The 57,671-nt window shown below is 41.4% G+C and carries 47 protein-coding genes (1 of these 47 running past the window's edge); 29 read left to right on the top strand and 18 right to left on the bottom strand.

Going from position 1 to position 57,671, the window contains the following annotated elements:
* Position 1 precedes the first annotated feature (1 nt).
* Both QTN47_RS07460 and QTN47_RS07455 read left to right on the top strand, forming a co-directional pair.
* Positions 2 to 1,108 carry a hybrid sensor histidine kinase/response regulator gene (locus tag QTN47_RS07460; protein WP_369328722.1) on the top strand — a complete coding sequence of 369 codons (1,107 nt, stop codon included), beginning with the start codon at positions 2 to 4 and terminating at the stop codon, positions 1,106 to 1,108.
* 166 nt (positions 1,109 to 1,274) lie between these two features.
* A complete protein-coding gene (locus QTN47_RS07455) occupies positions 1,275 to 1,886 on the top strand; it encodes a DinB family protein (RefSeq protein WP_369328721.1) in 612 nt (203 codons plus the stop codon).
* A gap of 514 nt (positions 1,887 to 2,400) precedes the next feature.
* Here the strand turns inward: QTN47_RS07455 and QTN47_RS07450 are convergent.
* From QTN47_RS07450 to QTN47_RS07440, 3 genes are all read right to left on the bottom strand, one after another.
* Positions 2,401 to 3,654 (bottom strand): alkaline phosphatase family protein, encoded by a 1,254-nt coding sequence (locus QTN47_RS07450; protein WP_369328720.1) that lies wholly within the window; start codon positions 3,652 to 3,654, stop codon positions 2,401 to 2,403.
* 189 nt (positions 3,655 to 3,843) lie between these two features.
* Positions 3,844 to 4,920, bottom strand: coding sequence for an oxidoreductase (locus QTN47_RS07445; protein WP_369328719.1), 1,077 nt, complete (start codon positions 4,918 to 4,920; stop codon positions 3,844 to 3,846).
* Between the two features lie 124 nt (positions 4,921 to 5,044).
* Entirely contained in the window at positions 5,045 to 7,963 is a 2,919-nt protein-coding gene (locus QTN47_RS07440; protein WP_369328718.1) for a DEAD/DEAH box helicase, read from the bottom strand.
* A gap of 164 nt (positions 7,964 to 8,127) precedes the next feature.
* On the opposite strand from QTN47_RS07440, the gene QTN47_RS07435 reads away from it, so the two are divergent.
* Both QTN47_RS07435 and QTN47_RS07430 read left to right on the top strand, forming a co-directional pair.
* Positions 8,128 to 9,225 carry a vWA domain-containing protein gene (locus QTN47_RS07435; protein ID WP_369328717.1) on the top strand — a complete coding sequence of 366 codons (1,098 nt, stop codon included), beginning with the start codon at positions 8,128 to 8,130 and terminating at the stop codon, positions 9,223 to 9,225.
* Between the two features lie 90 nt (positions 9,226 to 9,315).
* Complete coding sequence (locus tag QTN47_RS07430) at positions 9,316 to 10,878, top strand: sigma 54-interacting transcriptional regulator (RefSeq protein WP_369328716.1); 1,563 nt, start codon at positions 9,316 to 9,318, stop codon at positions 10,876 to 10,878.
* Between the two features lie 192 nt (positions 10,879 to 11,070).
* Here the strand turns inward: QTN47_RS07430 and QTN47_RS07425 are convergent, their stop codons facing one another.
* From QTN47_RS07425 to QTN47_RS07390, 8 genes are all read right to left on the bottom strand, one after another.
* Complete coding sequence (locus QTN47_RS07425) at positions 11,071 to 11,592, bottom strand: hypothetical protein (protein WP_369328715.1); 522 nt, start codon at positions 11,590 to 11,592, stop codon at positions 11,071 to 11,073.
* Positions 11,593 to 11,938: 346 nt separating this feature from the next.
* Positions 11,939 to 12,961, bottom strand: a complete 1,023-nt coding sequence (murB, locus tag QTN47_RS07420; protein ID WP_369328714.1) for a UDP-N-acetylmuramate dehydrogenase — start codon at positions 12,959 to 12,961, stop codon at positions 11,939 to 11,941.
* 448 nt (positions 12,962 to 13,409) lie between these two features.
* Positions 13,410 to 13,718, bottom strand: a complete 309-nt coding sequence (locus QTN47_RS07415; RefSeq protein WP_369328713.1) for a type II toxin-antitoxin system RelE/ParE family toxin — start codon at positions 13,716 to 13,718, stop codon at positions 13,410 to 13,412.
* Complete coding sequence (locus QTN47_RS07410; protein WP_369328712.1) at positions 13,708 to 13,962, bottom strand: hypothetical protein; 255 nt, start codon at positions 13,960 to 13,962, stop codon at positions 13,708 to 13,710. Before QTN47_RS07410 ends, QTN47_RS07415 begins: the two co-directional genes overlap by 11 nt.
* A gap of 631 nt (positions 13,963 to 14,593) precedes the next feature.
* Positions 14,594 to 17,179: a replication restart helicase PriA gene (gene priA, locus QTN47_RS07405; protein ID WP_369328711.1), complete on the bottom strand. Its 2,586-nt coding sequence runs from the start codon at positions 17,177 to 17,179 to the stop codon at positions 14,594 to 14,596.
* A complete protein-coding gene (locus QTN47_RS07400; RefSeq protein WP_369328710.1) occupies positions 17,142 to 17,915 on the bottom strand; it encodes a lysophospholipid acyltransferase family protein in 774 nt (257 codons plus the stop codon). Before QTN47_RS07400 ends, priA begins: the two co-directional genes overlap by 38 nt.
* A 112-nt stretch (positions 17,916 to 18,027) precedes the next feature.
* Complete coding sequence (locus QTN47_RS07395) at positions 18,028 to 18,555, bottom strand: hypothetical protein (RefSeq protein ID WP_369328709.1); 528 nt, start codon at positions 18,553 to 18,555, stop codon at positions 18,028 to 18,030.
* Between the two features lie 304 nt (positions 18,556 to 18,859).
* The gene (locus QTN47_RS07390) at positions 18,860 to 19,765 is read right to left on the bottom strand and encodes an alpha/beta fold hydrolase (RefSeq protein ID WP_369328708.1); all 906 of its coding nucleotides are present in this window, start codon (positions 19,763 to 19,765) and stop codon (positions 18,860 to 18,862) included.
* A gap of 388 nt (positions 19,766 to 20,153) precedes the next feature.
* On the opposite strand from QTN47_RS07390, the gene QTN47_RS07385 reads away from it, so the two are divergent.
* The 4 genes from QTN47_RS07385 to QTN47_RS07370 all read left to right on the top strand — a co-directional run bounded on the left by QTN47_RS07385 (position 20,154) and on the right by QTN47_RS07370 (position 24,394).
* Positions 20,154 to 21,032: a carboxylesterase family protein gene (locus QTN47_RS07385; protein WP_369328707.1), complete on the top strand. Its 879-nt coding sequence runs from the start codon at positions 20,154 to 20,156 to the stop codon at positions 21,030 to 21,032.
* Positions 21,033 to 21,266: 234 nt separating this feature from the next.
* The gene (locus tag QTN47_RS07380; RefSeq protein WP_369328706.1) at positions 21,267 to 21,794 is read left to right on the top strand and encodes a hypothetical protein; all 528 of its coding nucleotides are present in this window, start codon (positions 21,267 to 21,269) and stop codon (positions 21,792 to 21,794) included.
* Between the two features lie 134 nt (positions 21,795 to 21,928).
* Positions 21,929 to 22,297, top strand: a complete 369-nt coding sequence (locus QTN47_RS07375; protein ID WP_369328705.1) for a glyoxalase superfamily protein — start codon at positions 21,929 to 21,931, stop codon at positions 22,295 to 22,297.
* A 189-nt stretch (positions 22,298 to 22,486) separates the two neighbouring features.
* On the top strand, positions 22,487 to 24,394 hold the full coding sequence (locus tag QTN47_RS07370) for a PAS domain S-box protein (protein WP_369328704.1): 1,908 nt from the start codon (positions 22,487 to 22,489) through the stop codon (positions 24,392 to 24,394).
* Between the two features lie 697 nt (positions 24,395 to 25,091).
* On the opposite strand, the gene QTN47_RS07365 is transcribed toward QTN47_RS07370, so the two are convergent.
* Positions 25,092 to 25,394, bottom strand: coding sequence for a YciI family protein (locus tag QTN47_RS07365; protein ID WP_369328703.1), 303 nt, complete (start codon positions 25,392 to 25,394; stop codon positions 25,092 to 25,094).
* A gap of 131 nt (positions 25,395 to 25,525) precedes the next feature.
* Here QTN47_RS07365 and QTN47_RS07360 point away from each other — a divergent pair, with 131 nt between their 5' ends.
* On the top strand, positions 25,526 to 25,882 hold the full coding sequence (locus QTN47_RS07360; protein ID WP_369328702.1) for a DUF488 domain-containing protein: 357 nt from the start codon (positions 25,526 to 25,528) through the stop codon (positions 25,880 to 25,882).
* Positions 25,883 to 26,201: 319 nt separating this feature from the next.
* Here the strand turns inward: QTN47_RS07360 and QTN47_RS07355 are convergent, their stop codons facing one another.
* Complete coding sequence (locus QTN47_RS07355; protein ID WP_369328701.1) at positions 26,202 to 28,352, bottom strand: type IA DNA topoisomerase; 2,151 nt, start codon at positions 28,350 to 28,352, stop codon at positions 26,202 to 26,204.
* Positions 28,353 to 28,572: 220 nt separating this feature from the next.
* Here QTN47_RS07355 and QTN47_RS07350 point away from each other — a divergent pair, with 220 nt between their 5' ends.
* The 3 genes from QTN47_RS07350 (at position 28,573) to QTN47_RS07340 (ending at position 32,028) form a co-directional block, all read left to right on the top strand.
* The gene (locus tag QTN47_RS07350; RefSeq protein WP_369328700.1) at positions 28,573 to 29,220 is read left to right on the top strand and encodes a class I SAM-dependent methyltransferase; all 648 of its coding nucleotides are present in this window, start codon (positions 28,573 to 28,575) and stop codon (positions 29,218 to 29,220) included.
* Between the two features lie 354 nt (positions 29,221 to 29,574).
* The gene (locus tag QTN47_RS07345) at positions 29,575 to 29,868 is read left to right on the top strand and encodes an oxidoreductase (protein WP_369328699.1); all 294 of its coding nucleotides are present in this window, start codon (positions 29,575 to 29,577) and stop codon (positions 29,866 to 29,868) included.
* Positions 29,869 to 30,087: 219 nt separating this feature from the next.
* Positions 30,088 to 32,028, top strand: a complete 1,941-nt coding sequence (locus QTN47_RS07340) for a gamma-glutamyltransferase family protein (protein WP_369328698.1) — start codon at positions 30,088 to 30,090, stop codon at positions 32,026 to 32,028.
* A 411-nt stretch (positions 32,029 to 32,439) separates the two neighbouring features.
* Here QTN47_RS07340 and QTN47_RS07335 read toward each other — a convergent pair whose 3' ends face one another.
* Positions 32,440 to 32,961 (bottom strand): GNAT family N-acetyltransferase, encoded by a 522-nt coding sequence (locus QTN47_RS07335; RefSeq protein ID WP_369328697.1) that lies wholly within the window; start codon positions 32,959 to 32,961, stop codon positions 32,440 to 32,442.
* A gap of 331 nt (positions 32,962 to 33,292) precedes the next feature.
* Here QTN47_RS07335 and QTN47_RS07330 point away from each other — a divergent pair, with 331 nt between their 5' ends.
* The 3 genes from QTN47_RS07330 to QTN47_RS07320 all read left to right on the top strand — a co-directional run bounded on the left by QTN47_RS07330 (position 33,293) and on the right by QTN47_RS07320 (position 36,678).
* On the top strand, positions 33,293 to 34,108 hold the full coding sequence (locus QTN47_RS07330) for a 3-keto-disaccharide hydrolase (RefSeq protein ID WP_369328696.1): 816 nt from the start codon (positions 33,293 to 33,295) through the stop codon (positions 34,106 to 34,108).
* Positions 34,109 to 34,117: 9 nt separating this feature from the next.
* The gene (locus QTN47_RS07325) at positions 34,118 to 35,914 is read left to right on the top strand and encodes a right-handed parallel beta-helix repeat-containing protein (RefSeq protein ID WP_369328695.1); all 1,797 of its coding nucleotides are present in this window, start codon (positions 34,118 to 34,120) and stop codon (positions 35,912 to 35,914) included.
* Between the two features lie 158 nt (positions 35,915 to 36,072).
* Positions 36,073 to 36,678: a DUF4833 domain-containing protein gene (locus tag QTN47_RS07320; protein ID WP_369328694.1), complete on the top strand. Its 606-nt coding sequence runs from the start codon at positions 36,073 to 36,075 to the stop codon at positions 36,676 to 36,678.
* A 16-nt stretch (positions 36,679 to 36,694) separates the two neighbouring features.
* Here QTN47_RS07320 and QTN47_RS07315 read toward each other — a convergent pair whose 3' ends face one another.
* The gene (locus tag QTN47_RS07315) at positions 36,695 to 37,969 is read right to left on the bottom strand and encodes a PQQ-dependent sugar dehydrogenase (protein ID WP_369328693.1); all 1,275 of its coding nucleotides are present in this window, start codon (positions 37,967 to 37,969) and stop codon (positions 36,695 to 36,697) included.
* A gap of 765 nt (positions 37,970 to 38,734) precedes the next feature.
* Between QTN47_RS07315 and QTN47_RS07310 the strand changes: the two genes are divergently transcribed.
* The 14 genes from QTN47_RS07310 to QTN47_RS07245 all read left to right on the top strand — a co-directional run bounded on the left by QTN47_RS07310 (position 38,735) and on the right by QTN47_RS07245 (position 55,349).
* Entirely contained in the window at positions 38,735 to 39,166 is a 432-nt protein-coding gene (locus QTN47_RS07310; RefSeq protein WP_369328692.1) for a CBS domain-containing protein, read from the top strand.
* 77 nt (positions 39,167 to 39,243) lie between these two features.
* Entirely contained in the window at positions 39,244 to 39,657 is a 414-nt protein-coding gene (locus QTN47_RS07305; protein ID WP_369328691.1) for an NADH-quinone oxidoreductase subunit A, read from the top strand.
* A gap of 85 nt (positions 39,658 to 39,742) precedes the next feature.
* Positions 39,743 to 40,381: an NADH-quinone oxidoreductase subunit NuoB gene (gene nuoB / locus QTN47_RS07300; protein WP_369328690.1), complete on the top strand. Its 639-nt coding sequence runs from the start codon at positions 39,743 to 39,745 to the stop codon at positions 40,379 to 40,381.
* Positions 40,382 to 40,733: 352 nt separating this feature from the next.
* A complete protein-coding gene (gene nuoC / locus QTN47_RS07295) occupies positions 40,734 to 42,482 on the top strand; it encodes an NADH-quinone oxidoreductase subunit C/D (RefSeq protein WP_369328689.1) in 1,749 nt (582 codons plus the stop codon).
* A gap of 184 nt (positions 42,483 to 42,666) precedes the next feature.
* Positions 42,667 to 43,224: an NADH-quinone oxidoreductase subunit NuoE gene (gene nuoE / locus QTN47_RS07290; RefSeq protein WP_369328688.1), complete on the top strand. Its 558-nt coding sequence runs from the start codon at positions 42,667 to 42,669 to the stop codon at positions 43,222 to 43,224.
* Between the two features lie 198 nt (positions 43,225 to 43,422).
* Complete coding sequence (gene nuoF, locus QTN47_RS07285; RefSeq protein ID WP_369328687.1) at positions 43,423 to 44,697, top strand: NADH-quinone oxidoreductase subunit NuoF; 1,275 nt, start codon at positions 43,423 to 43,425, stop codon at positions 44,695 to 44,697.
* A gap of 112 nt (positions 44,698 to 44,809) precedes the next feature.
* Positions 44,810 to 47,521 carry an NADH-quinone oxidoreductase subunit NuoG gene (gene nuoG, locus QTN47_RS07280; protein WP_369328686.1) on the top strand — a complete coding sequence of 904 codons (2,712 nt, stop codon included), beginning with the start codon at positions 44,810 to 44,812 and terminating at the stop codon, positions 47,519 to 47,521.
* Positions 47,522 to 47,626: 105 nt separating this feature from the next.
* A complete protein-coding gene (gene nuoH, locus QTN47_RS07275) occupies positions 47,627 to 48,574 on the top strand; it encodes an NADH-quinone oxidoreductase subunit NuoH (protein ID WP_369328685.1) in 948 nt (315 codons plus the stop codon).
* Positions 48,575 to 48,726: 152 nt separating this feature from the next.
* The gene (gene nuoI / locus QTN47_RS07270) at positions 48,727 to 49,242 is read left to right on the top strand and encodes an NADH-quinone oxidoreductase subunit NuoI (protein WP_369328684.1); all 516 of its coding nucleotides are present in this window, start codon (positions 48,727 to 48,729) and stop codon (positions 49,240 to 49,242) included.
* Between the two features lie 3 nt (positions 49,243 to 49,245).
* Positions 49,246 to 49,791 (top strand): NADH-quinone oxidoreductase subunit J, encoded by a 546-nt coding sequence (gene nuoJ / locus QTN47_RS07265; protein WP_369328683.1) that lies wholly within the window; start codon positions 49,246 to 49,248, stop codon positions 49,789 to 49,791.
* A gap of 144 nt (positions 49,792 to 49,935) precedes the next feature.
* Complete coding sequence (gene nuoK / locus QTN47_RS07260) at positions 49,936 to 50,265, top strand: NADH-quinone oxidoreductase subunit NuoK (RefSeq protein WP_369328682.1); 330 nt, start codon at positions 49,936 to 49,938, stop codon at positions 50,263 to 50,265.
* A 36-nt stretch (positions 50,266 to 50,301) separates the two neighbouring features.
* Positions 50,302 to 52,191: an NADH-quinone oxidoreductase subunit L gene (gene nuoL, locus QTN47_RS07255; RefSeq protein ID WP_369328681.1), complete on the top strand. Its 1,890-nt coding sequence runs from the start codon at positions 50,302 to 50,304 to the stop codon at positions 52,189 to 52,191.
* Positions 52,188 to 53,663, top strand: a complete 1,476-nt coding sequence (locus QTN47_RS07250) for a complex I subunit 4 family protein (RefSeq protein ID WP_369328680.1) — start codon at positions 52,188 to 52,190, stop codon at positions 53,661 to 53,663. The genes nuoL and QTN47_RS07250 overlap by 4 nt, the downstream gene beginning before the upstream one ends.
* 240 nt (positions 53,664 to 53,903) lie before the next feature.
* The gene (locus QTN47_RS07245) at positions 53,904 to 55,349 is read left to right on the top strand and encodes an NADH-quinone oxidoreductase subunit N (RefSeq protein ID WP_369328679.1); all 1,446 of its coding nucleotides are present in this window, start codon (positions 53,904 to 53,906) and stop codon (positions 55,347 to 55,349) included.
* Positions 55,350 to 55,755: 406 nt separating this feature from the next.
* On the opposite strand, the gene QTN47_RS07240 is transcribed toward QTN47_RS07245, so the two are convergent.
* The 3 genes in view from QTN47_RS07240 to QTN47_RS07230 are tightly spaced (at most 32 nt apart) and all read right to left on the bottom strand, a layout consistent with a single transcriptional unit that may run on beyond the window.
* Positions 55,756 to 56,451 (bottom strand): LytR/AlgR family response regulator transcription factor, encoded by a 696-nt coding sequence (locus QTN47_RS07240; RefSeq protein ID WP_369328678.1) that lies wholly within the window; start codon positions 56,449 to 56,451, stop codon positions 55,756 to 55,758.
* On the bottom strand, positions 56,448 to 57,599 hold the full coding sequence (locus tag QTN47_RS07235) for a sensor histidine kinase (protein ID WP_369328677.1): 1,152 nt from the start codon (positions 57,597 to 57,599) through the stop codon (positions 56,448 to 56,450). Before QTN47_RS07235 ends, QTN47_RS07240 begins: the two co-directional genes overlap by 4 nt.
* 32 nt (positions 57,600 to 57,631) lie before the next feature.
* Positions 57,632 to 57,671, bottom strand: the 3' portion of a protein-coding gene (locus QTN47_RS07230; RefSeq protein WP_369328676.1) for a hypothetical protein. It continues 668 nt past the right edge of the window; the window shows 40 of its 708 coding nt (coding positions 669-708); its start codon lies beyond the right edge, outside the window — the gene reads right to left on this strand; it ends in the stop codon at positions 57,632 to 57,634.

Here is a 57,671-nt window from a genome sequence, read left to right as displayed (position 1 = left end):
CATGAACAATTCCGAAAAAAAGATTAAAGTCCTGTATGTGGATGATGAAAGCAACAACCTGCTTGCTTTCCAGGCCAGTTTCAGAAGAATATTTGAAGTATATACGGCGAACTCCGCCGCTGACGGATTACGCATTTTAAATGATACGGATGTACATGTGGTGATATGCGACCAGCGGATGCCACAGTCTACCGGTGTTGAATTTTTTCAGATAGTTCGTAAAGCATTTCCGGGACCAATAAGGATGTTGCTTACAGGCTATACCGACGCAGAAGCAATTGTTGACGCGATTAACAAAGGTGAGATTTACAGGTACATTAAAAAGCCATGGGATGAACTGGAGTTAAAGAATGCGATACAGAATGCATATGAAATTTTTATCACACGCCGGCAATTGAAAGATAAGATCACCGAACTTGAAAAGACAAATGATGAGCTGAACAGGTTTGTTTACAGTACATCTCACGACCTTCGATCCCCGTTGGCTTCCATTATGGGCATTTTAAATCTCGCCCACATGGAAAACAGTGTGCAGGACCCTAACGGGTATCTTAATATGATTGAAACCTGTGTAAAGAGAATGGACGGGTTTATTCAGAAGATCATTGAGTACTATAAAAGTATACGTGTTGAAGATGAATATGAGGACATTGACTTTAAAGTTATGCTGAATGAAATAGTGGAGATCTGCAGCATGCAGAACCGCAACATTCAGTTTAATATTAATGTTGATCAGGAATCAAAGTTCAGGGGGGATGCTTTCAGGCTTTCAGTTATATTCAATAATCTTGTCTCGAATGCTGTTAAGTATCAAAAGGCAAGTGAAGATGTACAATGGGTAAGAATAGACGTAAAGGTTGATGAAAAGAAAGCCATCATTCTTATAGAGGATAACGGTATAGGCATTGTTGAACAGTACCTCAATAATATATTTAAAATGTTCTTCCGCAGTACCAACGATGTAACCGGGCTCGGCATTGGTTTGTATATCGTAAAAGAAGCGTTGGGAAGAATAGGCGGAGAAATTTCGGTGCATTCGGTTTATGGAGAAGGTACACAATTTAAGCTCGCTGTGCCCAATCATCCTTACGTTAAAATAGAAGAGTAGCAAACCCGTAGCCTGTAATAACCGTTTAACCTTCGTTAGTTTATTTCAACCTTAAACCGGGCGATAACCCAATTTTATTCTTCTGCCGTTTAATAATTACACTTGCAATTAGCAGGCTTTCTTCTTATTTTTCAACTGATTAATTAATTAACCTTCAACAATTTGTATGAGAAAGTTTGCATACGCCATTACCGCCTTGCTGATAATGTCTTTCACTGTTGTACCAAAAGTTTTAAACCGTCAGGAAGATCGAAAAATGCTTCTTGATTATATGGAGGAAACCAAGCAGTTTTTCCTTGACAATGTGAAAGACCTGAGTGACGCGCAACTTGACTTTAAAGCCGCTCCCGACAGGTGGAGCATCCGCCAATGTATGGAACATATCGCTCTGTCTGAACAGGCTATTCCGCAGTTTATAAAAAGCGGACTTCAACCTATGTCCGATTCAATGAATCACAACTTGATAAAGGTGACTGACGAACAGGTCATACAAATGATAACTGATCGTTCGCATAAAGCGCAAGCGCCTGATATGCTGAAGCCAACCGGTAAATTCCCGACTAAAATGGATGCTATCAATGCTTTCGTAAAACAGCGTGATGAGAACATTGACTTTGTAAAGAATTCGCAAACTAACCTGAGAGATATGTTTGTGAAAAATCCTGTATTAGGTGTTATTGATGAAGATCAGGCATACTTGTTTATGGCTGCACACACCAAACGCCACACATTGCAGATAGTGGAAGTGAAGAATACGACAGGTTTTCCGGCGAATTGATTTTATTAGTCAATAGTGAATGGTGAATAGTGAATAGTGAATGGTGAAAGATGTAACCTTTTAAATGATTGGGAACCGATCTAATGTTCCTGGTTAATCTTCAAAGTTGCTTTTTTGCTATTGACTATTTTTTTACCCGAGGGTTAATGTCCTACGGACAATAGCGATCTTGTATGTAAGGATTTCTATTGAACTTAAAGCCCTACGGGCTATGTTAAAGAATGTACTATCATCTCTTTTTAACTGTGATTGACCAAAACACTCGTCGACATCATGTGCCAATGACAGAATTTATAACAGCTATTTTTCCCGTAGGGAATTAAGCTCAATAGAAATGATCGGATCAGGACCCTCATAGCCCGTTAGGGCTTTAACCAAATAAAAGGGGGTAATGTCCTACGAATAATATGGGCTTTGGATGTTGGGGCCTCTGTTATACTTAAAGCCATACAGGCTATCTGGTAAATAGGGTAGAGCATAAAAAAAGATCGCCATTACGACGATCTTTTTTTATTTATTTGGCCAGTGTATTTTTCAGGACTTTAAAGTTGCCATCTATCTTATCCGTTATTTTAAGACCAAGAATATTCGCAATGAACGGATAAACATTTACATTCTCAAAAGAAGGGATGATTAGATGTTGCTTAAATGCAGGTCCCCACGCATAGAACGTAGCCTGCATTTGCGGCATATCATTGTCAAAACCATGATAGCCTGGCATTAATTTCTTCCTGTTCTTTATATTGAATATTTTAGGGAAAGCAGGTATCAGCACTATATCGCCAATCCTGTCATGCAGATCATCTTTTGAAGAATAGTGCCAGGCCTTGCGTGTTTCATCAGGCAGATACACAGCAAAATCTTTAGCCTGTTGCTTCAATGCCTCATAGGTTGGTTTTACATCATTTTTATCTTTTGCATACAAATGCAGTATTACGTCACCATTAGGTACAACGAATTTGGTGGTATCAATGGCCGGCGGAAGAGGAATACTGTTTACTGTGTCAATCTCCACCATGCCATGATCTGATAAAAAGATATAGTTGATGGGTAATTGCAGAGAATCCAGCGTGCGCACCATCTTGCCAATTGCGTTGTCAACAAACTGCACCGCATCTAACGCTTCTTTACTTTCGATGCCATGCAGATGCTCCTCATGATCTACTTCCGGAAGATAAAACGTAATTAAGTGCGGACGTTTTTCTTCAGGCAATGTAAGCCAGTTTTTTACAACATTTATACGCGTATCAATATCGATATCTGTATTATACAGGTAATAATAGGTAGGTCTCACGCCTTGCACGGCTGTTTCTGAGCCAACCCAGTAAAAGCTGGCGGAGATCATATGCTGTTTTTCTGCCAATACCCAAAGTGGCGTTCCTCCATAAAAGGAACTATCCGCAACCGCTTTGCGATTGCCGATGGAATAAGTGATATCTTTTTTCTTATCGTAAAAAGTATTATCAACCAGTCCGTGGTGTGAAGGATACAAACCTGTTGCTATCGTATAATGATTGGGAAAAGTAAGCGATGGAAATGATGGTTTCATAGATGCTGCGGCAATACCATTGCTCCTTAACCGCTTTAGATTTTCAGCATTGTATTTATCTGCAAGATCATACCTGAAGCCATCTGCTGAAATAAGAATGACATAAGGTTTTTTTTGTTGCTCTACACTGTTGCTTCTATCCGCTATAATCTTTTGTGTAGTATCAGATTGTGCAAACAGGATGGAAGGAAGAAGGAGTAGTATTAGTAGTACTTTCATACGTTATACGTTATAAGTTGTACGTCGTAAGTTTTACGTTGTACGTTCATTGAAGCGAGGAAGAAGTTATACGTTATAAGTTTTACGTTGTACGTTCATCAAAGCGAATGATATGTGCGTCACAACAATTTAGCTAAAACAAATCCTTCTCCATAAAAAACGTACAACGTATCACGTATAACTTACAACTCATGACGTGTAGCTTACATCCAGCAAGCCTTCACATGCTACCGTAGCTTTTTTGTGACTGCTTTCAAATGCCTGCTCAATTACTTTAATGGTATTGTAACCATGTTCGGGTTTTTCCAGTACAGGTTTGTGATGTGCGATAGACTGGTAGAGATTTTCGTAATAGAGACCATAATCACCTCTTTTTGATGGATATTTTTCCTTGATGATCTTGCCATCAATCTCTGTGTGCAATAAACCGAAGATGTCTTCAGATTCTTCGCCCCAGTTTTTTCCTGTTGGCAATTCACCGGCTCTTAGCAAAGCTTCCTGTGGATCCTCTCCGTACTTTATGAAAGAGCCGTTGTAACCATGTATCATATAGCGAGGGCCAGGTTCCCTTACAAGCATACCGCCTTTTAATGTAACACGTAAATAGCCGTAGTCCAGGCGCACGTCAAAGTAGTCGTCCACCTTGGCGTGTGGGCGCTGCATGCGGATATCAGCGGTAACCATTTGAGGTAGTCCGAAAAGATACAATGTCTGGTCAATTAAATGAGCTCCCAAATCATAGAAGATTCCACTTCCGGCCATTTTTTGTTCTCTCCAGGCGTTGGGGCGGGCTTCAGCTCTATACCTGTCGTAGTGTGCTTCATAGTCGTGCACTTCGCCAAGCAGTTTCTTGTCAAGTATTTCCTTTATTGTAAGAAAATCGGAAACATATCGCCTGTTCTGGTAAACACTTAAAACCTTACCTGCTTGTTTTGCCGCATTGGCCAGTTGCAATGCTTCTTCACTTGTGTTGGTAAAAGGTTTCTCCACTACCACGTGTTTGCCTGCCTGCAATGCCTGAAGGCTATAGGGGAAGTGTGTTTCATTGGGTGTGGTTATCACAACGAGGTCAACATCCTTCATAGCCACCAGTTCGCTAAAACTTCGTACAATGGTTGCATTAGGCAGCAATGTCTTTGAATCGGACCTGTGCCTTTCTAAAACTGCTGTTATTTCGTAATGTGAGGAATTGATCAGGAAAGGAACATGGAATGTTTTGGCCGAGATACCATAGCCAACAACACCAACTTTAATTTTCTTGCTCATGGGTTCAAAAATAAAGCGTAAAAAGTCAAAATTCAAAACTATTAGCAGTCAGCTATTAGCTTTCTGCTGTCAGCTTTGGCCCATCTCCATTTGGGATGATGTTAAGTTAAGGTTACCATATCAATTAACTGAAAAGGAAGTCGATGTCTTCTGCACTCAGTGACTTTACAAAACCGGCATCTTCGCTGATAAGATCGTCGGACAGGCTTTTCTTCTTCTGTTGAAGCGCCAGTATCTTTTCTTCTACTGAATCCTTACAGATCATTTTGTAAGCAAACACTTTTTGTTGCTGTCCTATGCGATGTGTCCTGTCTATCGCCTGTTGCTCCGCTGCCGGGTTCCACCATGGGTCGACAAGGTACACATAGTCGGCTGCCGTTAGTGTAAGACCTACGCCACCTGCTTTAAGACTGATCAAAAATATTTTTTCATGATCGGTGGTTTGAAAACGTTCAACAAGCTGCTGCCGTTCATCTGCTTTGGTGCTTCCGTCAAGATAGAGATAAGGAATATTCTTTTCCTGCATCTTTTCCGAAATCAATTTAAGCATACCTGTGAACTGGGAAAACACAAGTACCTTATGATCTCCCGTATTCTCTTCAATCTCAGAAAGCAGCTCCTGTATCTTAACTGATTCTTTTGAACCTGAATCGCTGTCTTTTATTAATTGCGGTGCGTTACACGCCTGGCGCAGCTTTGTAAGACCATCAAGAATGAAAACTGCATTGGCGCCAAGTCCGCCGCCTTCTTCAATTTTGCCGAGCAGGTTTTCACGGTAGTACTGCTTCAGATTATCATAGATCTTCCGTTGTTCTTCACCCATTTCGCACCAGAGGATAATTTCGGTTTTTGCAGGAAGATCTTTCGCCACCTGTTCTTTCGTTCTTCTTAATAAGAAAGGAAAGATGATCTTACGGAGCTGGCTTGACTTTTCTTTGTTGGCCTGTTTATCAATCGGGTTGGCAAATTCTGTCTTGAAAAATTCTTTACCACCAAGTAAACCAGGATTGATGAAATTCATTTGGGTGTACAGATCGAACGTATTGTTTTGAACTGGTGTACCACTGATAATAATGCGGTTCCTTGACTGCAATTGCAGAACAGCTTTTGCCATTAATGATGCCGGATTTTTAATGACGTGACTTTCGTCGCAAACAATATAGCCAAAAGAAAGTGACGACAGCTTCTCAATATCGCTTCGCATCGTTCCGTAGCTTGTAATGATCACTTTGTGTTTGGTAAAGTCATCTTCATTAAACGTTCTGTTGGCTCCATGGTAAATGTAATAGTCAAGACCCGGCGCAAATTTCTTCAGCTCATTTTCCCAGTTATAGATCAAAGAAGTGGGGCAAATAACAAGATGCGTTTCACTCGCATACTTGTTACACAAATATTGAAGAAAAGATATGGTTTGAAGTGTTTTACCCAAACCCATATCATCCGCAAGGCAGCCGCCCCATTGCATTTCGTCCAGCAGGCACATCCATTCAAAACCCGCTTTTTGGTAGTCTCGCAGCGATGCGTTTATTTCCTGCGGAACAGCGAAAATGTTGTGCTTGTTCTCTTGCAGATGGTGCCATTTTTTTCGATACTCTTCAACAAAATTTTTGGTTTTGCCTTTGCTGGTGATGTTTGCATCTTCTACAAGCGACAAGTGAAATTTGGAAAGCCTGATACTGTTTTTTTCAATTTTCCCAAATTTCAGCAGGTAACCGTATTGGGTTATCCACTCGTCGGGAATGGCACCAAGAGAACCGTCCTTAAGAAGGAGAAAAGTCTGTTTGTTAACGATCGCTTTTTGCAGGTCTGCCAGCGTAACGGACTGGTCACCGTAAGAGATTTCGATCTTAAGATCAAACCAGTCAATTCCGTTGCCACTTTGTTCAATGGAGAAAACCGGCGTATTGGTGTTATACCTGAAATGCTTCAGATCACTCATGCCCAATACCGCATAGTCTTTATCAGCCATTTTGCGATATGCTTTTACAAACCATTGGCTTTTTTCAGCTTCGCTAAAGGGTAGGTAGAAATAATCGTTCTGCTGTTTTTCAAACCTTGGATGCAGCGATTTTATAAATGCGGTAATTTCTTTTTCAGCATTCCGGTCCCGTCTTATTTCGTAAATAGCGTCACTGGTTGTTTGGGTAACAGTATCCGCCTTGTCGTTATCAATTTCAAATTCTCCGTACTGCCACTTTGGTGTTAACATTAGAAAACTGCCATTAAGCTCTCCCAGGTGAATGCGGGCTTTTGGCTGTTCTTCAATTATCCGTTTATCAAAAAGCACACTCTGGTTAACAGCATATTCTTCCGTTAAAGGCAATACCTGGTGTTTAATGAAATCGTCTTCTCCGCCTGGCTGGGCATCTCTGTAGCCATCGGGAAATTTATCCAGCATTTCGGCGTCTTTCGTCGATAGCGTAAAAAATTCATTTTTACTTTGCAGCAAAAAAGCCCTTCTTTTAAAATCTGTTACCGGGTAAACTTCTTCGTTGATTGTTATCAGCGGTACCAGGCGCAGCATATTGCTGTTAGTTTTTATCAGCTCAAAAGAAAGTTCAGGTTTAAAATTGCTAAACGATGCGGGCTTTATTGCCGAAGTGGTTAACAGTAATTCGTCTACTGACTGATGGAACCATTTAAGCAATAAATTGAATGGTTTTATATAAGCGAAAGCATTGCGTAAATAAGCATTTACACCTCTCACAACGCTCGGCTCCGCCGGATCAACAGTAAAGAAATCATCCATTAGCTGACTGGTTTTGAGCTGGATGTTTTCCCTGGTAAAACCCGAAAGTATTCTCCTTAACTCCGTTGGGAGATTTTTATAATGCCGCAATGAGTTACTGGTAAGCGGTAGGGATTTGATTTCCCTGTGACCATTCACCTCATTAACCAGGACGCAGGCTATTTTAAACGGCTGGTCCCTTGGTCCGGTAAAATCTATCAACAAGCCGGCCTCAGTATTGTCCTTTTTCTTTCCCTTCGACTCTACCGGTAATATAATAGTTTTTTTAATCTGATCTTTTTGTCCGTTACTCATAAACCCAGGCTATTTAAGGCGGCAATGTTAAGAATTTCTAATTTGAAATTTGAGATTTGAAATTTCAAATCGGCATTCAAATCTCAAATCAAACTGACGTTCAGCCTTTGTTAACTCAAAAAAAACACGCATTTTTTCTTGGAGTTTTTACGTAGCTTACAGTTATGATTGGAAACAGATTTGTGAAGTTTGATCCCAATGCCAATGGTAAAAGCCGCTTTGAACAATTGCTCGATCTCTTTATGCAATTGCTAACCTACACAAACGGCGATGTTAGCGAAGCTTTACAGTGGATGAATGAACTGGATAAAAAGTACCAGCTAACAGATGATGAATACGGCATGGGCGATTTTATAGATGACCTGAGAGAAAATGGTTATATAAGAGATGATAACCAAACCGGTCAAATAGTAATAACTCCTAAAAGCGAACAGGGCATTCGCAAAAAAAGTCTCGAAGAAATTTTTGGTAAGCTTAAGAAAACGAAGCAGGGCGATCACAACACGTTCAAACCTGGTCAGGGTGAAGAAATCAGTCCCGATCACCGTCCGTTCCAGTTTGGCGATATGCTGGAACAGATAGACTTCACCGAAAGCATACGTAATGCGCAGATCAACCATGGCGTGGAAAGCTTCAATATGCAGGAAGATGATTTGCAGATCCGCGAAACGGATTTTAAAGCGCAAACATCGACTGTGCTGATGATTGACATTTCACACTCGATGATCTTGTACGGTGAGGACAGGATAACGCCGGCGAAGAAAGTAGCCATGGCGCTGAGTGAACTGATCACAACAAAGTATCCTAAAGACACGCTCGATATTGTAGTATTTGGTAACGACGCCTGGCCTGTTGAAATTAAAGATCTGCCTTACTTACAGGTTGGCCCGTATCATACAAATACGGTCGCCGGGCTTGAATTAGCAATGGACATTTTGCGGCGCAGAAAAAATCCGAACAAGCAGATCTTTATGATAACGGATGGTAAACCTACCTGTCTGAAAATAGGAAAGCGCTACTATAAAAATAGCTTTGGCCTGGACAGAAAGATCACTGCCCGCTGCTTAAACCTGGCTGCACAATGTAAAAAGTTAAAAATACCCATCACTACATTTATGATTGCCAGTGATCCATACCTGCAGCGCTTTGTTACAGAGTTCACTGAAACTAACAATGGTAAAGCGTTTTTTGCAAGCCTGGATAAACTTGGCACATTTATATTTAAAGATTTTGAAAGTGGAAAACGCAAGACGGTTTATTAAAGCAAAGTTTTAAACCGTGGCATAAAAGAGAAGCCGGTGACAAATTGCCGGCACTGAATGCATTATACTCGAACTTATAAGATTTGAAACATGAATGAAACTAGTAAGGTATCCATTTGGGAGAAGATTAAAACATTAGGTGAACTAAAGAAAAGCGGGTATACACCTATATCGGTTAAAGATGAAATACGCAATAACCTTATTGAAAAAATCCGGAACAAGGAAAATACGTTTACAGGAATATTAGGTTATGAAGATTCTGTAATTCCTGATACGGAAAGAGCACTACTAAGCAGGCACAACATTCTTTTTCTTGGTTTGCGCGGGCAGGCAAAGACGCGTATGGCCAGGCAAATGGTGGATCTTCTGAACGAATATATTCCCATTGTTGCCGGAAGTGAGGTGAATGATGATCCGTTAAAGCCAATGAGCAAATATGCCAGGGATCTTATTGCGCAATATGGAGATGAAACTCCTATTTCATGGGTGCATCGCGGTGAACGCTATGGTGAAAAACTGGCGACGCCCGATGTGAGTGTTGCCGATCTTATCGGCGATATTGATCCTATTAAAGCAGCCAATCTTAAGTTGAGCTTTGCTGACGAAAAAGTGATTCACTACGGCATCATTCCACGAAGCAACAGGGGCATATTCGTGATCAACGAAATTCCTGATCTGCAGGCACGCATCCAGGTGTCTTTGTTTAATATTCTGGAGGAAGGTGATATCCAGATCCGCGGTTTTAAACTGCGGATGCCGTTGGATATTCTTTTTGTGTTCACTGCCAACCCTGAAGATTATACCAACAGGGGAAGCATTGTAACGCCGTTAAAAGACAGGATTCAAAGCCAGATCCTGACACACTATCCCAAGACAATAGAAACATCACTTGCCATCACCGAACAGGAAGCTGATGTACTGGAAGAGCAGATAGCAAAAGTTGACATCAGCGATCTTGTAAAACGATTGATTGAACAGGTTGCGTTTGAAGCCCGTTCCAATGAATATGTTGACAAAAAAAGTGGTGTTAGTGCAAGGCTTACCATTTCTGCTTTTGAAAATGCGATCAGCAGTGCAGAGAGACGTGCTATAATTCATAACGAAAAACGTACACAGGTTTGGATCAGTGATCTAAGTGGAATTATTCCTTCTATAACCGGTAAGATTGAACTGGTATATGAAGGTGAACAGGAAGGACCTTACCAGGTGGCAGTGAATCTGTTGGATAAAGCAGTAAGAACACAGTTCTCTACTTATTTTCCCAATCCGGAAGGGATGAAGAAGAGACGTAATACTGGCAAGGCTTCGCAGCAGGAAAGAGATGATGATCCGTACAAAGCAATCACGCGTTGGTTTGATGCTGGCAATCATCTTGATCTGTTCCTCGATATGAAGGACGCCGAAAAGGTCCAGGCCCTTTACAAAGTGGATGGACTGTATGGACTTATCAAAAAATATTTTCCGCACGCAAATGAAAAAGAAAGTGCCTTGCTAATGGAATTTGTATTGCACGGACTGGCTGCGCACTCACTCATCAGTAAAAAAGTTATTGAAGGCAAGATTGAATTTAAAGACCTCATCGGCAGCATGATGAACCTCGGCCAGATGAATTTTAATGAGGATGATGATTTGAGCGAAGACGATTTTAGGTAGCTGTGTTTAGCTATTGGCTATTAGCTATCAGCTTTTAGCTGTGATGCTTTTTGAAGAGGTCTGTTTTTTGGGGAACTTAAATTTCAAAAAATAGTTTGAAAAAAGGTGATGGAATTGCCCATCACTTTTTTTTTATGCTCTAACACTATCGTGCTGGTTAAAAGCTGATAGCTGATAGCTACTTGCTGACAGCTAGAAATTATATCCCACGCCGATATAAGGCAACACGCCTGCAATTCCATTACCAATAAAAGGGGAGAGACCAACGCGGAAATTGAATCCTCCGTTTATAGGTTGTCTGCGATAGCCAAAAGTCATGGTGCCTAACAGATAGCCTTTCTTTCCCGAATAATAGTTATCTATAACGCCGATATAAGTGCCCTTGTCATCGGAGGATAAAATGCCCAGATAACTTAGGCCGGCTCCCATTTCAAAATACTTTCCGTTTCTTCCGAGAAGGTAGTTAACACCAACCGGAACAGTTAGGTAAGAAGGGCTTGTACTAAAGCCATAACCAAGACCGGCATACATGCCTGGGCCATCCGTTTTCTTATTAAACCGACGATCATAATTCACAGAAATAGCTATCCCCGGTCCGCCGAGTTCGGCATACACTACTTGCGGTGGCCTGTCGGTAATTACTTTGCTTTTTCTTGCTTCTTTTTTGAGATAAACTGTATCCTGTGCGCGGAGAAGCAGACATGTGAAGCTCATGCATATTAGCAGTAGTAAAGTTTTGTGCATACAAAGGTTTCAAAGTAGATACGATCAGACGTTTGAACGTTGTATGGAGAAGTCATAAAGAAAACATAAAGGAGTTGTAAGTTGTAGGTTATACGTTTATGGAAGCGGAAGGATGTCCTGAGCTTAAAGCCCGAAGCTTAAAACTTTTACTGCCGTGTTAGAAAGTGCATCCGCAAATAAAGTGATTTGATATTGTATGTTTTTCAACTCGCTTAGATCTTCGCTATGATAGCTGATAGCTGATAGCTGATAGCTGATAGCTGATAGCTGATAGCTGATAGCTGATAGCTGATAGCTGATAGCTGATAGCTGATAGCTACAAGATATTCACTTCTCTTTCCAGTTCAATACCAAACTTATCACGCACGCTGGAGATAATTTTTTCTGAGAGAGAAAAGATCTCGCTTCCTTTTGCATGGCCATAATTCACTAATACCAATGCCTGCCTTGCATGGCAGCCTGCATCGCCTTCGCGATAGCCTTTCCAGCCGCATTGTTCAATCAGCCAGCCCGCTGCAATTTTGGTATGTTGTTGATCAACTGTGTAACCTGGTATGGAAGGGTATTGCTCTTTGAGTTGAATGTATGCATCGGTGCCAATCTGCGGGTTTTTAAAGAAGCTGCCTGCGTTGCCTATCTCTGCAGGATTGGGTAATTTGCTTGTGCGGATATTAATCACGGCCTGCGAAATAGCCTGGATAGACAGAGCCGATACCTGCATTTTGTCGAGTTCTTGCTCAATTGCACCGTAGGATGTATTAAAGACAGGTAGTTTGCGCAATTTGTAGGTAACGCTAAGTATGATGAAACGATTCTTGTACTTGCGCTTAAAAATGCTTTCCCTGTAACCAAATTCGCAATCATTGAGATTGAATGTAACGATTGTCTTTTCGAGCAGATCATAAGCTTCCAGGCTTTCAAACACATCTTTGATCTCTACACCATAAGCTCCGATGTTTTGCATGGGCGATGCACCCACGCATCCCGGAATAAGGCTTAAATTCTCAATGCCGGCGTAGTTATGTTCGATGCAATAAAGTACAAACGAGTGCCAGTTTTCTCCGGCTTGCGCTTTTACGTAAAAAAACATTTCATCTTCTCTTACAACCTCAATCCCTTTCAATTCATTCTTTAGAACAAGTCCGTCAAAATTCTTTGTAAAGAGAATATTGCTGCCGCCGCCCAGTGGTAATAGCGAATTGTCTGCTGATAATTTTTCTTTGTAAGAAAGCAGTTCTTCCAGATCGCTTACCGATTGGAATGCTGAAAAATATCTTGCTGTAGCTTCAATGCCGAACGTGTTGTATTGCTTAAGAGAAACGTTTTCAAGTATCTGCATGACGGCAAACCTACGTTTTTGGTGGCAAGTTGCAAAGTTTCAAACCACGGAGACACAGCGGAAAAACGATACACAACGTTTTTTTGCCACAACGGCGCTAAGGCGCAAAGAGGCACAAAGGGTTGAAACCACAGAGGCGCGGCGACAGGGCGAAACACGAGGTTTTTGCCACAAAGGCGCTAAGACGCAAAGAGGCACAAAGAATTGAAAAACCACAGAGGCACAGCGACAGAGACGAAACACGAGGTTTTTGCCACAAAGGCGCTAAGACGCAAAGAGGCACAAAGAATTGAAAAACTAAAGAGGCACAGCGACAGGACGAAACACGGCGTTTTGCCACAAAGGTGCTAAGGCGCAAAGAATTGAAACCATGGAAGTACGGTAAACTGACGATACACAACGTTTAATAACGGATGCAATTTGAAAATTCTTTAAGCACTATTAGTCGTTATTTCGATGAGCGCCTGAATTTTCTTTTGGGATTTTTTTTCATGTGAAAAACATAATATACCAGTATAATTTTTTCTTTTTTGAGAATCTCGTATATAATGATGTAAGGAAAGATGTGTATGGATATTTCCCGGTAGGACGCTTTCTTTTTCGGATATCTTTCAGGATCATTAAGTATCAGAGACAACCGGTAGTCAATTGCTTCGATAAATCGTTTTCCCAGACCAGCGGAGCGGTCTTCGTACCATGAATAGGACTCTTGGATTTCTTTTAAGGCTTCAGGGTGAAATTCTATTTTATAAGACATTTCGTTTTCGGGGTTGAGAATTTAGAATTTTCGTTTTTGCATCTTTCCAGGACACTGTTTTTACTCTTCCTTTTTTGACTTCATCGGAACGTTTATTAAGCTCATTTAGAAAATCCGGATCGTTCCAATGGTCAGGAATATCTGCAATTTCGCTTTCCAGCATCGTATAGATAGCCTTTATCTTTTTATCCTCTGCAAATCTTATGTAAGAATGCAATTTCTCTCTTATCGCGGCTGTTGTCATATTAGGAGTTTGTACAAAAATACCTTTTTTGAGCCACAAAGCCACAACGGCGCAAAGGGGCACAAAGAATTTGAAACCACGGAGACACAGCGGAAAAACGATACACAACGTCCTTTTGCCACGAAGGCGCTAAGGCGCAAAGAGGCACAAAGGGTTGAAACCACGGAGGCACGGCGACAGGGCGAAACACGAGGTTTTTGCCACAAAGGCGCTAAGACGCAAAGAGGCACAAAGAATTGAAACCACGGAGACATGACGACAGAGACGAAACACAATGTTTTTGCCACAAAGGCGCTAAGGCACAAAGAAGCACAAAGAATTGGAACCAGGGAGGCACGGCGACACTGACGAAACACGAGGTTTTTGCCACGAAGACGGAAAGACGCAAAGAAGCACAAAGGATAAGAACCACGGAGACACGGCGATAGAGACGAAACACGACGTCTTTTTGCCACGAAAACGGAAAGACGCAAAGAATCACAAAGGATTGGAACCATGGATATGCGGCGGAAAGCAAGGTGAAAAAGCAGGTATCTTTTCTTTTTCTTTTTTCTACTAGTCCCACAATCTTACGTGTTTAACATGTCTTACACGTCTTACGATCTTACTGTCTTACTATCTTACGGTCTTCCTACACCGGGTCTACATCTGGCACAATCACCACCGATTTGTACAATTTGGTTGATTGTATAATGGCTGTTTGTTGTTGTATTTCCATCTTGCATTGCTTAATGAGTTTGGCATCGCGGGGAAGTTTTATGAGGATCTCCCACAGGTATTTATTGCGAATGCGGTTTACAACGGGTTCTGCCGGGCCGTTAAGATAATTGCTAAAGTTGGTTTTTAGTCCATTCAGCATTAAGTATGCGGCTTCTTCAGCAATGTGTTTTTCTTTGTGTTTAAAAACAAGCTGTATTAAACGCGAGAAGGGCGGATAGAAGAACAGCTTGCGATTTTCTATTTCGTATTGAAATAACTCGTCATAGTTATGGTGCTGTACAAATTGCAAAACAGGGTGCTGGGTATTGCTTACCTGTATTAATACTTTGCCCAGTCCATCCTTTCTGCCTGCACGTCCGCTTACCTGCTCCATTAACTGAAATGCACGTTCATTTACGCGGAAATCTGCAAAATTCAGAATGCCATCAGCATCAACAATTCCAACCAGGTTCACGTGTTCAAAATCCAGTCCCTTAACAACCATTTGGGTGCCTACCAACACATCAATACGCTGTTGCTCAAACATCTTGATTAGGTTATCATGGTCATGCTTTCCTTTCACACTGTCATAGTCCATACGGGCAATCCGTGCGCCCGGAAATTCTTCTGTGAACAGTTCTTCCAGTTTCTCCGTACCGAAATTCTTTTGAATGAAGTTATGGCTGCCACAGGCGGCGCAGGTTTGTATAACAGGATAAGCTGTGCCGCAATAGTGGCACGTCAGCTTATTCTTTGCTTTGTGATAAGTAAGTGTCACATCACAGTGCTGGCATTGGGGGATCCATCCGCACACACCGCAGATCTGGTATGGAGAATAACCACGCCTGTTCTGGAACACGATCACCTGTTTTTTCTGATCTAACGATGCCTGGATTGCCGCTTTTAGTTGCGGTGAAAGCATTAGCTTTCCTTTTTGCGGTGTAACGACAGTTTTTGCATCAACAAGTTCTATGGAAGGAAGTTCTACATTGCCATATCGCTCGTTCAATTGAACAAGACCGTACTTGTTGTTGCGGGCGTTGAAGTAGCTTTCAATGGACGGAGTGGCGCTGCCTAGCAATACTTTTGCATTGAACAATGATGCATAGTAAACTGCAGCATCGCGCGCGTGGTAACGCGGTGCAGGATCTTGCTGCTTATATGAAGCGTCATGTTCTTCATCAACAATAACGAGTCCGAGACTGCTAAATGGCAGAAAGAGCGAGGAACGTGCTCCGAGCACGATTTTAATTTCACCTTTCTTTACTTTGTTCCATAATTCAACACGTTCGTTAGGATTGAACTTGGAATGATAGATGGCGATATTTCCGCCAAAGTGCTTCTGAATACGCCTGATGATCTGCGCTGTAAGCGCAATTTCCGGCAGCATATACAGTACCTGTTTGCCTTTTTTGATATACTGTTCAATTAATTGAATGTATACCTGCGTTTTACCACTGGCCGTAACGCCATGCAGTAAGCACACCGGCTTATCAACAAATGAAGTTGTTATTTTTTGAAGTGCTTCTTCCTGGGCCGGTGAGAGTGTTAAATCTATGGTTACGTCTTTAGGTAAGCTCTTAATTCTTTCTGCTGAACGGCGTTCTGCGATCAGTATATTTTTTTCTACCAACGCTTTCAACTGTGCAGGTGTTGCGTTAGATTTCTTCAGCAATTCGGTCTGCGTCACTTCTCCTTCAGTCTTCAACAGATGCAAATAGGAGAGCAGCAGAGCAAGTTGTTTTGGTGCCTTGCTCCAGTTGTTCAGCAATTCAGCAAGCATGTCTTCGTTATGGAAGGATGGGTGCAGAATAATGTAGGTTTCTTTTTTCTCCTTGTACTTTTCTTTCAGTTCTTCCCACACATAACAAACCTGCTTTTCAATCAGTCTTTTTATAACGGGGTAAACATGGGATGCGTCAAGCAATTGCTGTATTTCACTCAGCTTTAATTCTTTTTTGATGGTCAGTGCCTCGGCAACTACATATTCGTCGTTATCAAGATCAGCAAAATCTTCATCGTGCTCATCATTCCAGATTACAATCGTTTCGCTGGAGAGTTTGAGATTAGAGGGAATGGCTGCCTGCATCACTTCGCCCTCGGTGCACATGTAATAGTGCGCCATCCATTCCCACAATGCCAGCTGGTCAGCAAACACCAACGGCTCGTTGTCAAGAATATTAAGAATAGGTTTGGGTGTGAACGCAGCAGGTTTTTCAGGAAAGATCTTCTTTACAATCCCGGCGTATTTTTTATTTCTCAGCTCAACTTCAACCCTGATGCCAGGCTGGATCTTTTCCTGGAAGTTTGTAGAAATGCTCCATGTATAATTTACCGGAAGCGCCAGCGGAATAATGATCTCCGCATAAAGCCATCGCTCCTGTTTCTTTTGCAGGTACTCCGTTTCCGGGCTGTCATATAATGTCGCTTGCTGATCCATTGAGGCTGCAATATAAGCCGTTTGCCAGGTAAAACTAGCACTATTGCATGCTGCTGTAGGTTTGGACTGTGGCCGCATACTTTTTAAGGCCGTTTTCCATGGCGGAATGCACTTGTTTTTTTAGTTCCGGAAGGTTTTTTTGGGTAAGGCCTTCTACAGGTATTTCCTGCATAAAGACAACACGGCAGGGCCCGGGCGTCAGCGAAAAGATGCTGCGCCAATGCAATCTTTTTACGGAATCAATAAATAGCAGTGGTTTGATTGGCGTTTGTGTTTCAATGGCAATGCGAAAAGCACCGTCGTAAAAGTCTTTTAAAGGTTCCTGTGTTTCATTAAATGTTCCTTCCGGGAAGATGAATATGGAAATATGTTTTTGCAATGCACTTTTTAACGCCCGCACACTTCTTGCTCTTTTTTCGAGGCTGGACCTATCCACAACAACTGCCGCCATGCGATAAATAATGCCAAAGATGGGATATCGGGTCATTTCATATTTGCCAAGAACGCGAACCGGCTGATGGATGGCCCTCACAACAGGCGGAATATCCATATAAGAAGAGTGGTTTGCTACAAAAATGTATTTCCCCTCGCGGTTATGAGGAGCTTCATAAATCTCGCCATGTCTGATCCCCACGAGACCGTACCAGCTTCTTGCCCAAATGTTGCAAACCTTGTACATAAAGTTTCCGCCTTTTATTTTACCGAGGCATAAAGCTATTACGGTAAAAGGCAATACCAGCAACATTAGTACAACAAACCAAAGTAATGCATAAATAACGTACACGTACTGCAACCAGCGCAGGAATTTCTTCATGCAGTAAAAATAGGAGGAAACGTGTTAAGTTGTACGTGATACGTGATACGTTTTACGTTGTACGTAATCTTCCTCGTGTTCAGCGTATAACATAGAACTTATAACTTACAACTTAGTCAACGCCTGCATTAAGAAATTCATTCACAACTTCCATCTCGCCGTTCACAATACGGAGTGTTTTGTACATCGCTTTGTTCTTAAGGTAGATAAAATAAACCGTTTTGCTAAGGTAGTTTACCTCGGCCACGTTGTAGATGGTGTAATCCCAATAAGTTGGTTTAACAAGTTGTAATATGTCCAGGGAAAGATGAGATTCTTTGTACAGCTGTAATACACATATGCGAACGCCGGCAGTATTGTAGTACACCTTATATTGGATATCATACAACATGAAGCGCGCCATAAAGCCATCTTTTAATTTATACCAGCTTTCATTGCTTACCGGGAAATTCTTGACGAAATCCCTTACAGCCTTAATATTTATTTCCTTTCTTGTGGCAGCGTTTGTTATTGTTTCATTTGTTCCCGGCGGTAAGGTAAGTTGATCTTTTTTGGGGTGTGCTTCCTGGGCAGACGAAATAAGGGGTGCAATTGCCATGATACTCCATACCAGGCATGCAGAGACGAAAGAGGTGTTCATAGTGCCAGTTTTTGATGATAGGAGGAAAGAAATTACCAACACAAAGTGACGGTAATTTTCTACCACTTTATAACTTATTAGACCAATGGTAGCGTTGCTGTGATAATCGGTCTGTTTTGACCTATTTCTTTAGAAAAAGTCGTGTGGTGAACTGTCTGAAACGTAGATGGGATAAGCGTTTGTGAATACATTAACAAGGAGGGGTGACAGGATTCTGGAGTGTTGACTTCTTTTAAAAAATTTTTTTGAGTCATCGCTTCATTCCTGTCACCGGTCCAGCTATTTATTTATTTCAAAAGATCAATCAGATAGGATAGTTGCTTGGTAAAATAACACTATCCGGCGGCACGTCTTCTATGATTTCCAGTGGTGCTGCTCCTGTTATAAATCTGATAAGATCATTGTTCAATTGCTCGCGGTGTGTATAGAAAAGACCGTGTGGCGCATTTTCGTACACAATGAATTCGCTGTCGGCAATCAGACCTGCTGTCAATTTACCACTGGAGTCAATAGGAACGGTTTTGTCTGAATCCCCGTGAATAATAAGCGTTGGTATGTTTATTTTCTGCAAGTCTTTTCTAAAGTCCGTTTGTGAAAATGCTTTCGCACATTCCTGGGTGGCAATGGGTGAAGCAAAGGAGCCTATTGTACGGTAATATTCAAGTAAGGGACTGCTAACGGGATGATTAAGTAAATTGATGCCAAAGAATTGTTTGCCAAAACTGTCAAGGAATCCTATTCTGTCGTTTTGCATGGACTGAAGCATTTCGGTAAATACACTTTCATCAACACCTTCTGGATTATCATCAGTCTTCAGCATAAAGGGTGTAACGGCACTTATGAAAATGGCTTTGGATACTTTTGCTGTATTGTACTTCGAAATATATCTTGCAACTTCTCCACCACCCATTGAAAAGCCAACAAGAATAACATCATTCAATTGAAGTTCATCTATTATAGCCTTCAAATCATCAGCAAGTGTATCGTAATCGTATCCATGCAGGGGACGCGAAGATTTTCCAAAACCGCGCCGGTCGTAAGTTATGCAACGTAGCCCTTTTGATAAAAGTGGCGTAAGCTGGTACTCCCACATTTCACCACTCAAAGGCCATCCGTGAATGAGCACGACGGGTTGTCCGTTGCCATGATCTTCATAATATAACTTCACTTCTTCATTTGAAAAAGTGTGTTTGGTTTGAATGTAAGGCATAAAAAAAAGTTGAGATTTTATAAAAAGAAAAAGTTGTACTTATTACATGCGCACAAAACATACCAAGACAAGTTGCGTTAAAGGCCATGAAGATGTGTGTGTAAACAACAGTATCAGCTCTGCCGGTTTGTGAAGTTCATTAGAACAAATATCTACGAGGGATGCTTCAGCACAAAAGATAAACTTTTTCAAATTCGCCGGAAGGCCAATGTTTCCGGGTGTTCAACACCTTTGATGCAACAGTGTTCTCTTGAAAAAAATCGTTCTAAATAAAATGGATTATGTGATTTTCCACTTTTATTTTACGAAGCATTTGAGTAATTTTAAGTACTTGCCAATGTCTTGTGAATAATCGGAAACATCATTTCATTATTTACAAACTATCTGTATGAAACCTGCAAAATTTAACCCGCTGTATTCCTGTCTGCTTTTTTCTGTTTTGATCTGTGCCTGCCAGAAAGAGGGTGTACAACAAATCAGCGAAGACAAAACCGCTCAACAAAGAACACTTCAGGCTCAGACTATCGCGCCTAACGATGTGGTTGAAACAAAGCCGGCCGTTTTAAAAGCATACAACGTTAAGATCAATGCAAATACCCCCGGATATTATATGGCCCTGCCTGCCCGGTATGATTCCACGACGAAACGCTACCCGTTAATCTATAATCTGTCCGGAATGACTGAGTTGGGTACTGGCGGCACCACACTTTCAAGAGTATTGATAGAAGGTTTGCCAAAATTGTTTTCTCTTAAAACATTTCCTCCAAATTTCGTGTACGGAGGAAAGAACTATGCTTTCATGATGTTCGCTCCGCAATTTACCAAGTGGCCTACGGTAGCTGACGTTAAAGCTGCAATAGATTATGTAAAAGCAAGATTCCGCATAGATACAACCCGTATCTATGTTACGGGATATAGTATGGGTGGCGCCAACGCATGGGAGTATGTGGGCAAATATGCTGAGAAAGCTGCGGCTGTTTTGCCAATGGCCGGACCATATCTTTTATCCAGTACAGAAGCGAAGTATATAGCCACCAAAAATTTGCCGGTATGGGGGTTTCATAACGATTTTGACAACTATGTTCCATCTTACACAACAAAAGATAACGTAAATCTTATCAACAGCTTTAACCCAATCATAAAAGCTAAGATGACCATTCGCCCCACGGGTTCTCATGATGTTTGGGATATAGTTGTTGCTCCTTCTTATATACCGCCGGGGAGTACTACCAATATTTACCTGTGGATGCTGCAATATCATCGGTAATATATAACCTGACAATAGACACAAAATCGTAAGCCATCATCGAAAGTAATGAATACTACTTTCAATGATGGCTTGTTGTTTCAGTAAGATAGCTGAACCAAAAGCTTACTGCAAGAATTTTTTATATAATTGATCAGCAGGATTTGATGAATAATAGTTTTTTACATATTTTGGTAGAGAGTAACAAATATTGTTTTTCAATTGCAGTTCAAACAAAGTTTAAATTGAAGATTTATGCGAAGGCTGGCAAATTCATTGGTTATTTGTGTGGTGTTATCTGTCAATGTTTCTGCCCAGATTCCACCGACTGGTATTTTGCCTTACCGTGACGGGCGGATTTATTACGCTTTTAATTATACAATTGCAACCGGCAGCTTTACATCTTCTGTCAAGCGGCCATTGGCACAATATGCGGATCAGATAAATAAACAAATAACTGAATCATCACGCAATATGAAGAACTATTTGCTTTATGAAGATAGTATGCGGATCATTTCCAATGTAAAGTTCGTAACAACTAATAATGGACAAGCAGCCTTATATGAAGGGGTAGCAACTTTCGTTAATCTGCATGATTCGGTAAATGTGATATTGAATGATCTTACACTTATACAGAGTGCACAAAGAAAAGATTTGTCCGGCATTGGCGAGCCCGCTGAAAAAAGTGATTATAGAAAAAACAAGCCGGCTATGCAATTGCTTGGAAATGCCATTGAAAGTTTTATTAAACGTTACAACGGCAGGTTGCTCGATGATAATTAATTGTTCAATGGAAGACTTTCTGCTGCGAGCATTATGAGAAGTTTTGAAAGAAATAATATTCGTTTATACGCAATAAAATAAAACTCAAAGTTTAACTTGACACGCTGCAACATCATCCACTAATTTTTGAAAAAATGGCTAAAATAATACCCGTTTTTCGCGTGTTTGATTATGATAAAACAATTCAGTTTTACATAGACTGGCTTGGATTTACAATAAACTGGGAACACCGGCCGCACGGACATCCTTTTTATATGCAGGTGTCAATTCGTGATGTTGCACTTGATCTGTCGGCGCATCATGGAGAATGCAGTCCGGGAGGCCGTGTAAGTATTTCAGAGTTCAACGATCTGCCGGCCTACTATGCCCAACTGAAATCGAAAAATTATATATACATGAACCCTGGTCTGGAAAGGGTTGAATGGCAGGCTGATACTATTCAGATGACAGTAATAGATCCATTTTACAATAAAATAATCTTTAGTGAAAAAACTGAGACGTGATAGCAGTTGCAAACATCTTAAATGTTTTAAGTAAATTTATCACCAACTGTTTCTAAAAAATAGCAATAGTTATTACAACTCGGTTAATTTTGCAAACTGATTCGATTGGATATGGTTAATGCGGTGTAACTCCTGCCTGTATTAGTCTATTTAAACAAGCGATATAAACAAAATTTATTTGGTACAAGGATGAGTATTGAAAGTAAGTTTCCGGTTAATGATTGGCAATTAGCTTTAGAAGCCTTGAATGACGGTGTTTGGAACCTTAACGTTCAAACAAGTGAGGTTTGGTTTTCCGAAAAATGGCACCAGACGTTTGGTTATTCCAAAGAGGAAGTGAAGACTTTGGAGGCGTGGCTAAGCAAACTTCATCCGGGTGATGTAGCTGATGGCACAGATCAGTTCGAAAGACTTCTGCGTGGTGAAATAAAGACTTATAGTACTACAATAAGATACAAAGAGCCTAGCGGGGATGGTTACAAATGGGCCTTGAGTAAAGCCATTGTTTTTGATAGAGATCAAGATGGAAATCCGCGCAGAATCATTGGCACGCATACCGATATAACCAGCCAAAAGAAAAGTGAACAGGCACTGATTGAAAGCAAAAGAAGATATAAAGCGTTATTCGAGTATAGTGCAGCCATGATCTGCACTCATGATATAAATGGCATAATAACCAGCATAAACCCCTACACACTTGAGTTATTGGGGTATACCGAGCAAGAGATTGTGGGCAAGCCGGTAACCAATCTCATCCACGAAAAATACAGGCATAATTTCGCTCTTCAATACATGGTTGAGATACGTAAAAAGGGCAAAGCTTCGGGCATTATGCATGTAGTAAAAAAGAATGGCCAGTTAGCGTATTTATTGTACCACAACCATCTTTTCAAACAATCGGATGATGTTCAATATGTCATTGGTTTTGGACAAGATTTTACTGACCGCATAATGGCTGAAGATGCTTTACGGCATAGCATGGAAACGTTTTCAAGCGTATTTACCTATTCCGCTACCGGGATTGGCCTGGTAAGCCCCGAAGGAAGGTGGCTGGATGCGAACATGGCATTATGTGAAATGACTGAGTATTCGAAGCAAGAGCTTTTAAATATGTCGTTCCAGGACATTACCCACAGTGAAGATCTCAAAGCCGATTTGATCCTTGTTCAAAGGATGCTCAATAAAGAACTCAGTACATATAATCTTGAAAAGAGATACATAACAAAGAGCGGTAAGATCATCTGGATATTACTGACTGTTTCGCTGGTCTGGAAAGCAGATGGCAGCCCTGACTTTTTCATCTCCCAATTAATGGACGTCACCCGGAGAAAACAATTACTTGATGAGATCAACAACAAGAATACTGAACTTCAGGCAACACAGGTGAGTTTACAGAAGAAGATTACACAGCTTGAAGAGTTAAGCCATATTATAGCACATAACCTGAGGGGGCCTGCGGCAAATATTAAATTGCTCGCGGATATTCTGAAGTCCACAACCGAACAAACTTCCGGTACAGCGGACGAAAATTCGATGGCGAATCTTATGTCATCAGAGCAAGCTATCGCATTCATACATGATGCAAGTACATCCCTGATGAATACGCTTGAATCAGTACTGATGATAGCCAAAATAAGCCTTAACAAAGAAATGCCTTACGACGACTGCGATATAGAAGCTATCGCTGAAGATATTAAGAATCAGCTTCACGGGTTATTGGTTGAAAAGAAAGCTGATTTTGAACTAAAACTCGGCGTGAAAAAAATAAGCTATCCAAAGATCTACATGGAAAGTATATTGTATAATCTCCTCAATAATGCACTAAAGTATAGTGATCCTCAAAAAGATGCAAAGATTACTATTTCAACAAGGCCGGAAGGTAAGCATGTAGTGCTTTCGGTAGGAGATAACGGGCTGGGAATAAACCTGCAAATGTATGGTCATAAAATATTCAAGCTTAACCAGGTCTTTCATGATAATAAAGACAGCAAAGGTGTCGGCTTGTTTCTTATTAAGACTCAGATAGAATCTCTTGGAGGAACTATTGAAGTAAAAAGCGAAGAAAAAGTTGGGTCTGAGTTTACTGTTACGTTTTAGAATTTTATGCCTTCTTATTTTTTATAATAGATTCAATAAACTATCCAATTAAATTAACATATAGAATCTTATAGCATCTTGCTCTCTTTTTTGCACAGTCACTTTACTTCCGTGTAAGCTCTTTATAAACGGCCATTTTGCGTGGCAGTACACAACTGTAATTTGGCTGCAAATAGCTATGGATAATAAGCGCCGCCATAAAATAGCTATTGTATTTATAATCGAAGTTATCTAAATTCACCAGACCTGATGGAAGTGCCCCCTCAATAAATAAACTTCTGATGATTGCTGGTGCGTGACTGGAGTTTGTTTCCCCTACTGAAAAATACGCTTGTTATAGATCAGGGATTGAATAGCTTTTGCGTGCCCCTGAAACTGTAATGTCCCTATGATAATTATACCCTGCACATGAGGAACTTTTCTGTGACAGAGTGGCAATAGCTTCTTTCTTCAACAAGTAATAAGGAATAAAAAATGCGGTTATAATGAACATTAATGCGTCATTATAGTTTTCTTTTTCAGAGGGTGCACGCGCATGCAATGCTATGCCGGATATACCCTGTACGCTAATATAAAGCACCCTCTTTCCTTTCTATACATGGTGCTTTGTACGCGTAGGAAATTGAAAGGGTAACTAAGTTAATAACGCCAGATGGATGCGATAGCTCATTTAGTTTGTTGAGCTTTTTAAACTGCCTTATGCTTTTTTGTCCGGAAAAATAGCTCTCATAAGATAAAACTCATAATGGTTCACAGCAGTTGCAGGATCGTTCGAAGTAATGGATTTTACCTGTTCTTCATCGTCAACAGCAATAATGCCAAATCCGTAAGGTCCCGCAGGGTCAAATACTGGTCCGTATACCTGCGCAACACCTTCCTGCATGAGTTGGGTCCAGTAAGTAATGTGCTGCTGCATGATGACTTTTTCTTCATCTGTCATATCCATCGCAAAGGTTGGGCGTGGCGGAATAAGTTTTAAGGCGAAATACTTTTTTTCCATATCGACAATTGTTTTTGGAACGAATTGAATACTAAACTAGCAATAAATAGTAAGTTTAATAATGATTTTGGTAGAACGGTTGGCTGCCTGTCTGAAAAACATTCAAAAGTTTCTCATCTAATAATTACTCCATGAAAAATACAATCAAGATCAAACGTTTGTATGACACCCCGGAAAAAGGTGACGGATTTACGATACTCATCGACCGGTTGTGGCCCAGGGGTATGAGTAAGCAAGAAGCATATTGGGATGTCTGGCTAAAAGAAATAGCACCGTCTTCTGAATTGCGAAAATGGTTCAATCACGAACCTGAAAAATGGCAGGCATTTAAAAAAGCATATGAAGAAGAATTAAAAGACAGTGCTGCACTGGAAGAGTTGATTGATCTTCTTCATCACCACAAAGTCGTTACATTTTTGTATGCCACAAAGGAACGGGAGCATAATCATGCTGTTGTGTTGAAGGAGGTGGTGGAGGAGAAGGTGTGAGGTGTGAGGTATGAAGTGTCTGCTAATGTACGATGTACGATTTTAGATGTACGATGTAAACCAGGAGCGAATAAGCTAGTTGTCTTGGTAGGAAAATCGGAAACGGTATTTGAATTTGGATCAAACATTTCACCACATCGTACACCGTAGATCTATGATGTACGATGTACGATTTTAGATGTACGATGTAAACAAGGAGCAAATGAGCTAGCTGACTTAATACGAAACTAGTAAGCCATAGCTAAAATCGGAAACGGCATTTGAATTTAGATCAAACATTCCTCCACATCGTACCGTACATCTAACATCGTACATTCGATCACTTCACCGTAGTTATGCTATAATCTTCGTTCATCACAAGTTTTCCGTCCTGTTTTTCTTCACCTTCGGTTATTTGAAGATTTTTTATTTTGCCCGTTTTGCCTTTAGTGATCAGGTCTGTCAGTTGTTTGTCTGTAAGTTGCACGCCAAATATTGTAAAAGGCACTTTAAAGCCGCACACTGAGAAGTTTGCACAGCCATAAGCTGTATTACCTTTTTTAAGCAAATGCTCTTTACACTTAGGGCATTGGATCGTATCTATTTCAATTGCCTTCTTTTCAGCTTTGGGCTTTGGCTCTTTTTTAGGCCTGGCCTCTTTTTCTTTTTCAGGTGCAGGTTCTGGAGCAATGCTGATTGTTCTGTAGGTTGCTGTCTTCACTTCCCGCGTGAGGTCAACAACCATTTGAATCAGCTCCTGTTTAAAAGTGTCGATCGTGTATTCGCCTTTTTCGATCAGCCTTAGTTTACGTTCCCATTGTCCGGTTAATTCCGGGCTTTTCAATAATTCGGATTGAATGGTGTCAATAAGATCAATACCTGTTTGTGTTGCAAAGATGTTTTTCTTTTTCTTTTCAATATATTTTCTGCGCAGCAATGTCTCAATAATATTCGCTCGTGTTGAAGGTCTGCCGATACCGTTGTCTTTCATCAGCTCACGCATTTCTTCATCATCAACCTGCTTGCCCGCAGTTTCCATGGCGCGGAGTAAAGTGGCTTCAGTAAAAGGCTTTGGCGGCGTTGTTTTTCCCTGGTGGATCTTTGGTTCATGAGGGCCGCTTTCGCCCACTACAAAAACAGGCATTACTTTTTCTTCGTCTTTATCTTTTTCATCATCACCGTCATTTTCTTTTTTCGCGCTTGCATCATTTGCATACACAGCCTTCCAACCGGGTTCTATTATTTGTTTACCTGTAGCTTTAAATTCAACCTGTCCAACCATTCCTAAAACAGTTGTGTTTGATATTTTACATTCAGGGTAGAATGCGGCGATGAACCTTCTTGCAACCAGGTCATAAACGCGTTTTTCTTCTGGTTTAAGATTTGATGGATATTCACCTGTTGGAATAATCGCGTGGTGATCGGTTACTTTTTTGTCATCAAAAACTGTTTTCAGTTTAGGAATAGGATTCGCTAAAACCGGAGCTGTCAGGGCCTGGTAGGGCGTAAGCTTTTCCATGATTCCCGCAATTTTGGGATGCAGGTCTTCAGAAAGATAGGTGGTGTCAACTCTCGGATATGTTACCAGCTTTTTCTCATACAGATTTTGAATATAACTCAGCGTTTGATCTGCTGAATAAGCATATTTTTTATTGGCCTCAACCTGTAGCAGCGTAAGATCAAATAGTTTTGGATTACCTTCTTTGCCTTCCTTTATTTCAAATGATGTAATCGTAAACGGATGCTCCTTCAGGTATGCAAGGCCTTTTTGCGCTTTTTCCAGATTATGCAAGCGATCAATAGTTGCAGTAAACTCTGTTTCACGATAGATGGTTTTCAATTCCCAGTATTCTTCCGATTTAAACGCATTGATCTCTTTCTGTCTTTGAACGATCATGGCAAGCGTTGGCGTTTGTACCCGTCCAATCGAAAGGACTGTTTTGCCCTGTGCAAATTTTTTAGTGAAGAGTCTTGTCGCGTTCATGCCCAGCAACCAGTCACCAATTGCCCTTGCACTGCCTGCTGCATACAAATTATTGTATTGCTCGTTTTCTTTTAATTGTTGAAATCCATTGCGTATCGCCTCCTCCGTAAGTGAAGATATCCAGAGTCTTTTAACAGGCGAGGTGCATTTGGCTTTAAGTAAAACCCAGCGCTGGATAAGTTCACCTTCCTGTCCGGCGTCACCACAGTTGATCACTTCTTCGCTGGCAAGTACCAGTTGTTCAATTATTTTAAATTGCTTTTCAACACCGCTGTTATTAATCAATTTAATGCCGAAAGTAGACGGGATCATCGGCAGATCTTCAAGTCGCCAGAATTTCCAATGTTCAAAATAGTCATGAGGTTCTTTCAATGTGCAGAAATGACCAAACGTCCAGGTTACCTGGTAACCATTGCCTTCATAGTAGCCGTCTTTACGCTGACGCGCACCTATAATTTCGGCTATATCTTTCGCTACACTTGGTTTTTCTGCAATACAAACTTTCATACAACGTGTTAAACAAGCGGACGAAGATCGTATAAATATTTTATTTTTTATTGCTGTAAGTGATTGGAAAATCAGGGTTTTGTTGACTGTTTCAGCTAAAATCAGCCGGCGAAGAAGTGTTTCTTTTGATTCTTGCGTTGTTTAGTGCTGCATGAATTTTATTCAAATGGTTAACTTAGTGTTTTTGTTTTTACTTTAAATGTTTTGAAAAAAGCAGGATATGAGTGTTCAACAGGCATACAATATGTGGGCCTCACAGTACGACAGCAATAAGAACAAGACCAGGGATATGGAAGCTGTTGCCTTACGTACTGTACTCGCGAAAATTTCATTCAAAAGTTGTCTTGAAATAGGTTGTGGAACCGGGAAAAATACTGTTTGGTTGCTTGAGAAAGCAGAAAAGGTTTTGGCTGTTGATTTGTCGGAGGAAATGCTTTCAAAAGCAAAAGAAAAAGTACAGTCAGCGCATGTTATTTTTAAGCAGGCAGATATTACAAAACACTGGCAATTTGCGACCGATACTTATGATCTTATCAGCTTTAGTCTTGTGCTGGAGCACATCAGCAACCTCGATCATATATTTAAAGAAGCCGCTAAAGTTTTACATAAAGGAGGCTACGTTTACCTGGGAGAATTGCATCCATTTAAACAATACCAGGGTACAAAAGCGAGGTTCGATACAGCAGATGGAAGACATGTTGTAGAATGCTATGATCATCACTTGTCTGACTTTATTCATGCAGCAAAAAAGTATGACCTTTTTGTTTATGATGTTGACGAATATTTTGATGAAGATGACAGAGATGGTGTGCCCAGAATTTTGAGTATGGTATTCAGAAATCAATATATTTTTCGTATGATAAAATGAAAATTTGCACAATGAAATACGGTTTGCAAAGGCGGCAAGACTTTCTCTTAAATATGCTCAGAAATGATCCAGATCAATAAATTGCTATAGCAACCTATTCAGAAAGCAAATCAACAAACACATATTGTTAGTTTAGTGATGTTAAATTTTAGCTTTCTGAAAAAACAAAAGCAAATTGATTTTCAATTTCTTTTTATTCAAAGTTTGTTATTTTTTGCAACATCAATTGTTGACGTTTAATTGCAAAATTGCTGCGTTTCATATATCACTTAGTAATTACTTGGTTAATCGATTAACCAAATTTACTGTTATCTTTGTCGGGCAAACGTAATGTATCACTAAAACAAAGGAAATATGAATACGTTTAAGAAAATGGGGTTGATAGAATGTGGTGAAACAGATCGTATATTCCGATATGAAGCCTTAGGAAAAAAATTAGGTTACTCATTTTCCAAAGTGCTCGTTAACGACGATCAGATCCAGAAAACTATTCAAACTAAATACCCCCAGGTTGAAATTGTTGAGCACAAAGATTCTATTGTGCATGACAATGATATAGAACTGGTAATTGTTTCTTCCCCCGCGAACAATGAATTACATGTAGTGGGAGAATTGTTGAAGGCAGGAAAACATGTGCGGGTGATTTAAAGAAAGATCAGACCTGAAACAGCCAATTAATTTAGAACGGATTTTTGCATCCGTTCTTTTTTATTTGCAGAACCCGTGGTAACGGAAAGCCGGGACGGATATCTGCGGGTTTATTTTACCTGTTGGCCTATATCCGGTCTTACCATGTTTTATCATCATGTTGAAATATTATATTTGTGTAGACTACAATTACACAACTTTCACATAAGACTGCAACACATGATGAGGAATTTACTTTTTTTACTTGCTCTTACAACTGCTGCTGTAACCGTTAATGCACAACAGACTCAAAAACCTCCTCTGCACGGTAAAAACTGGATGGCAGTAACAGGAAAACCCCTTGCTGCAACAGCCGGTTCAATGATCTTTCAGAAAGGTGGAAATGCGGTGGACGCGGCTTGCGCCATGCTGGCAGCAACCTGTACTATGTGGGATGTGCTTAGCTGGGGTGGAGAAACACAGGCGCTGATTTATAATCCGAAAACCGGCAAAGTGATTGCAATTAATGCAATGGGTGTAGCGCCAACCGGAGCAACGCCTGAATTTTTTAAAAGCAAGGGCTATAATTTTCCACCCGAATATGGTCCTCTGGCCGCAACTACCCCCGGAACACCCGGCGGACTTTGTTATATGCTTGCAGAATACGGAACCTTGAGTCTTAAAGAAGTGCTTGCTCCGGCAATGCAACTGGCTGCAGGTTATCCTATAGAAGCGCAGACGGCTAACAGTATAGAGCGTCAGAAAAAGCGCATTTCAGAGTGGCCTTACAGTAAAGCAGTTTTGCTGCCGCATGCGGGTGAAAAACGCGAAGCTCCGGAAGCGGGTGAGATATTTGTTCAAAAAGATCTGTTGACGACACTAACAAAAATGGTGGAAGCTGAACAGCAGGCATTGAAAAATAAGAAATCCCGCAAAGAGGCTATTTATGCTGCTTACGACAGATTTTACAAAGGCGATATAGCAAAAGAATTTGTGCGTGGTTGCCAGGAGCAGGGTGGGCTGATCACAATGAATGATCTGGCAAAATGGAAACCGGTAGAAGAAGCGCCGCTTCATACCAACTACAAAGGAATAGATGTATATAAATTACAGCAGTGGACGCAGGGTCCTGCACTGCTACAGTCTTTGAATATTCTGGAAAATTTCGATTTGAAGAGCATGGGGTATAACAGTACGAAATATATCCAGACGCTGTATCAAACGATGAGTCTTGCATTTGCTGACAGGGACTTCTATTACGGAGATCCGGCATTTTCGAAGCAACAACCCATGAATGGTTTGCTTAGTAAAGCGTATGCAAAAGAACGCGCTAAGCTAATTCAATACGAAAGGAATGATCCGGATATTGCCCCGGGTGACCCTTATCCATTCGAAGGGAAAACAAACCCTTATACGCAATTATTGAAAGAAAGAAGTGCTTTAACTGATACATCTGTTCATAACGGTCCCGGCTTTGCACCCGCGCACGACAGGAGAGTGGGAGAAGCATTTCATCATGAAGATGAATTTGCCGTGAACGCCATTGACGGAGATGAAAGTGCTGTGTATAAAGACAGACTTTGGCGCGGCACTACTTCTGTAGAAGCTGCAGACACTTCTGGTTGGGTGGTTTCTATCACACCCAGCGGAGGTTGGATACCAGCCTGTATTGCAGGGCATACGGGCGTAGGGATGAGCCAGCGCATGCAGAGTTTTGTTTTGGATAGTGTGCTGAATCCGTTTAATGTAGTCGCGCCAGGTAAGAGACCACGTGTTACACTAACACCGAGTCTTGCGTTAAAAGATGGTAAGCCGTTTGTTTCTTTTGCTGTACAGGGTGGTGATACGCAGGACCAAAACTTGTTACAGTTCTTTCTGAATATGGTTGAATTTGGCATGACGGTTCAGCAGGCAACGGAAGCCGCCAACATAAATTCCAACCAGTTGTGGCTTTCTCTTGGAGGGACTAAAATGACAGACAGACAACCTAAACCCGGGAATTTGTTACTGAACGATAAAACGCCAAAGGCTGTGCAGGATGAGTTGAAAAAAATGGGTTACACAATTTCACTGGAGGATAGAACGAGCGGCCCGATCAATGCTATTTATTTTGACTGGAAGCATAAGAGTTTTTGGGGAGGATCATCAAACCACGGCGAGGATTATGGGATTGGGTGGTAGACTTGGACTGGTATTGTCTGGACCGGGATTTGGAGGATTAGAGGATGAAAGGATTGGTTATTATTATTGTCCGAATAACAGTGTGAAACAGTATTTTAATTAACAAAGGAGAGGTTAGTCGGTCTAATTTTATTAAGGAGATTAAGCTCAATTTATACAATCCTGAAAGGCAATGTCATCTAGCTAAGGATCTTTGGTGGTATTGCTCCATAGGAGCATCCTGTTTGTAGAAGAAATCAATAGATCGACTAAGCTCCGTTAGGAGCTACCTGTCGAGCTGTCTCGTCCTAAAAAAAGTTTACAGATAGGTTAATCAATCCTATAATGGCTTTACAAGCGTTACAGGAGACTCCGCTGGAGTCCGATAATATTAAAATCATGATTTTCTCAAACAGGAAGCTCTGCTGGAATTTATTCTTGTTTAAATTCTATCGAAAACAGCATAAGTGTTTCATTTTCGTGTGGCACGTGGATCATTTCTTTAAAGGAGAAACCGGATTTGCGCAGTAACTGTACGGATTTTGTGTTATTGTCTTTAGTATAGGCGAGCAGCGATTTCTGTTGTAGTTGATCAGCGGCATAGTTCAATGTCGCTTTTACGGCTTCACCTGCATATCCTTTGCCTTCAAATTCTGGTAAGAAAGCAAAGCCTATATCGGGAATAGGCAAAAAATCCCTTTTAAATAAACCGCACATTCCAATAGGCACGTTGTTTTCTTTAAGACACACAAGCCATGCACCGTAATTGTTCTTGCTATAGCTTTTTAACGGTCCTGCAGCTATGTATGCCTGCGCATCGCCGATTGTTCTGACCGACCTGTCCCCAATAAACCTTTTCCAGGATGGCGTATTCAGCAACTGCAGAATAAATGCCGCATCCGCCAGCTCAAATTTCCGCATGAATAATCTTTCGGTTTCAATTAGATAAGACATGTAAGACGTGTAAGACATGTAAGACCGTAAGATAGTAAGAAAGTAAGATAGTAAGAAAGTAAGATCGTAAGACGTGTAAGATAGTAAGACGGGTAAGACATGTAAGAAAGTAAGATCGTAAGACGTGTAAGACAGTAAGACATATAAGACAGTAAGATGGTAAGAAGGAAAGAGAAAACGCAGCCTGATGCCCCTGAGTACTTCGTACTTCGTATCTCGTACTTTATATTATCTTATTCTGCATAAAATTTATCCTGCCGCGAATTGCAATCTTTTAAAAGTTATATTGCAATACGTTCATCAACAATACGATAACATTATGTGTGCTGCAATGAAAAAAACACGACTGCTTAATTTGCTTTTTCTTTTAATGATTTGCCAGGCCTGCAAAACAACGCAAAAGTCACAACAATCCAAAGAGGGATGGGTGCCACTGTTCAACGGAAAAGATATGAATGATTGGATAGTAAAGATCAATCATCATGAAGTGGGAGAGAACTTTGGTAACACTTTTCGGGTGGAGGATGGAATGATAAAAGTGCGGTACGATCAATACGGAGATTTTAATGACCAGTTCGCACATCTTTATTACAAAGTGCCATTTTCTTACTATAAACTTATTGTAGAATACAGATTTGTTGGTGAATTACAACGCGGCGCACCCGATTACACTTTACGTAACAGCGGTATCATGTTTCATTCACAGGACCCGCGTACAATGCCAAAGGAACAGGATTGGCCCATTTCAATTGAGTTTCAGCTATTGGGAGGATTAAGTGACGGAAAGCCAAGGCCAACCGGCAACATGTGCTCTCCGGGAACCAATATTGTTTACCAGGGAAAGCTTGATACGCGCCATTGTATTGAATCCAGTTCTAAAACTTACGATGGCGACCAATGGGTGAGGGCCGAGTTGATTGTGTTAGGTGATTCATTGGTAACGCACATCATTAACGGAGATACTGTACTCCAGTATACAAAACCCCAGATAGGAGGGAACGTAGTGCATAATTACGATCCAAAAATAAAGATAGATGGAAAAATTCTAAGCAGCGGTTTTGTCGCATTGCAAAGCGAAGGACAACCGGTGGATTTCAGAAAAGTTGAATTGCTTGATCTGTCTGATAAGATGAAAAAACGCGATTAATTAGATACGATGAGACTTTTGACATTAGTGATTGCAATTGGGCTGTTTCCATTTTTGCTAAATGCGCAGGTGATAGATGTAACAGGTTTTGGTGTGCGGCCTGATAGTTATGAAGATGCCACACAAGGCGTGCAACGCGCTATAGAAGCCTGCCGTAACAAGCCTGGTGCTGTACTTTCCTTTCCAAAAGGCAGGTATGATTTCTGGCCCACAAAGGCGCAACAGCGGAATTATTACATTTCAAATACGTCATCTGAAGAAGAGTGTCCATCCAAGATAAAAAACATCGGTTTGCTCTTTGAAAATATGCAGGATCTGACCATTGAAGGCAACGGTTCTGTATTTATGTTTCATGGGAAAATGATCACCTGGGCGTTGGATCATTGTGACAAAATACGCCTGCAGAATATTCATGTGGATTTTGAACGGCCCAGCATGTCTGAAATGACATTTAAAGAGGTAAACGATACGGTGATTATCGCTGCTATTCATCCCGATTCAAAATTTGATATACGGAACGATACACTCACATGGTATGGCGAAGAGTGGCGGACAAATCATTTTCATGCAATATTAGTGGATGATGAAAAAGGCATGGAAACATATAGTTCCTGGGGGCCCTTCTTAAAAAGCAAGGCGACAATTATTGCTCCCTTCACCGTTAAATTCAGTGGAGATTTTTCAAAAAATAAATTTGCAAAGGGACAGGTGCTCACCGTCCGCGATCCTGTTCGCGATCATGTTGGTGCATTTATCAATCAGTCTAAGAACATCAACCTTTATAATGTAAACATGCATTATATGCACGGTCTGGGAATTGTTGCGCAGTTTAGTGAGAACCTGCATTATGATTCTGTGACTGTAGCACCTACAGAAAAGAGTGGAAGAATGATCGCTGCTTTTGCAGACGGAGCACATTTTTCAGGCTGTAAAGGTGATATTCTATTAGAGCGTTGCCATTTTAAAGGGCTTCACGATGATCCCGTAAATGTACACGGCACTCATCTGCAAATCACAAAGATCATCAACCCTACTTCCGTAATTGTTCGCTTTATGCATCCGCAGACTTATGGAATGGAGGCATTCTTTAAAAGCGACAGCGTTGCGCTTGTTCATTCTCCTTCTTTACAGATCTATGGTTATAACATCGTAACCAATGCCAAACTTATTTCAGAAAAAGAAATGAAGGTAGATTTGTCAGGCCCCTTAACCGCTGCAACAAAAATTGGGGACTGCCTGGAGAATATAACATGTACACCAAATCTAACGGTGCGGAATTGCCGTTTTGAACGAACCAATACGCGTGGTTTGTTAGTGACAACGCGCGGGAAAGTGGTCATAGAAAACAATGTTTTTTTCCGTACCGGCATGCATGCTATTCTGATTGCAAATGATGCAACCAGCTGGTTTGAGTCAGGTCCGGTGCAGGATGTGTTGATCAGGAATAATACGTTTGAAGACTGTGGCTATAATTCAGGTGAAGGAAATTATACGATTGCAATTGCACCGGAAAACCATCAACCTGCAGATAAATACTGGGTGCACAAAAATATACGTATAGAAAACAACACATTTAAAGTCTATGATTATCCTGTTCTTACAGCCAGAAGTACCAACGGACTAAGCTTTGTGAACAATACCATTTTAAATACCGGATTTCTACCCGCAAAAGCTCACCGTGCGTCTATAGTGACAAATGCATGCACAAATGTCAATATAAAAGCAAATCGGTTTGAGTGGCCGCAAGATCCCGTTATAAACAGGCAAAACATGAAAGCTTCTGATCTGCACTCCGATATAAAATAATCAGTGAGTGGTATTGAATGAAGTGCGGGTTCTTCCGGTGCGTCTGTTAAAGTAAAATAAAATTGGCTGTCCGAATAGGGGTAGGTTATTAATTGGTTGTTGAAAAAAAAGATCATGCGCAGGTTGTAGCCATGGTTCTTTTCAACAAACGCTAGTTTATGAAACCCGTTAACGTACATCGATCCTTACAAAATTTAGCCTGTAAATCATTTAATGTATGCCGTGTTCTTGCATACGCGACTTTTTGTTTTGTTGTGTTTGCGTACACTGATCTATATGCCAGGAAATGGGAAGACAGCACGCGTTTTCCCGTGCCTAAAGGAGAAAATCTTTTATTCTTTTTGCAACGCACCAAAGATGCGAATACGGTTATTTATGAACTCAATTTTAAATCTAAAGGTGTATTGGATACAGAGAATCCCGTAAAAACCTCATGGATCCGTTACACCGAAAATGGCAGACGCAAAGAGCTGAATGCTATTGAAGAAAAATTTGCTTATGGCGTTGTATCGCGCTATTCCGGTGATGATCAGTACGAAATACGTCTTGCTGCATACAAGAAAATGCCGTTGCTATTAAAACGATCTGCAACAGATAATAAATACCATATTTTTTTGGCATGCGGAGACAAAGAATCTTTACTCACCCGGGTTTTTGTACAGGTGAATGGCGGATCATTCTGGAATCCCAAAGTGGAGTATATAGATATTACAACAACAGATATTTCAACGGGCAGGGAGTTTGTGCGTCGCATAAATCCCTGACCGTAATAGGCTATTGTTATTTTTTGCTGATGCGGTAAAGTCTTCCCTGTAGTTCATCTGTCACTGCATACAAGGCACCATCAGGCCCGGCTTTGACATCTCTGAACCGTTGATTCTGGTCAGTTAACAATCTTTCTTCACCGGTAACCCTGTTGTTGTTTATGATTAGCCTGACAATATGTTTGTCTTTAAGAGAAGCAACAAAAAGATTATCCTGCCACTCTGTAATCACACTACTGGAATAGAATGTCATTCCACTGGGAGCTATTGCAGGATCCCAGTAATATACAGGTTGCCGCATATTGTCCTGTGCAGTTTTTCCTCCGTTAAGGGGTGTGCCGTCATTATCCAGGCCATATGTTATTACGGGCCATCCGTAATTGGCTCCGCGTTTTATGATATTGATTTCGTCGCCACCTGTTGGTCCATGCTCACTTTCCCAAAGTTCACTGGTTGCAGGATTGATCACCATGCCTTGAGGATCCCGGGAGCCAATGCTCCATATTTCACCTTTGGTAGTTGATGTTGTTTTGTAGGGATTTCCTGCTGCAGGCGTACCATCTTTATTGATCCGGACAACTTTACCGATCGATGAGTTCAGTTGTTGTGCCTGTACGCGTATACTATCATCATGCCTGTCCCCAAGGCATACATATAGCAATCCCTGGTAAAGCAACAAACGAGATCCGAAGTGCTGCAAACCGGTGTAAGAAGGTGTTGCACGGTAAATAACTTTTACATTGTCAAGCTTTGTTTCGTCAGCAGATAAATTTGCCCTGGCTACAGCCACCGTATATTTTGTTCCGGATGCTTCTACATAAGTCCAGAATAGTTGGCGATTGGTACTAAAATTTTCATCTGTTATAACATCCAGTAGACCGGCTTCGGCCTGGTATTTTACTGCCGGAAGATTTAATAAGGGACTCGACACAATGCCGGTGGTTGTTATAATACGCATGTTGCCGGATTTTTCAGTTACCAGCATCCGGCCATCCGGTAAAAATGCAATTGACCAGGGATGATTTAATGTTCTGGCCAGGATGGTTACGTTTAATGGCGTTTGCGTTTTGGCTCCCGGAGATCTTGTCTGACCGTAAAAAGCCGGCTTTTGAGTAGGAGCGTTGGGGGGAAGTGTTTCAACCGGTGGATAGGCCATAGCAACTACGCGTTCATTTGCAGATGTAACAGCATCTTTAGAATGTTCATTTGAAGGCTTGGTGCAGGCATAAAAATAAAATGGAAGAGACAGGGTGAATAATAAATAAATGCTCTTTTTAAGGTGTTGTAACATAATTAGCTTTTTTAAAGGTGGAAATTGTTAGAGCCCGTAAAGTTAAAACGGGGCTGCATATCAGGACATTAAAAGTGGACGATCCCTCACAGATGGTTGTATGGAACTGAATTTCGCTATTTTAAATAATAAAGCTATTCTTAATGTCAGCTTAATGAATTTTAATATTGTACGAAAGGGATGTAATGTAAATTCGTGCCTACTTAAATTCAATCGACCATGGAAACCGGGTTGTTCACTTACGTTGTTGTAGCCCTATTAATCCACCTTGTGATAATTGTTTTAGGACTCCGCGTTATCAAAAACATTAAGAAAAGAGAATCGGAAATCTTCGATATTATTCAGCATTCAACCTTTGAAAAGGATCTTCGAAACTAGCAATTCTCAAGCGCTTTATCCTATCATCTATTTGGTGATGCTGTTATACAAGTATAGGTTGTGCTTTCAACCTTAGTACTTTATGTCAGGAATCAATTAGAAAGTAAGGAGCAAAACTGAGACCAGGTACTTCGTAAATCGTAAATCGTACTTGTGCACACCCCGTATATCAATAATCGAATTAGAAAATAAGGATGAAGGCCTGTGATTAAGTACTTCGTACTTCGTAAATCGTACTTAATAACTCCACTGCCTCTTAAAAATCCGGTCAAAATTAGCATGTTATAACGCACATGCATTTGTGAAACTATTTTCCACAATCTTTTGCATTTTCAAAAAATGTATTAATTTAATAGTATCATTTAAGTAGCTCTCTAAAAATTTTTTATGAACACTGTTCGTGATATCCTACATAAGAAGGGTAATACAGTGTACGGGGTTAGTCCTGACAGTTCCGTGTATGACGCTTTGGAAGCACTGGAAGAAAAAAATTTAGGCGCTCTCGTTGTAGTAGAAAATGGAAAGCTGATTGGAGTCTTCACAGAAAGAGATTATGCCCGTAAAGTTATCCTTAAAGGTAGATCCTCTAAAGAGACACTGGTAAGGCATATTATGTCCAGCCGCCCGGTATTTGTTACTCCCGACACAACTATTGAAGAATGTATGCAAATGATGACTGAAAAATTTATCCGTCATCTACCCGTATTGAATAGCGAAGAAGAATTAATCGGCCTTGTTTCCATTGGTGATGTTGTAAAGTACATCATTTACGAAAAGGATTTTATTATAGAACACCTGGAAATGTACATCAGAAGCTAAATACGTACGGAACATACTGTATTTGAAACGGCGATTTAATTGCGCCGGATTATAGGTTATTGCAAAAAAAAAACGATATGCCTGCAAGTAATAACCATAGTGAAATTTTGTGGCCTTTTCTGCTTTACACAGTACTGGTGGTATTGTTGCTGGTTCTTATTTTGTCGTTGTCTTACATATTAGGTCAAAGACATAAGGACAGACAAACAGATCTGCCATATGAGGGCGGTGTACAACAAACCGGTACTGCACGTATCCGTTTTTCTGCTCAGTTCTATCTTGTCGCTATGTTATTTGTAATATTTGATGTGGAAGCGGTGTTTCTTATGTTGTGGGCGCTTGGCTTTTATGAGCTCGGGTGGGCAGGATATATTGGCGCGTCAATATTCATTGTTCAACTTGTTGTTGTACTTATATATGAGTGGGGCATAGGTGCTTTGGATTTTGGTCCGGATGGTTTAAAGATCATCAAAGCAATGAAGAAGTTATAGCTCATGAATTTATGGTTCAGATTAATTGAAGCCTGATTAGTAAAAAACAGAAAGCCTGCCACTGACAGCAGACAACTTATAGCTTATGAAATGGTGGTTAAGCAAAACAAACAATGATACCGGTAGCTTCAACGGAAACGGAAGCATGGAAGAGGCCGTGAGTAAAAGCGTGATGCTCACAACGGTGCAGGATTTGCTTGCATGGGGAAGAAAAAATTCCATGTGGCCCTTTCACTTCGGATTGAGCTGCTGCTTTGTAGAAATGGCTACAAGTATAACCAGTAAATATGATGTGGCGCGCTTTGGTGCAGAAGTTATAAGAGGTACGCCACGTGAGGCCGATGTGATGGTGATTGCAGGTACAGTGTTTATTAAAATGGTGCCTATAATAAAAAGATTACACGAACAAATGATGGAACCACGATGGGTTATTTCGATGGGTAGTTGTGCAAACAGTGGGGGCATGTATGATATCTACAGCGTGGTTCAGGGTGTCGATAAATTTTTACCCGTTGATGTTTATGTTCCGGGTTGTCCGCCGAGGCCTGATGCCTTTATGCAGGGACTTGTACTGTTAGGCGAAGCCGTTAAGAGTGAGAGAAGGCCATTGAGCTGGGTTATAGGTGATCAGGGCGTGGAAAAACCCAAATTAATGCCCATGAAAGACAAACGACGTGAAGAAAGAATGAATATGGTAAACTTCAGGCCTGTTGATGAGGTGTGATTGAAGTGAATAGTGAATGGTGAATAGTGAAAAATGCCGGCTTCCAACTGTTTACAAAGGCGGTGTTTAAGGGGTTACTGATCGTAAAGGAATTTGACCTGCGAGGCGTTATCGTTAAAATTCATCTTCAAGACAAGTAGTAAAGCAAAAATGAATTGTCAGGAATGAATAGGAAATAAAAGTGTTTGCAAAAACAAACCTGCAACCATTCGCTATTCGCCATTGACTATTTCAAAGAAAGGATGTTAAGTAAAAAAAGAATTGTCAGAAATGAATAGGAAATAAAGTGTTTTGCAAAAACAAAACCTGCAACACCATTCACTATTCACCATTGACCATTCACAATTATTATATGTCTGATGCTTCTGCCATATTAACTTCATTGCATCAACAATTTGATGCAGTTACATTTGTTCCGCAACAAACGGTAGACAATATAGATACATTGTGGCTGCCAAAGGAAAACATAGTGGCAGTTGTACGTTATCTTAAAAATACCATCAGCGCTCCCTTCAACCTGTTGTATGATCTGTGTGGGATTGATGAGCGTGACAGGATGGGTAAAGAAAAACTTCCCGCAAAAGACTTCACCGTAATTTATAGTCTGTTTTCTCTTGACCGCAATAAGTTCATTCGTTTAAAGGTAGCGCTGGAAGGAGAATATCCTTCAATTCCTTCAATAACAAGTCTGTTTAAAAATGCCAATTGGTATGAGCGTGAAGTGTACGACATGTTCGGGATCAAATTCGAAGGTCACCCACATTTGCAACGTATTCTTATGCCGCTTACATGGCAGGGACATCCGTTGCGCAAGGAACATCCGGCAAGGGCAACCGAAATTGGTCCTTACCGTTTGATCAATGAAACTATCGATCGCGAACAGGATGCGTTGCAATTCAAGCCGGAAGAATGGGGCATGAAGAGAGAAAGTGACGATGCTGACTTTATGTTCCTCAACATAGGACCGCAACACCCCGGTACGCATGGCGTATTACGTATTGTGCTGCAGCTGGATGGAGAAGATATTGTCGATGCAGTTCCTGAAATTGGCTTCCATCATCGGGGAGCGGAAAAGATGGGCGAACGGCAAAGCTGGCACACATATATACCTTATACAGATCGCATTGATTACCTCGGTGGGGTAATGAACAATCTCGCTTACCTGCTTGCAGTTGAAAAGCTGGCTGGTATTGAGGTGCCTGACAGGGTCAAAGTGATCAGGGTAATGTTATGCGAGTTGTTCCGCATTTCGAGTCACCTTGTTTGGTTCGGCACTTTTGCCCAGGATGTTGGTCAACTTTCTCCGGTGTTTTACATGTTTACGGATCGTGAAAAAGTCTTTGATATAATAGAAGCTGTATGCGGCGGACGAATGCATCCAAACTGGTTTCGCATCGGTGGCGTTGCCCAGGATCTGCCAAAAGGATGGGACGGTTTGGTGCGTGATTTTGTAAAATATTTTCCTCCCAAGATAAAAGAGTATACCAACATGGTTATCCGCAACAGCCTGTTCAAAGGCAGAACCAAAGGTATTGGTGTATATACGTTGGATGAAGCTATAGAATGGGGTGTAACGGGACCGGGTTTGCGTGCGTGCGGACTTGACTGGGATTTCAGAAAAAAGCAACCTTATTCCGGATATGAGATGTTTGATTTTGAGATTCCGACTGCACAAAACGGTGACTGTTTTGATCGTGCCGTAGTTCGCGTTGAAGAGTTATGGCAAAGCCTTCGTATAATAGAACAATGTTTGAATAACATGCCCGAAGGCAATTATAAGGCAGATCACCCCCTCACAACTCCGCCATTGAAAAAGTATACAATGCAGGATATAGAAACGCTGATCACGCATTTTTTGAATGTAAGCTGGGGACCGGTTATTCCTGCAGGAGAAGCAATGAGCTGCATTGAAGCAACAAAGGGTGCCAACAGTTATTATCTCGTAAGCGATGGTAATACGTCATCATACAGAACGCGCATAAGAACTCCGTCATTTCCGCATATGCAGATGGTGCCTTATGTAAGCAAAGGCTACACCGTTGCCGACTTGCTGTCCATTTTGGGAAGTGTGGATTTTGTGCTGGCGGACATTGACCGGTAGTGTGCGAATGTGCAAATAGGTAAATGTGCAAATGCTGATGCAGGACTGTCGGATAGATTGTATGTGAAGAAGACAATTATCCACTCCTCAATAAAGGATTTGAGGTGAGGTTTGGCAAATAAGTGAAATGATAACCTGATAAACAAAAGCTGATAGCTCATAGCTGACAGCTGACAGCTCAACAATGCATGAAACAAAATATATAACCGGAAAAAAGCAGGCTGACCATTTAAAAGAAATGGACATTATACGGGAACATATAGCACACAACGCACCGCTTAGTGAAAAGGAGAAGCATGAAATTGATCATGAGGTAAGCCTTGTGCCATTTAAGAAAGCTGCAGTTATTGAAGCATTAAAGATTGTTCAGAAATACAGACGTTGGGTTAGTGATGAAAGTGTCGAAGCTGTTGCTCAATATCTTGAAATGAGCGCAGCAGAAGTAGACAGCGTGGCCACCTTCTATAATTTAATTTATCGCAAACCCGTTGGTAAACATGTGATATTGTTGTGCGACAGCATTTCATGTTACGTAATGGGCTATGGAAAAATATACCAGGCGTTGCAAAAGCAATTGAATGTTCAATTTGGCCAGACAACAAAGGATAATGTGTTCACTTTGTTGCCAAACGTGTGCCTGGGGTGTTGTGATCATGCGCCGGCAATGATGATTGATGAAGATTTATATGAAGATGTAAAAGAAGATCAGCTTTTGGAAATTTTGAAAAAGTATAGCCAATGAAAATGTGCAAATATGCAAATGTGCAGATGTGTAAATGTGCGGATGTGTACTACATGAATAGTCGTTATTTAAGGACAACAATCCCTTCTACTCTTTTAGAATAAGATAGGGTGCTGTCTAAAGTGTATCGCTTTTTTACTTTTTACTTTTCCTGCCCGACTGAAGCCGTTCAGGCGGGGAATTTAAACTTTTACTTCTATGGAACAGCCGCTAACCAAACATATCGTTCCGGGAAAATCACTCAGCCTGAAAGAGTATGAGCAGACTGGCGGCTATGCTGCAGTGCGAAAAGCCGTAAAAAATGCTTCTCCGCAGGACGTTCAACAGATAGTAAAAGATAGCGGACTGAAAGGCCGCGGTGGCGCGGGTTTCAGCACCGGCATGAAATGGAGCTTTGTTCCGATGGATGACAGTGCCAGGCACCCAAAATACCTTATTTGCAATGCTGATGAAATGGAACCGGGTACTTTTAAGGACCGTTTGCTTCTGGAAGGTAATCCGCATCAGCTAATTGAAGGAATGATCCTCGCAGCCTATGCAATTAAGGCCGATATCTCGTATGTATTCCTTCGCTGGGCCTACAGAAAAGCAGCAACGTTAATGCAAAAAAGTATTGAAGAAGCTTATGCGGCAGGTTACCTGGGCAAGAATATTCTCGGTACAGGCTGGAATCTCGAAATGCATTTACATACAGGTGTGGGCCGTTATATCTGTGGTGAGGAAACTGCGTTATTGAATGCGCTCGAAGGCAAGCGTGCCACACCCAGATCCAAACCGCCTTTTCCACAAGTGAGCGGTTTGTACGGAAAGCCAACAATAGTAAATAATGTAGAAACGCTTTGTTGCCTGCCGCATATTATCAATAACGGCGCAGTATGGTTTAAAGGGTTGAGTGTAAGTGAAGACAGCGGTACCAAGTTATATGGCGTGAGTGGAAAAGTAAAACGTCCCGGAGTATGGGAACTGCCATTAGGCACAACTATGCGTGAGATTATTGAAGACCATGCTGGCGGAATGGTAGATGGTTATAAGCTGAAAGGAGTACTACCCGGAGGGGCTTCAACAGACTTCCTGACTGAAGAACATCTCGATATAAAAATGGACTACATATCAGTGGCTGCTGCAGGAAGCAGATTGGGCACCGGTACAATGATCGTGATGGATGATGCCACGTGTCCTGTTGGTTTTGTGCATAATCTCCAGCATTTTTTTGCACAGGAAAGTTGTGGATGGTGTACGCCCTGTCGTGAAGGATTGCCCTGGGTTGAGCGGATCTTGCTGGGCCTTGAAAAAGGTTCGGGGTCAAATGAAGATATTGATCTGTTGCTAATGCATACGCAGTATCTCGGGCCGGGTAATACTTATTGTGCATTGGCGCCGGGAGCGATGGAGCCGTTACAAAGTGCATTAAAGTATTTCAAAGAAGATTTTATTAAGCATATAGAAAAACATGAGTGTCCATATACAGGTTGATGCATATGTGTCCTACACCTCAAAGGTGTAGGACACATATGCACTCAGCGAAGTCTTAAATTTTACGGGTAATGAGTGGCAGCAGCTACAACATAGCTAAAAACTGACTCCTATGGTTATTCACATCGATAACAAAGAATACAATATCAAGTCCGGCAAAAATCTGCTGGAGGCTTGCCTTTCAGTAGGACTCGACCTGCCTTACTTCTGCTGGCATCCGGCAATGGGAAGCGTTGGAGCTTGCAGGCAATGTGCAGTTAAAGTATATAAAGATGAGAATGACACAAAGGGCAGGCTCGTTATGAGTTGTATGGAAGGAGTTAAAGATGGACTTTATCTTTCAATAGAAGATAAGACAGCTAAAGAATTTCGCGAGCAGGTAATTGAATGGCTGATGACGAATCATCCGCACGATTGCCCGGTATGTGATGAAGGAGGTGCTTGTCATTTGCAGGATATGACGGTAATGACTGGGCACGACTACCGCAGATTTAAGTACAAGAAAAGAACATACACCAATCAATATCTCGGTCCGCTGATTCATCATGAGATGAACCGTTGCATTCAGTGTTACCGTTGCGTACGTTACTATCGCGACTATGCAGGCGGCGATGATCTAAATGTTTTTGCGGCACACAACCATGTATATTTCGGAAGAGAAAAAGATGGCGTATTGCAAAGTCCGTTCAGCGGAAATCTTTCAGAAGTATGTCCTACCGGCGTTTTCACTGATAAGACGTTAAAGGAACATTACACCAGAAAATGGGACCTCACTATGTCGCCTTCTGTTTGTAATCATTGCAGCGTGGGTTGCAATACGATTGCTGCAGAACGCTATGGTGAACTGCGCTGTATTTTAAACAGGTATAATGGCGATGTGAACGGTTATTTCTTATGCGACCGCGGACGATTTGGATATGAGTTTGTCAACAGCGAAAACAGGATAAAACGTGTTATTATCCGGAACCGTGCAGGGGAGGCGTCAACAGAAGAAGAATTGATGCAGCATTTGCAGCCGCTGGTTTCCATGAGTAAAATTATTGGCATTGGATCGCCGAGGGCATCACTAGAAAGCAATTTCGCTTTAATGCAACTGGTAGGTAAACAAAATTTTTACCAGGGCATTAGCGAAGATGAAGCGCATTTAAACAGGGTGTGCATAGATGTATTGCAATCGGGAAGTGTGCACAGTGCATCACTAAAAGAAATTGAGCAGGCCGACGCGGTGTTGGTTGTAGGAGAAGATATCTGGAATACAGCACCAATGATGGCGCTGGCCGTTAGGCAGGCTGTGGTAAAAACTGCCGGTGCAGAAGCTTCGCAACATGTACAAATTCCTGTGTGGCTGGATTCAGCAATAAAGGAACTTGCGCAGGAAGACAAAGGTTTTCTTGCAGTACTTAATGTGTCTGCATCTCCATTGGACGAGCTGGCCACTCACGCGTGGCACGCAACGCCCGATGATCTGTCGAGGGCTGCTTTTGCAATTGCAGCTTATCTGCAGCCGGGTAAACTACAGGCTGATAATTTCAGCGAAGAATTAACCAATCAGGCAAAAGCAATCGGGGAGGCGTTAAAGCAGGCAAAAAATCCGGTTATTATTACAGGCGTTTCCAGTTATAATGATAATGTGATTAAAGCTGCGTTTGATATCGCCGCGTCGTTAAATACTGCAGGTAGAAAAACGGGTATGGCATGTGTGATGACTGAATGTAATAGCATGGGACTGGCACTAATGGATGCGCCGGCCTTCAATCATGCAATGGATAGCGTAAGGCCCAACGGACATGCCACGGCTGTGATACTGGAAAATGATCTTTACAGGCACCTAACACCCAACCTGGTTGATAATTTTTTAAACAAATGCGATCATATTATCGTACTGGATTCTTTACATAATTCTACTACTGAAAAAGCCAGTGTGCTGTTACCTGCTGCAACGTTTGCAGAGGGAGACGGAACATTGGTGAACAATGAAGGTCGCGCACAACGTTTTTTCCAGGTTATACCCAATGCCGATACACAGGTAAAAGAAAGCTGGCAGTGGCTATGGAAGATGCAGATGCTAAGGTCTCAAAAAGTAAATGGTCATGTATTACATCCCGATGAACTGTTGCAAAAAATGGAGACCGATATGCCACAGTTTAAAGGAATTACAAGCGTTTCACCGGGTCACGATTATACTATTCACGGAGAACGAATCCCCCGGGAGCCCCACAGGTATAGCGGAAGAACAGCTATACAAGCCAACAAGAATGTAAGTGAACCAAAGCCGTTTTATGATGGAGATTCACCTTTGTCCTTTACTATGGAGGGCTTCAAGGGCGTGCCACCGTCATGGGCAGTTCCTTTCTTCTGGGCACCCGGTTGGAACTCTGTGCAGTCTGTTGCTAAATACCAGGATGAACCTAATGGTTCATTAAAAGGAGGGAATCCTGGCGTGCGTTTGTTACAGGATAAAAAGAAAGAAAATGCTGATCTTTTCTTTAAAGACGTTCCTGAACAATTTGTGATAACAAAAGATAAATGGCTGTTGCTTCCTAAGTTTCATGTGCTTGGTTCCGGTGAATTAAGCGGTTATACAAAGGCACTTGAAGTGCTTTCGCCCGAACTTTTTGCTATCATTTCGCCAAAGAGCGCTGAAGCGCTAAATGTAAAAGAAGGAGACATGCTTCAACTAACGGACGCCGGTATTGCTTATGGCTCATTGCCCGTAAAAGTGCTGGACAACATGTGTGATGGTGTTGTGTTTGTAAATGCAGGATCGCGCGGCACGGTTGGTATGAACTGGGGAACAAGAATAAACCTCGCGAAGGTCAATTGAAAATTGACAATGTTTATCAGGCTTTAATTATGATTATTAAACCAGGCAACAAGAAAGCTGACAGCTAATTGCTGATAGCTAAATCTCAAAGCTAAAATGACAGTCATGCAACACATATGGATCGTATTGGGCGTACTGTTTGTACTGCTGAATATCGCAGCTGGTCTCATCTGGCTGGAGCGTCGGATGCTGGCTATGTGGCAGGATAGGCTTGGTCCCAACAGGGCAGGGCCGTTAGGAATTTTGATTGTTTTGGCCGATACTTTAAAGTTGTTTTTTAAGGAGGACTGGATCCCTCCGTTCGCAGATAAATGGGTATTCATTACTGCGCCTGCCATTGTTGTGGCAAGTGTGTTGATGAGCTTTGTGATCATTCCTTTCTCTCCGTCAATTATCGTATCGGATTTAAATGTTGGCATATTGTTCTTTTTGGCAATGTCTTCATTGGGCGTGTACAGCATTGTATTAGGGGGCTGGGCATCAAACAATAAATATTCCTTGTTGGGTGCCTTGCGTGGTGCTTCTCAAATGATCGCTTATGAAGTATTTATGGGATTAAGCCTTATGGGCATTGTAATGTTAACCGGATCATTTAAGCTGAGTGATATTGTAAATGCGCAGAAAGATGTGTGGTTTGTTTTTAAGCAACCTGTTGCTTTGGTTATATTTTTTATTGCAGGAGTAGCTGAAACACATCGTCTTCCTTTTGATATTCCCGAAGCGGAAAGTGAGCTTATTGCCGGTTTTCACTCAGAATATTCCGGTATGAAATTCGGGATGTTCTTCATCGGAGAGTATTTGGGCGTAACGCTCATTTCAGCCATGACTGCAACCATGTTTTTCGGCGGATGGCTCGGTCCTGCATTCCTGCCTCCATGGGCGTGGTTCTTTATTAAAACATTTGCATTTATACTGTTCTTTATATTATTACGCGCATCGCTGCCGCGACCAAGATATGATCAGTTGATGGAAACAGGCTGGAAGGTGTTGCTGCCTTTAGTGCTGTTGAATCTGATGGTTACCGGCGCGATCGCGTTGTGGATAAGAGGCTAGGCGAAACCAATTGAAAATGGAAAATGAATAATTGAAAATGAAGAGGTGATTTCGGACTACCCGTGTTACTTCTGCCTTTTCTCTGCATAATAAAAAACTTAGTGCTTCTTTGAGTCTTTGTGTCTTGGTGGCCCAACTTTTAAAACTTGTTTATGTTCAGTCATATACGAACAATCTGGTTAACATTTCTTCATCTTTTCAGGAAAAAGGTGACGATAGAGTATCCCGAAGAGAAAGTAAAACTCCATCCTCGCTGGCGTGGAAGAATAGTGCTGACAAAAGATCCTGACGGCGGTGAACGTTGTGTTGGTTGCTATTTATGTGCAGTGGCTTGCCCTGTTGACTGTATTGCCTTGCAGGCCACTGAAGACGAAAACGGACGCCGTTATCCTGAATTTTTCCGCATCAATTTTTCACGCTGCATTTTTTGCGGATATTGCGAAGATGCTTGCCCTACATACGCCATCCAACTAATACCTGATTTTGAAATGGCTGAATACAACAGGCAGAACCTTGTTTTTGAAAAACCAGATCTGCTTATTGATAGCCAGGGAAAATATCCCGGATATAATTTCTACAAGGTTGCAGGGATGGATGCAGGCGTAAAACAAAAAGGTGAAGGCGAAAATGAAGAAGCTCCGGTTGATATTCACAGTCTAATGCCATAAGAAATGAACTACCTGTTTTATATATCGTCAGTCGTCGCAATTGTCGCTACCATTATGGTAATTACACGTTATCACCCTGTTCATGCGTTGCTATACCTGGTGGTTTCCTTTTTAGCAGTATCTATGATCTTTTTGTCATTGGGCGCTCCGTTTGTCGCTATACTGGAAATCATATTGTATGCAGGTGCTATTATCGTGCTCTTCATTTTTGTGGTCATGATGCTGAATATCGGGAGTGAAGCAGCGGCGCAGGAAAAGCAATGGATCAAAACACAAACCTGGGCCGGGCCGACAATACTTACGGCCATTTTGCTTGCAGAATTGTTAGTGCTTATGATCAGGGGAGATTCTACAACAATTACGGATCAATCCGTTCCCATTAAACAAATATCTTTTTCTCTTTACAAGGAATACATAATAGCTGTCGAACTGGTTGGATTTCTGCTGATGGCCGGCATTGTTGGCGCCGCTCATATCGGTCGCCATAAGAAAAGATACTTGCACAGATTCCTCCGGGAAAAAGAGGAACGGGAAAGTGTGAAGTTGTAAGTGGTACGTTATACGTTTATCACAGCGAAGTTTTTGCATCAGACATAATCTCCGCTTCCTAAAACGTAAAACGTAAAATTTATAACGTACAACGTAAAACGTAAAACTTACAACGTACAACGTATAACTTAAAACGTACAACGTATGGCTTCCTACTCAGTACTTGCCGTTGCTGCCATATTATTCACTTTAGGCTTGATTGGCGTGTTAACACGACGCAACGTGATCTTTATATTGATTTCCGTTGAGGTTATGCTCAATGCTGCCGGGCTTGCTTTTGTTGCAGCCGGTGCACGATGGGGACAGCCGGACGGACAGGTGATGTTCCTGTTTATCCTGGCCATGGCAGCGTCGGAAGTTTCAGTTGGATTGGCATTGGTCATGCAGGTTTATCACCAGCATAAAACCCTGGACGTTACCAGGCTCAACGTATTAAAAGACGATATAGATATTCAGGAAATAAAGGTTCAATAGTTAACATAGGGTGGCAGAAAGTTAAAACTAAATTTTATGCACCAGACGCTATCTCTCATCCCGGCATTGCCGTTAGCTGGTTTTCTAATACTATCACTGTTAGGCAGGCGTTTACCCAACAGGCTGGTAGCACTAATCGGCGCGGGGGTAATTTCCGCTGCTGCGATCATCGCGATATGGCTGGGGATTAGTTTCCTGCAGGCGCCTCCGGATAGTGGTGCATACAGCGTTGAGCTTTGGCGTTGGATGAGCGTTGCCAATTTTAATTGTTCATTCAGTTTACACGTAGATGCTTTATCTCTGGTGTTCGTTTTCGTTATAACATTTGTAGGTGCATTAATACATATTTATAGTGCAGGTTTTATGAAGCACGACAGGGATTATGCCCGGTTCTTTGCGAGCATGAATTTGTTTGTCTGCGCTATGCTGCTTCTGGTAATGGCAGATAATCTTGTGCTGCTGTATCTGGGTTGGGAAGGTGTAGGTTTATGTAGTTATTTATTGATCGGTTTTTGGTACGAAACAACCGCTAATGTTCAGGCTGCCAATAAAGCTTTTTATATTACCCGCGTTGGTGATACAGCAATGGCCATCGGTTTCTTTTTGTTGTTCCGGGAATTGGGAACGCTGGATATTCCTGCCATTCAAAAACTGGCACCGGAACATTTTACAAGTGGCTCACCCATCATAACGGCCATCGCCTTGTTGTTGCTCGCCGGAGGGATGGGAAAGTCAGCACAGGTTCCTCTACAAACCTGGTTGCCTGATGCCATGGCCGGCCCTTCGCCGGTAAGTGCCCTCATTCACGCAGCAACGATGGTTACGGCGGGCGTTTATTTGGTGGCAAGAATGCATGTCCTCTTTCAGCTTTCGCCGCTGGTCATGAGTATAACAGCGGTAATCGGAGCACTCACTTTATTTATTGCCGGATGCAGTGCAATGGTTCAAACAGACATTAAACGCATTCTCGCTTATTCAACAATAAGCCAGGTGGGTTATATGTTTTTAGCGCTGGGCGTAGGAGCGTGGAGCGCCGGCGTGTTTCACTTCTTTACACATGCATTTTTTAAAGCGTTATTATTCCTTGCAGCTGGCGCCGTAATAGAATCGCTTCATCATGAACACGGGATTTTTAAAATGGGCGGATTGAAAAATAAAATGCCGCTTGTCTTTTATACATTCCTTGCTGGTGCCGCTGCATTGGCTGCGTTGCCGCTTATTACGGCAGGATTTTTCAGTAAGGACCAGGTGCTTTGGTATGCACTTAGTGCCAACGGCGGAAATCCGCTGCTCTGGATTGTGGCTTTGCTTGGTGCTTTTATTACAGCCTTCTACACCACAAGGTTGATGTTGGTTGTTTTCTGGGGAACAGAAAAAACGCATGTTGGTGAACTTCCCGGAAGACTGATGACTTTGCCATTGGTTATCCTCGCAATATTAAGTATATGCGCCGGCTTTATTGAGTGGCCACACAACATGTTGCACATTACGCTATTCTCAGATTTGGTACAGAAAGTTTTACCGCCTGTAGTGGAAGCTGAGCCTGTGCCTTCCGAAGCGCTCTTTCAGTTGATTGCGGTAGTAGCTACATTCTCGGGTGTATTTGTTGGATATCTTTTGTACAGAAAGAACACTTCAATTATAGAAAGCTGGAAGCAAACACCGGCAATGGTTTGGCTCCGGGATTTCTTTTACACGGGATGGAAGTTTGATGAGTTATACAATATTCTTTTCGTGCGGCCCTTTGTTTTTATTACGCAGTTAAATAAACAGGATGTAATAGATAAAATATATGCCGGTATTGTCTCGCTGTTCCAGCGCCTCAATGGCATATTCTCTGTTAGCCAGGATGGCTCTGTGCGTACTTATGTAATAGGGGTGCTGATAGGTATCATTTTTATTTTAGCCTTACAACTGATTTTATGATACTCATTTGGATGATCATTATTCTATTGGCTGGCGGCATTTTGTGCTGGCTGTTGTCAAAATCAAATTCACCGGCAATAAAATGGATAGCCTTGCTAGCCGTATTAATAGATCTTGTGCTTCTTTTAAATATCTGGCTGCAACATGGTCAGGGCCTGACTGCAAACACGGGCAACTGGATGATTCAATATCAGTCCGCGTGGATTCCTTCCTTTGGTATCAGCTTTCATGTTGCCATGGATGGATTAAGTCTTATTTTGGTAATGCTTACATTCTTCCTGGGAACGCTGGCTGTGTTGTGTTCCTGGAAAGAGATTGAGAAACGTGCAGGTTTTTATTATTTCAATTTGCTGTGGACACTGGCAGGTATTACAGGTGTTTTCGTGGCACTTGACCTGTTTCTTTTTTATTTCTTCTGGGAAGTAATGCTTGTTCCAATGTACCTGTTAATCCTTATCTGGGGTGATAAAAACAGGCGGTATGCTGCATACAAGTTTTTCATATTTACACAGGCAGGTGGTTTACTAATGCTGATTTCTATTTTAGCATTATACTTTATTCATGGTGCACAAAGTGGCACCTACACTTATGATTATTTAAGTCTGTTAGGTACACGTATTGATCCTTCTGTTGCAAAATGGATTATGATGGGTTTTATGATAGCCTTTGTAATTAAACTTCCAATGGTTCCTTTTCATAACTGGTTGCCTGATGCGCACAGTGAAGCGCCTACAGCTGGCAGTCTGATTTTGGCCGGCTTGTTGTTAAAGACCGGTGCTTACGGTATTATACGTTTCGTGTTGCCATTGTTTCAGCAATATGCAGCCGATATTGCATGGTGGGCAATGCTTTTTGGTGTTATCGGAGTTATATACGGAGCAATGATGGCATTTGCACAAACGGATCTCAAACGCCTGATTGCCTATACATCCGTAAGCCACATGGGTTTTGTGCTCACCGGTATTTTTGCCTTTCGCGAAATTGCCATGCAGGGAGTCATCATGCAGATTATTACTCACGGCATAAGTACTGGTGCGTTATTCGTATTAGCCGGTATGATCAAGGAAAGATTACATACAAGAGATATTTCACAAATGGGAGGGCTGTGGTCATACATGCCTGCAATGGGCGGTGCTGCAATGTTGTTTACCATGGCTTCGCTTGGACTTCCTGCTCTGGGAAATTTCATTGCAGAATTTTTGATCCTGTTGGGAACGTTCCAGGCAAATCCAACCTTTACGGTACTCGCATCCACAGGTTTGGTTTTCTCAGCGTTGTATTCACTGCGCCTTATGCAGAAGGTATTTCTCGGTCCGCCCAACGCTCCACATAAGGTGAATGATATCTCAGGACGTGAGTTTATCATCCTTGCTGCGTTAAGTATTTCGATCGTATTGCTTGGACTTTTCCCCCAGGCAGTGTTGGATGTCGCCGGTAAAGTTATAAGTAATAAGTTGTACGTTATACGTTGATTGGTGAGGGGAGGAAATGTGTTGCTTGTTATAGCTAAAGGAAATTAGTATGGACCCAACTGCAGTAGTGCTATGTATCGTTCCTTGTGTCGCACTCTTGTACTGAAGCAACACAATTCGGCGGGAGAATAAAATCTTTCAAGTGTATCCTTCGCTCCGATAAACGTAAAACGTATAACGTACAACTTCACACGGTTCTAAGCTTTAGGCTTTAAGCTTTCGGCTCTAAAAAAAACTACTATGACCGAACAACAACTAATGGCGCTTCTTCCTTTCATGGTGCTGGCTGCAGCTTCAATAGTGATTATTTTGCTCATAGCATTCCGGCAAGGGCACACCGTTATACAGGTTACAGGTTTTCTCCTGATGTGCCTGGTGATCTTCGCCATGTGGTATGTAAGGGGCGTATTGCCGCAGACTATAGCGCCATTGTTAATAGTCGATGGATTTGGTGCTTTGTTTACAGGATTGATTGTATTCTGTGTGCTTGTTGTTGGGTTGTTTTCCTATATCTACTTTGAAGAGCGTGAAGAAAATCCACGCGAATATTATATACTTATTTTTCTAAGTACGCTCGGTGCTGCGATACTTACGATCAGCAGACATTTTATGTCGTTTTTTATCGGACTTGAACTGCTTAGCATCAGTTTGTATGCATTGATCGCATATCTGCGCACCAGAAACAATGCAATAGAGGCGGGTATCAAATATCTTGTACTGGCAGCGTTGACTTCCGCATTTCTCTTGTTTGGAATGGCCTTGATCTACATGGAGACCGGTAGTATGGATTTCGCTGTGATCGCTCAAAGATTGAATGCAGCGGGCAAGTCTTCTGCCTTGTTCTTGACCGGATTTGGTGTAATGATGGTAGCAGTAGGGTTTAAACTTGCCCTGGTGCCTTTTCATTTGTGGGCGGCAGATGTTTACCAGGGTGCGCCTTCGCCCGTGGCAAGTTTTATAGCAACGGTATCAAAAGTGGGTGTATTTGCTGTGTTCCTTCGTTTTTGTCAGGAACTGCATCTCCAAAACAATAGTGCGGTAATGATGCTTATTTCTGCCGTTGCCATTCTCTCTATGATTTCCGGCAACATACTTGCCCTACGGCAACAAAATCTTAAACGGTTGCTTGCTTATTCGTCAATTGCGCATTTCGGGTATTTGCTGGTTGCTTTTCTTCCCGGTAACAATACCGGTGTAGAAGCGGCTGTCTTTTACCTTACGGCATATGCAATAACTATTCTGGCTGCATTCGGTATTATCATTCTTTTATCACCCGGAGAAAAAGATGCAGACAGCCTGAGTATGTATCGTGGTCTGTTTTGGGATAAGCCCTTTATGGCAATTGTACTTACAGTGGCGTTACTTTCGCTCGCCGGTATTCCGTTAACCGCCGGCTTTATCGGAAAATTCTATGTACTAACCGCCGGCGTTGAACAACGCGCGTGGCTGCCGGTAATTGTTCTGGTCATTACAAGCGTTATAGGATTGTATTATTACCTCCGCATCATTAGCACCATATTCGCAGATTCACCCGTCACAATTCAAAAGGAGAGAAGCCTCAACCAATTTTTTTATACAGCGTCGTATGCTGCTCTGGTAGTCCTAACGTTATTACTCTTCGGAATCGGCGTTATGCCCGCCGTAATTATTCAGGGAATAAAACAGTTTCTGGTAATAGACAGATAAATGTGCAAATGTGTAAATATGCGAATGTGTGAATGAATTGAAAATGGAAAATTGATAATTGAAAACGTAGAAATGTGCAAATGTGTGAATGAATTGAAAACGAGAGAATGAGTAAATTTGCAAATATGCGAATGTTCAGATGAATTGGCAATTGAAAATCGAGGAAATGTGTAACTGTGCAATTTGCAAATGCTGGAGTTTTCACTGATGCAATATAGTCACCTGCTTAAAGGAAATATTAGATCTTTCACCTTTCACTATTCACCATTCACTTTTCACTAATTCGTCCATTCGCAATACTTAATGTATAAAACTCTTTGCATCTCACACCTTTCACTATTCACCATTGACTATTCACCAACTTGCAAATTCGCTCATTTGCAAATTTGCACATTTACCCATTTGCTCATTTAATAAGCTGCATCACCTTCTCCTTATAACTTCCGCCGATAGGGATGGTGGCTTTGTCAACTTCAATAGCATTGCCATAAATGCTTTTGATGAATGGAACTGCAACGATATAGGATTTGTGTACACGGATAAATTTCCCGGGAGGTAACAATCTTTCCATATCACTCATCGTCTGATGTGTGATCAGTTTGTATTCGGGAGTGAAAATCTTGAGATAGTCTTTCATTCCCTCGATGTACATTATTTCTGAAAAATTTACTTTGAAGAATTTGCTGTTGCTCTTGATAAAAATATGGTCAGTGGGAACATTGCTTTTTTCTTTCGGTTCCTGTGAAAACAATCTTCCCTCTTTTATTTTATTGACCATTTTTGAAAACCGTTCAAAAGATATTGGCTTCAGCAAATAATCGATCACGTTGAATTCATAACTTTCAAGTGCGTATTCGGCATAAGCAGTTGTAAGCACTACCAGTGGGGGATCTTCAAGCGTTCGTAAAAAATTCAAACCTGTCATTCCCGGTAGTTGGATGTCAAGAAAGATCAAATCCACTTCCTGGTTGTTTAATACTTCAGCGGCTTCAAGGGCATTGTTGCAAATCGCTACGAGTTCGAATTGATCGGTCTTTTGTAAGTGCGATTGAATAACCTGTTGGGCAAGTATCTCATCCTCAACAATAATACATTTTATCAAGCGAAATGATTTTTAATAATAAGAGAAACAGTAAAAACATTGTTGCTTAAAATTACATCAAGCGTGTGAGAATCGGGGTATAAGATTTCCAGTCTGTCGCGTGCGTTCTTAATGCGAAGAGAACTGCTTCTGCTTTCTTCTTTTTCGGTTTGGATAATATCAAGTTCGTAGGTTCCGGGATACAGCAGTTCGAGTAGTGTCTTGCTGTTTTGCATACTCATGCCGTTAATTCTTTTCGCCTGTGTTTCAAGATCCAGGTTGGTGTTGTTAATCACGTTCAAGACGATCTGGTCCGGCTGAACCTTAATGGTAATGTAAATGAAAGTATTGCTGAAAGATGTATCAAAAGCATGTTTGAAGCCATTTTCAATAAATGGCAGAAATAGAAACGGCTCGATCATTATTCCTTTGGTATCGCCTTCAACTGAAAAACGGACGTCGGCATTGTGTCTTAGTTTTTCAATGTCAATATAGTTTTGAATAAAATCGATCTCTTTAGTTAATTCTATTCTAGGCTGATTGCATTCATAAGTCATGTAGCGCATAATGTCCGAAAGTTTTATCACTACTTCAGGCGTCTTGTCTGACTTTTGAAGACTGAGCGAATAGATACTGTTTAAGGTATTGAACAGGAAGTGAGGATTTAGTTGGGCGCGTAAATACCGAACCTTTAAAAAACTGTTCTCTTTTTGCAGGTCGAACAGTAATTCCTTTTCATCCAATGTTTTCCTGATATACGCAATGGCAACAGCAACAGAGATATTAATAATCACCCAAAGACTTTCAATGATCACCGTGCGATAAGTAAATAAAAAATGAAATTTCTCGTCATTAATACTGATCACGTGGAAGACCAATGCGCACACCGCAAATAACACGAGTTGAACAAGAATAAAGAATGAAAAACTGATAAAAATAAAAAGCGTATTCTTATTTTGAAAGAAAAAACGTGGTACAATTAATCGCGCATACAACACGTATGCCGGCAATAACGCCAGGTTAACAAGAAACAGGACCAGCCATGTTTGAAAATCTGTCAGAAAGAAAGTAAGGCCACTTACCAAAGGGTTTATAATTCCCAATAGCAACCAGTAAAACAATTCTATTCTGTTGGGTGGCGGGATTATCCTATCGTTATCGAATTCCATAAAAGGGGATTTTACAAAGGGTTACAATAAATTTAATTCTTAGTTATGCTAACACTTAAATTGGCAAAATCT

The organism is Danxiaibacter flavus (assembly GCF_041060425.1).
GTDB lineage: Bacteria > Bacteroidota > Bacteroidia > Chitinophagales > Chitinophagaceae > Danxiaibacter > Danxiaibacter flavus.
Note: the sequence above shows the minus strand (reverse complement) of the source record. Positions and strands in the feature narration are given on the sequence as shown.

What these genes read in the sequence shown, in the direction of transcription:
- QTN47_RS07455 (WP_369328721.1), top strand. Translation starts at nt 1,275, where the DNA reads ATGAGAAAGTTTGCATACGCCATTACCGCCTTGCTGATAATGTCTTTC.
- QTN47_RS07390 (WP_369328708.1), bottom strand. Translation starts at nt 19,765, where the DNA reads ATGCCTTACATTCAAACCAAACACACTTTTTCAAATGAAGAAGTGAAG.
- nuoF (WP_369328687.1), top strand. Translation starts at nt 43,423, where the DNA reads ATGGAACAGCCGCTAACCAAACATATCGTTCCGGGAAAATCACTCAGC.
- QTN47_RS07250 (WP_369328680.1), top strand. Translation starts at nt 52,188, where the DNA reads ATGATACTCATTTGGATGATCATTATTCTATTGGCTGGCGGCATTTTG.
- QTN47_RS07355 (WP_369328701.1), bottom strand. Translation starts at nt 28,352, where the DNA reads ATGAAAGTTTGTATTGCAGAAAAACCAAGTGTAGCGAAAGATATAGCC.
- QTN47_RS07415 (WP_369328713.1), bottom strand. Translation starts at nt 13,718, where the DNA reads ATGTCTTATAAAATAGAATTTCACCCTGAAGCCTTAAAAGAAATCCAA.
- QTN47_RS07440 (WP_369328718.1), bottom strand. Translation starts at nt 7,963, where the DNA reads ATGAGTAACGGACAAAAAGATCAGATTAAAAAAACTATTATATTACCG.
- QTN47_RS07325 (WP_369328695.1), top strand. Translation starts at nt 34,118, where the DNA reads ATGAGACTTTTGACATTAGTGATTGCAATTGGGCTGTTTCCATTTTTG.
- QTN47_RS07330 (WP_369328696.1), top strand. Translation starts at nt 33,293, where the DNA reads ATGAAAAAAACACGACTGCTTAATTTGCTTTTTCTTTTAATGATTTGC.
- QTN47_RS07380 (WP_369328706.1), top strand. Translation starts at nt 21,267, where the DNA reads ATGCGAAGGCTGGCAAATTCATTGGTTATTTGTGTGGTGTTATCTGTC.
- nuoB (WP_369328690.1), top strand. Translation starts at nt 39,743, where the DNA reads ATGAAATGGTGGTTAAGCAAAACAAACAATGATACCGGTAGCTTCAAC.
- QTN47_RS07305 (WP_369328691.1), top strand. Translation starts at nt 39,244, where the DNA reads ATGCCTGCAAGTAATAACCATAGTGAAATTTTGTGGCCTTTTCTGCTT.
- QTN47_RS07435 (WP_369328717.1), top strand. Translation starts at nt 8,128, where the DNA reads ATGATTGGAAACAGATTTGTGAAGTTTGATCCCAATGCCAATGGTAAA.
- QTN47_RS07460 (WP_369328722.1), top strand. Translation starts at nt 2, where the DNA reads ATGAACAATTCCGAAAAAAAGATTAAAGTCCTGTATGTGGATGATGAA.
- nuoL (WP_369328681.1), top strand. Translation starts at nt 50,302, where the DNA reads ATGCACCAGACGCTATCTCTCATCCCGGCATTGCCGTTAGCTGGTTTT.
- QTN47_RS07340 (WP_369328698.1), top strand. Translation starts at nt 30,088, where the DNA reads ATGATGAGGAATTTACTTTTTTTACTTGCTCTTACAACTGCTGCTGTA.
- QTN47_RS07385 (WP_369328707.1), top strand. Translation starts at nt 20,154, where the DNA reads ATGAAACCTGCAAAATTTAACCCGCTGTATTCCTGTCTGCTTTTTTCT.
- QTN47_RS07235 (WP_369328677.1), bottom strand. Translation starts at nt 57,599, where the DNA reads ATGGAATTCGATAACGATAGGATAATCCCGCCACCCAACAGAATAGAA.
- QTN47_RS07430 (WP_369328716.1), top strand. Translation starts at nt 9,316, where the DNA reads ATGAATGAAACTAGTAAGGTATCCATTTGGGAGAAGATTAAAACATTA.
- nuoI (WP_369328684.1), top strand. Translation starts at nt 48,727, where the DNA reads ATGTTCAGTCATATACGAACAATCTGGTTAACATTTCTTCATCTTTTC.
- QTN47_RS07320 (WP_369328694.1), top strand. Translation starts at nt 36,073, where the DNA reads ATGAAACCCGTTAACGTACATCGATCCTTACAAAATTTAGCCTGTAAA.
- QTN47_RS07410 (WP_369328712.1), bottom strand. Translation starts at nt 13,962, where the DNA reads ATGACAACAGCCGCGATAAGAGAGAAATTGCATTCTTACATAAGATTT.
- QTN47_RS07310 (WP_369328692.1), top strand. Translation starts at nt 38,735, where the DNA reads ATGAACACTGTTCGTGATATCCTACATAAGAAGGGTAATACAGTGTAC.
- QTN47_RS07360 (WP_369328702.1), top strand. Translation starts at nt 25,526, where the DNA reads ATGAAAAATACAATCAAGATCAAACGTTTGTATGACACCCCGGAAAAA.
- QTN47_RS07425 (WP_369328715.1), bottom strand. Translation starts at nt 11,592, where the DNA reads ATGAGCTTCACATGTCTGCTTCTCCGCGCACAGGATACAGTTTATCTC.
- nuoH (WP_369328685.1), top strand. Translation starts at nt 47,627, where the DNA reads ATGCAACACATATGGATCGTATTGGGCGTACTGTTTGTACTGCTGAAT.
- QTN47_RS07345 (WP_369328699.1), top strand. Translation starts at nt 29,575, where the DNA reads ATGAATACGTTTAAGAAAATGGGGTTGATAGAATGTGGTGAAACAGAT.
- QTN47_RS07365 (WP_369328703.1), bottom strand. Translation starts at nt 25,394, where the DNA reads ATGGAAAAAAAGTATTTCGCCTTAAAACTTATTCCGCCACGCCCAACC.
- nuoK (WP_369328682.1), top strand. Translation starts at nt 49,936, where the DNA reads ATGGCTTCCTACTCAGTACTTGCCGTTGCTGCCATATTATTCACTTTA.
- murB (WP_369328714.1), bottom strand. Translation starts at nt 12,961, where the DNA reads ATGCAGATACTTGAAAACGTTTCTCTTAAGCAATACAACACGTTCGGC.
- QTN47_RS07315 (WP_369328693.1), bottom strand. Translation starts at nt 37,969, where the DNA reads ATGTTACAACACCTTAAAAAGAGCATTTATTTATTATTCACCCTGTCT.
- QTN47_RS07375 (WP_369328705.1), top strand. Translation starts at nt 21,929, where the DNA reads ATGGCTAAAATAATACCCGTTTTTCGCGTGTTTGATTATGATAAAACA.
- QTN47_RS07370 (WP_369328704.1), top strand. Translation starts at nt 22,487, where the DNA reads ATGAGTATTGAAAGTAAGTTTCCGGTTAATGATTGGCAATTAGCTTTA.
- QTN47_RS07445 (WP_369328719.1), bottom strand. Translation starts at nt 4,920, where the DNA reads ATGAGCAAGAAAATTAAAGTTGGTGTTGTTGGCTATGGTATCTCGGCC.
- QTN47_RS07350 (WP_369328700.1), top strand. Translation starts at nt 28,573, where the DNA reads ATGAGTGTTCAACAGGCATACAATATGTGGGCCTCACAGTACGACAGC.
- nuoG (WP_369328686.1), top strand. Translation starts at nt 44,810, where the DNA reads ATGGTTATTCACATCGATAACAAAGAATACAATATCAAGTCCGGCAAA.
- nuoC (WP_369328689.1), top strand. Translation starts at nt 40,734, where the DNA reads ATGTCTGATGCTTCTGCCATATTAACTTCATTGCATCAACAATTTGAT.
- QTN47_RS07245 (WP_369328679.1), top strand. Translation starts at nt 53,904, where the DNA reads ATGACCGAACAACAACTAATGGCGCTTCTTCCTTTCATGGTGCTGGCT.
- QTN47_RS07450 (WP_369328720.1), bottom strand. Translation starts at nt 3,654, where the DNA reads ATGAAAGTACTACTAATACTACTCCTTCTTCCTTCCATCCTGTTTGCA.
- QTN47_RS07400 (WP_369328710.1), bottom strand. Translation starts at nt 17,915, where the DNA reads ATGAAGAAATTCCTGCGCTGGTTGCAGTACGTGTACGTTATTTATGCA.
- priA (WP_369328711.1), bottom strand. Translation starts at nt 17,179, where the DNA reads ATGCGGCCACAGTCCAAACCTACAGCAGCATGCAATAGTGCTAGTTTT.
- QTN47_RS07395 (WP_369328709.1), bottom strand. Translation starts at nt 18,555, where the DNA reads ATGAACACCTCTTTCGTCTCTGCATGCCTGGTATGGAGTATCATGGCA.
- nuoE (WP_369328688.1), top strand. Translation starts at nt 42,667, where the DNA reads ATGCATGAAACAAAATATATAACCGGAAAAAAGCAGGCTGACCATTTA.
- QTN47_RS07335 (WP_369328697.1), bottom strand. Translation starts at nt 32,961, where the DNA reads ATGTCTTATCTAATTGAAACCGAAAGATTATTCATGCGGAAATTTGAG.
- nuoJ (WP_369328683.1), top strand. Translation starts at nt 49,246, where the DNA reads ATGAACTACCTGTTTTATATATCGTCAGTCGTCGCAATTGTCGCTACC.